This window comes from Dactylosporangium sp. NPDC051541 (assembly GCF_044454505.1).
Classification (GTDB): domain Bacteria; phylum Actinomycetota; class Actinomycetes; order Mycobacteriales; family Micromonosporaceae; genus Dactylosporangium.
In genome coordinates, this window is the sequence record NZ_JBITDU010000017.1 from 1 (window position 1) to 57,671 (window position 57,671).

Genomic DNA, 57,671 nt, shown 5'->3' on the forward strand with positions numbered 1-57,671 from the left:
ACTTCGCCGTTCGAAGGATCTAGCGGTGGCCGTTCCCATTCCCCACATCACGCCCAAAGTGGGCGAGTCGTACACCACCTCAGTGGACGTGGCCGTGCCCTGCTCCGCGGTGGGTCCGCGCTGTGCGTGCGCTGCTCGGCGGCCGAGAGTCTTCGATCCTGAGCACGCTCCGCGAAAGCTGCGGGCTGTTGCCGCGCCCTGTGCCTGCCCTCGCCCCTGCTCAGTCCGCCCCCATTCCGCGTGGCCGGCGTGCTGCTTCGGGCTCGTCCTGCTTGGCGTTCGTCGTCGCCGTGCTCTGCGCTCCGGCCGGCATGCGCTTGATCAGCGACTTCGCCCGGCTCGTGTCGCTGGGTGGCGCCCACGGCGGGCTCATCTTCGTGCTCGCCCATTGGTTCCCGCGGACGGCGAGCGGGCTCGTCCGGCTCGGGGACGCGCTCGACGTGCTGCTGGCTTCGAAGCAGCTTCCCGGCCGGGACCGGATCAGCTGGCCGGCCTCTCACCAGTGATCCAGGCCGGAGCGAGAGCCTGACCGAGCCGGAGCGACAGCCTGACAGGGGTCGGAGCGAGAGTCTGACTAAGGCCGAGCGTGATCGTGGCCCAAAACCAAGACGTGCCCGAACGGGTGTCTGGAGTTCCCACGGCGGGGCGAGGGGGGCACACTCGACCGCGGGCAACCTGGGTGTGCGTCTTCTGGGCTAGATGTTGCGCATTGGGGGCACTGCGCCCGCGGAGGAAGCGAGCTGGCGGAGGAGAGCGGCCGGGTAGGAGGTCGTCGTGACACCGCACGTGCCGGTTGAGTGGACGAGGGTCGAGACGGCCGACTTCGATGCCGCGCACGAGTTTCTCCGGCGGAGGTACGCCGAGCACAGTCTGCGCGGTCGCCGGCCGACGGAGTCCTTCCTGTTCCGGTCGAGGCTGGCCACCGCCGGTGAGCTGGCGGTCGATGTCGTCACGCACCGGGCCGGCCTCAAGGTCAGCTCCGATCCGTTCGACTCGGTCGTGATGCTGGTGATCCTGGAGGGGCACTACGGGGTGCGGGCCGGGGGCGAGGAGTTGGCGTTCAGCCCGGGCGACGTGCTGATGTTTCCGATCGGCGTGCCGTTCGACGTGTCGTGGGATCACGTCGTGCTGCAGATGACGCGGCTGCCGCTCGCCGCCGTGCAGCAGGCCGGGGCCCGCGACGGGGTCGAGGCCGCCGATTTCCGGTTCGACGCGCTGCGGCCCGTGTCGGCCGAGAAGCAGCGGCTGTGGTCGGCCACCGCCTCCTACGTGTCGCGGATGTTCGCCGGGCCCGAACCGGGGGTGAACCATCCGCTCCTGCACGCCGCGGTGCTCGAGACCGCGGCCGCGGCGGCCCTGACCGTGTTTCCCAACACGACGATGACTGTCGCCTACACGCCCGGGCCGGGGCGGGTGCCGCCGGCGGTGGTGCGGCGGGCGAAGGCGTTCGTCGACGCGCACGCCGACGAGCCGATCACGTCCGGGGACATCGCGGCCGCGGCCGGTGTCACCGTGCGGGGGCTGCAGGCGGCGTTCGTCCGGCACTGGGACACGACCCCCTCCGGCTACCTGCGCCGGGTACGCCTGGAACGCGCCCACCGCGACCTCCAGCTCGGCGACCCGGCCCGCGGGGACACCGTCGCCGGGATCGCCCGGCGGTGGGGGTTCGGCAAGCCGGGACGGTTCGCCGTCGAGTACCACAAGGTCTACGGCCGCCCACCCAGCCACACATTGAGGATTTGACAACGTGAGCCAAGTCTTCGAGGCAACGACCATCGAGCGCGCGGAGCAGGTTCTCCGCGACAACTACGGCGGCAGCATCCGGCTCGACGGCGGTGGGTCTCCGGCGCGGCTACGGCTGGAGGCGGCTCAGGTCACCCCGGCGGTGCGGCTCGACCAGATCAGCATCGGCTTCGGCTTCGGGCTGCGCACCGGCCCGCTCGGGGTCCTGGTCATCTGCCACATCCACGCCGGGCAGGTCGGCTACCGGGCCCCGGCCGGCGAGCGGATCTACGGCGCCGGTGACGTCTTCATTCCCGTCGAGCCCGACCAGCCGTATGCGGCCCGGTGCCGGGACACCGACTTCTGCACCGCCGTCCTCGACCCGGACCTGCCCGGTCAGCTCGCCGGCCCGGCGCCGGGCCGCAAGGAGCAGCCGGTGCGGTTCCGCAGCCACGAACCGCTGTCCCGCGAGGCCGCGCAGAACTGGGACGACACCTACACCTACGTCCGCGACGCCCTGGCCGGTCTCCGGGGCGCCGACTACCCGCTGATCACCGGGTCCGCGGCCCGGCTGCTGGTCGCGGCCGCCCTGACCGCCTTCCCCAACGACGCCGTGCACGAGCCGACGATCGAGGATCGCCGCGACGCGCACCCGGCCACTCTGCGCCGGGCCGTCGCCTACATCGACGACAACGCCCACCGCGACATCACGGTCGCCGACATCGCCGCCGCCGCGTACGTCACGATCCGCACCATCCAGCACGCCTTCCGCCGGCACCTGGGTACCACACCCACCGCTCACCTGCGCCGGGTCCGCCTCGAGCACGCCCACCGCGACCTCCGCGCAGCGGTACCGGCCACCGGCACCAGCATCAGCGCAAGCACGATCACGGTCGCCGGCATCGCCCGCCACTGGGGCTTCGCCGACCAGACCCGCTTCACCGCCGCCTACCGCGCGGCCTTCGGTCAGCCTCCGCACCTGGGGATGTGAAGCGGTCGCCAAGTAAGGACGTAGGGCCAGTGGCTACAGTCGGCGGGTGGCGACCTCTCTGCTGATCACGAACGACTTCCCGCCGCGGCCGGGCGGGATCCAGCAGTTCGTGCACAATCTGGCGATCCGCCAGCAGGACGTCGTCGTGTACTCGTCCACGTTCGAAGGCGCCGCGAAGTTCGACGCCGAGCAGCCGTTCGAGGTCGTGCGCGAGGGCACCGGCATGCTGCTACCGACGCTGCAGGTGGCCCGCCGGGCGGCCGAGATCGCGCGGGCGCGGGGCTCTGACCGGGTCTGGTTCGGGGCGGCGGCACCGCTGGGGCTGCTCGCGGACGGGCTGCGGCGGCGGGCCGGGATCGAGCGCGCGGTGGCGATCACGCACGGGCACGAGGCCGGCTGGGCGGCGCTGCCGGGGGCGCGGACGCTGCTGCGCCGGATCGCGCGCGGGACGGACGTCGTCACATACCTGGGGGAGTACTTCCGGGTCCGGCTCGCCCGCGCCATCGGTGAGCTGACCCGGCTCGAGCCGCTGGCGCCCGGGGTCGACGTCGAGGTCTACTCACCGAACGTCTCAGGGGCACAGATCCGGCAGCGGTACCGCCTGGAAGCCCGCCCGGTCATCGTCTGCGTGTCGAGACTCGTCCCCCGCAAGGGGCAGGATGTGCTGATCCGAGCGCTGCCGGCCATCCGGCGGGCGGTGCCGGACGCGGCGCTGCTGGTGGTCAGCGGCGGACCGTACCGGCCGACCCTGGAGCGCCTGGCCCGCGAGCACGGGGTGCGGGACCACGTCGTCTTCACCGGCCCGGTTGACTGGTCCGAGCTGCCGGAGCACTACGCGGCCGGCGACGTGTTCGCGATGCCGTGCCGGACCCGCCGCCGCGGCCTCGACGTGGAGGGTCTGGGCATCGTCTACCTGGAAGCTTCCGCCACCGGCCTACCGGTCCTGGCCGGCGACTCCGGCGGCGCCCCGAACGCGGTCCGCGAGGGCGAGACGGGATTCGTGGTCCCGGGCCGTGACGTGAATGCCGTCGCCGACCGTCTCATAACCCTGCTCCAGGACCGTGACTTGGCCGCTCGAATGGGCGCCGCCGGCCGGGCCTGGGTCGAATCCGAGTGGCGCTGGGAGCATCAGGCGGCCCGCCTCCACGCCCTGCTCGAGAAGAACGAACCGATCGGCGGGCGGCAATAGCGAAGAACGGTCGAGCCATTCCGGGAATGGCGCGGCCGGCTGCCCGGGGGTAAAGGGGAGCCGGCCGTCCGCGCGATTCGGGGGTAAAGCGAAAACCTCAGAAGCCGAACCTCAGAAGCTGGGGGCGTCGGGGGCTTCGAGCAGGCCGAGGCGGAGCGCGGTCATGAGGGCCTGCGCGCGGTTGGCGGCGCCGAGCTTCTCGTAGAGCTTGGAGATGTGCGTCTTCGCGGTGGACTCGGAGACGAACAGCTGCTTCGCGATGCCGGCCACGCTCATGCCGTCGGCGAGCAGCCGCAGGACCTGGCCTTCGCGCGGGGACAGCTGCGGCCCGCTCGGGGCCAGCCGGCGCTTCATGGCCTCGGCCAGGTCGGCCGCGGTGAACGCGCTGGGGGCGGAGGCGGCGTGCCGGGCTGCGGCCACGACCTCGTCGGCCGGGGCCGTCTTCGGCACGAACGCCGAGGCACCGGCCTCGAGCGCGCCGAAGAGCTGGTCGTCGCCCGCATACATGGTCAGCACGACGATGCCCATGCTGTTGCTGGTCTTGCGCAGGGCGCGGGTGGCCTCCAGGCCGCTGCCGTCGGGCAGGCGGAGGTCCATGATCACGACGTCGGGCTGCAGCGCGCCGGCCTGGCGGATCGCCTCGGCGGCCGTCGCCGCCTCGCCCACCACCTCGAACTGGCGGTCACGCTCGAATGCGTGGCGCAGCCCGCGGCGAATCAGATCGTGGTCGTCGACGAGGAGCACTTTGGTGCGCGTCGTCGGGTTCGCGGTAGTAGACATTCCCGGTGCTCTCTCCCTCTGGGTGCTTCACGCTACCGCGCACGCGGTGCGGTTCCGAGCACAACCGCCACTGTGGTCCCATTCGGCACGCGTGGCGTGATCTCCAACCGGCCCCGGATACGTTCCGCCCTCTCGGCCATGATCGCAAGACCATAGTGACCGTCCGGCGGTTTCTCACCGATGCCGCTGCCATCGTCGGATATTTCTACCTGTGCGAACGGTGGATCGACCGCGCACGTTACCCAAAGATTCTCCGCGCCGGCGTGTTTCCGCGCGTTGGTGATGGCTTCCTGGGCAATGCGCAGCAGTTCTGCCTCGACGGCGGCGGGCAGGCGGGCGGTGGTCTCGTCGAGCGAGAGGTGCACCCGCAGGCCGGCCGACGCGCCGACGGTCCGTGCGTAGTCGGAGATGGCCGCGGTGAGCCCGCCGTAGCGGTCGACCTCACTGCGCAGCTCGAACAGCGACAGCCGCAGCTCCGTGATCACCCGCGTGACCTCGGCCCGCAGCACCCGCAGCTCCTCCTCGGCGGCTTCGGCGTTGGGCAGCGCGGCGACCGCGTTGTCGATGCCGTAGCCGACCATGACCAGCTCCTGCGCGACCCCGTCGTGGATCTCGCGGGCCAGCCGCTGCCGCTCCTCGGTCGTGGCCAGCGAGCGGACCTCGTCGAAGAGCAGGGCCGCCTCCAGCCGCAGCGCGGCCGCGCCGGTCACCGACTGGACCCGGGTGACCAGGGCCGGTGGGAACGCGCCGGGGGTGTCGCTCTCCAGCACGATCAGCCCGACCGTGCGCACCCCGGCGATGAGCGGGACCGCCATCGACGAGATGCTCTGCCCGCGGGCCACCGACCGGGCCTGCGAGCGGCCGGAGACGACCGGCTGCTGGGTGGCCCAGGCGTCGGCGACGGCGCTCTCGGTGTCCAGCGCGGTCTCCCAGTCCAGCCGCTCGACGCCGGCCTGGGCCAGCACGACCAGCCGCCCGCCGCCGCTGCCGGACAGCACGGCCCCGCGCACCGACGGAACCATCGCCCGGACCTCGTCGAGCAGGTGCTCGGCCAGGCCGCCGGGGTCGAGCGTGGCCCCGGGCAGCTGCCGGGCGACGCTGCGCAGCTGGGTCAGCAGGCGGGTCGCCTCGGCGTAGGGCTGCGGGGTCTCCTCGCCCGGGCGCCGGGCCAGCAGCACCCGCTGCAGGATCGTGACCAGATAGGCCGAGACCCCGGAGATGAGCAGCCCCTGCCCGGCCGCGGCCAGGTAGGCCCGCTCGTCGAGGCGCCCCTCGACGGCCCCGCCGACGACCAGCAGCGTGGCCGCGGCGACCAGGTAGGCTCCGGCCATCCGCCGGCCCTCGGACAGCGCGGCCGCGACGATCGGCACCGGCAGGTAGACCAGCAGCGCGGCCGCGTCCACGTTGAGCGTCGACGCGGCGAACGCGGTGATGAGGACCTCGGCGGTGCGCCCGAGCCGGGCCACCTCGTGCGACTCCGGGGCCACGGTGGCGATGACGGCCGCGGCCAGCAGCAGCGTGAGCCACAGCAGCTCCGCCGGGCGGACACCGTCGGAGAGCACCAGGACGGCGACGAGAGCCAGCAGGAGCGCCCGCACGATCACGATCGCCCGCTGGGCCTGGCTCGCGGAAGCGGAGCGCTCGGCGGGGGCGGTGCCGGCCCGGTCGGTGCCGGCCCGGCTGGCGGCAGCGGTGCGGGTGGCGGGCAGATCCGTCAACGGCTATCCCTTCAGCGGCTTCATACGGCTCTGACGGACCAACGCGGGTCAGCGCTCGTAGATGGCGGCGATGTCGCCGGCGTACTCCTTCATGACGACGTTCCGCTTCACCTTCAACGACGGAGTGAGCTCTCCGGTCGCCTCGGTGAAGTCGCGGGGCAGAATCCGGAACACCTTGATCGCCTCGGCCTTCGACACGGCCTGGTTGGCCTCGTCGATCGCCTTCTGGACCTCGGCCCGCAGCTGCTCGTCGCCGGCCAGGCTCTCCATCGAGGCGTCCGCGGGCTTGCCGTTGGCGCTCTTCCAGGCCGGCAGGGCGTCCGGGTCGATGGTGATCAGCGCGGCGATGAACGGCTGCCGGTCGCCGATGACCATGCACTGGCTGATCAGGGCGTGGGCCCGCACCCGGTCCTCGAGCACGGCCGGGGCGACGTTCTTGCCGCCGGCGGTGACGATGATCTCCTTCTTGCGGCCGGTGATGCGCAGGAAGCCGTCGTCGTCGAGCTCGCCGAGGTCACCGGTGTGGAACCAGCCGTCCTCGTCGATCGCCTCGGCGGTGGCGTCGGGGTTGTTCCAGTAGCCCTTGAAGACGATGTCACCCTGCACGAGGATCTCGCCGTCGTCGTCGATCCGGATCGTGACGCCCGGCAGCGGCCGCCCGACGGTGCCGATCCGCACGCCGTTGTCCCGGTTGGCGTTGGTCGCCGGCGACGTCTCGGTCAGCCCGTATCCCTCGTAGATCGTCACGCCGATCCCGCGGTAGAAGTGGGCCAGGCGCTCGCCGAGCGGGGCCCCGCCGGAGATGGCCCGCGTGCACTGCCCGCCCAGCGCGGCCCGGAGCTTGCCGTAGACCAGCCGGTCGAACAGCGCATGCTTGGCCTTGAGCAGCAGCCCCGGCGACGGCGACGAGCTGTAGTCGATCGCGGTCTTCTCGGCCCGGGCGAAGATCGCACCCTTGCCGTCGGCCTGCGCACGCTGCTTGGCGGTGTTGTAGACCTTCTCGAACACGCGCGGGACAGACAGTACAAACGTAGGCTTGAAGCTCTTGAGCATTTCGGCCAGGTTCTTCGTGTCCGCCGTGTGCCCCATCGTGGCCCGGGCCTGGACTACGCCGATCTGGATGAGCCGCGCGAACGAGTGCGCGAGCGGCAGGAACAGCAGGGTCCGCGCGCCCTCGTTGAACAGCGAGCGCAGCTCCGGGATGGCGTTGACGATGTCGGCGAGCATGTTGCGGTGCGTGATGATGCAGCCCTTGGGGCGGCCCGTCGTGCCGCTGGTGTAGATGATCGTCGCCAGGTCGTCGGCCTTGCTCGCGGTGCGCCGCCGGTCGACGTCCTCGGGCGGCACCGCCGCGCCGTCACCGACGAGCTGCTCGACCGCGCCCGGGGTGCCCTCGATCTGCCAGACGTGGGCCAGGCCCGGGATGCGGTCGCGCACCTGGGCCACGGCGTCGCGGTGGGCGTCGGTCTCCACGAAGCAGGCGACCGCGCCGGAGTCCTCGAGAATCCAGGCCACCTGCTCGGGGCTGGAGGAGTCGTAGATCGGGACGGTGACCGCGCCGCACGTCCAGATGGCGTAGTCGATGAGCGTCCACTCGTAGCGGGTCCGGCTCATCAGCGCCACGCGCTCGCCCGGCTCGATGCCGGCCGCCAGCAGGCCGCGGGCCAGGGCCACGACCTCGTCGCGGAACTGCGCGCAGGTGACGTCCTGCCACGCACCCGCGACCAGGCGCTGGAACTGCACCGTGGTCGGTGCAACGGCCGCGTTGTCCCAGACCGGGTCGGTGAGCGTCGCCGTGTCGGCGACGGCTACCGCGGCGGGGACCGAGAACTCGCGCACGTCCGGCTCCATTTCGACTCTGTAGCTGTATCGGGAACCTACCTGTCCGCGTAACACCCCGCACAGGGTGCCTGCACCTTGATCCAGCCGGGGTGCCTGCACTGCTCGGTCGGGCGGCAGAGGTAGCCTGCCACGCATGGCCGACACTTCGACTCAGTCGATCGTCATTGACGCGTCCCCCGAGCGGGTCGCCGCGGTCATCGCCGACTTCGCGCGCTATCCGGAGTGGGTCGCCGCGGTGAAGTCGGCCGAAGTGGTCGAGGAATACGAGGACGGGTATGCCAGCCAGGTCCACTTCGTGCTCGACTCGGGCCCGGTGACCGATGAGTACACGCTGCAATACGCGTATGCCGAGGATCTGAGCCGCATCGAGTGGAGCCTGACCGCGCCGTCGAAGATGCAGAAGCAGCAGGACGGCTCCTACGACATTAGCGCCAATCCGGACGGCACCTCCACGGTGACCTATTCGCTGGCGGTGGAGCTGGCGATCGGGATGCTGGGCATGTTCAAGCGCAAGGCCGAGAAAATGATCATGGATAGCGCCCTGAAGGAGCTCAAGCGCCGGGTCGAAGGGGCATGAGAGACCCCCGCGAAGAGGCCGAACGCCTGGTGGCCACCGTGCTGGCGACGGTCTCGGCGGCCGCGAACAGCGCGACCGGCTACGCCACCCACTCGGCCGAGTGCTGCGCCTGCCCGGTGTGCAAGACCATCGCCGCCGCCCGCGAGCCGGACCCCGAGTTCGCCGAGCGGCTGGCCACCAAGGCCGGGGACATCGCCACCGGTGCGGCTAACCTCTTGCGAAACTTCAACCACCGACAGTGACAATCAGGCGACACAGGCCTCGTCGGCGACACCGTAGTCGGCCCGCTGCGGCTTCGACAAAGATGAACCACGGAGAGCTCGGAGAGAGGAGCCACCCGCTGTGGGGCTGACCATCGGCGTCGACATCGGCGGAACCAAGGTGCTCGGCGGCGTCGTCGACACCGCCGGCGACGTACTCGTCCAGACGCGGCGCGACACGCCCGCCCAGGACCCCGGCGAGACCGCGGACCGGATCATCGAGGTGATCAAGGAGCTCGCGGCCGCCCACGAGGTCGAGGCGGTCGGCATCGGCGCGGCCGGGTGGGTCGACGCGAGCCGCTCGGTCGTGCAGTTCGCCCCCAATCTGGCCTGGCGCGACGAGCCCCTGCGCGACAAGATCCAGCAGGCGGCCGGCCTGCCCACCGTGGTGGAGAACGACGGCAACGCGGCGGCCTGGGCCGAGTTCCGCTTCGGGGCCGCCCATGACGCCGACGAGTCGATGGTGCTCTACACCGTCGGCACCGGCATCGGCAGCGGGATCATCATCGGCGGCCGGCTCATCCGCGGCGCCAACGGTGTCGCGGGCGAGGTCGGGCACACGATGATGGTGCCCGATGGCCACCCGTGCGGCTGCGGGCGGAAAGGGTGCCTGGAGCAGTACACCAGCGGCAATGCTCTTGTGCGGTTCGCCCGTGCGGACGCGAAGGCCCGCCCGGCGGCGGCGGCCCGGCTGCTGGAGCTGGCCGGGGGCGACCCCGACGCGATCAAGGGGCCGGCCGTCACGGAGGCGGCCCGGCTCGGCGACGAGGTCGCGGTGGCGGCGTTCGCCCAGGTCGGGCACTGGCTCGGGGTCGGGTTCGCGGACATGGTGCAGACCCTCGACCCGCAGGTGATCGTCGTCGGCGGCGGCGTGATCGACGCCGGTGACCTGCTGCTCAAGCCCGCCCGGGCCAGCTACGAGGAGCAGCTCGCCCAGCGCGGCCAGCTGCCCGTGGCCGAAATCCGGGCGGCACTGATGGGAAACCTGGCCGGGGTCGTCGGCGCGGCGGACCTGGCCCGTATGTGAGGCGCGAATGACGAAGATCAGGGTGCTGTCGTACAACCTGCACGGGCTCAAGGACGACCGGCGCGCGCTCGCGTCGGCCGTCCGCGCGGCCGCGCCGGACATCGCGATCCTGCAGGAGGCGCCGCGGCGCTTCCGGTGGCGGCAGAAAACCGCCGACCTCGCCCGTGACCTGGACCTGGTCGTCGGCGGGGGCGGCCTGCCGGCCCTGGGCAACCTGATCCTCACCAACCTGCGGGTGCGGGTGGTGACGGCGTGGAACATCCGATACCCCCTGACGCCCGGCCGCCACCTGCGCGGCGCCGCGTTCGTGCGGTGCCGCGTCGGGCGGTCCACGTTCGTCGCCGCCGGCTGCCACCTGTCCACCGACCCGACCGAGCGCCCGAGCCAGGCCGAGCTGCTCAAACAGGCGATGAACGAGGTCACCGAGCCGCTGGTGCTCGGCGGCGACTTCAACGAGAACTCGGGCGGCGCGGCCTGGCGGATGCTCGCCGACGGGCTTACCGACGCCGCCGGGGGCGACGAGCGCCTGACCTTCTCGGTCGCCAACCTCCGCCACCGGCTCGACGCCATCTTCGCCGACCCCCGGATGACGGTGCTGCAGTACGACGTGATCGACACGCCCGAGACGAGGGCGGCCAGCGACCACTTCCCAGTGCTCGCCGACCTGGAAATCGAAGAATAAATCCGGCATGATGCCGCGGTGAGCGCTGACGGTCGGTTCGATGATCTCACCGGGAACGCGACTTACTGGCGCGACGGCGAGCCGGTCTACGACCGCGGCGACACCGTGTGCGTCATCGGCGCCGGCGGCACCGGCCTCACCACGATCAAGAACCTGCGCGAGGCCGGCTTCGGGGTCGACTGCTACGAGCGCGAGACCGGCGTCGGCGGCGGCTGGAACTGGCGGCACGACCGCAGCCCGGTCTACGCCAGCACGCACCTGATCTCGTCCAAGCCGTTCACGCAGTTCCCGGACTTCCCGATGCCGGACGACTGGCCCGACTACCCGCACCACTCGCAGGTGCTGCAGTATTTCGAGCGCTACGCCGACCACTTCGGCCTCCGCGAACACATCTGGTTCGGCACCGAGGTGGCCCGGGTCGAGCCGGCTGAGGACGCCGGGGGCGGCCCGCCGCGCTGGGACGTCACCGTGAAGGGCTCGCGGGGCGGTGCGCCGCGCACGATGCGCTACGCGGCCGTCGTCGCCGCCAACGGGCACAACTGGGCGCCGAAGATGCCCGAATACGAGGGGCTGGCCGACTACCGGGGCAAGGTCATCCACGCCGGGCAGTACAAGGACGCCGCCCAGCTGCGCGGCCGCAAGGTCCTCGTCATCGGGGCCGGCAACTCCGGCTGCGACATCGCCGTCGAGGCGGCCCAGCAGGCGGCGAAGTGCTGGCACTCGACCCGGCGCGGCTACTGGTACGCCCCCAAGTTCGCCCTGGGCCGCCCGGCCGACCAGGTCAACGACCAGATCCTGGCCATGCGGCTGCCGGCGAAGGTCCGCCAGTGGCTGCTGCACCGCACGATCAACATGACCGTCGGCGACCTGACCCGCTTCGGCCTGCCCAAGCCCGAGCACGGCATCCTCGAGATGCACCCGCTGGTCAACAGCCAGCTCCCGTACTACCTGGGGCACGGCGACGTCGTGGCAGTACCGGACATCAAGCATTTCGAGTCTCACGACGTGGTGCTGGCCGACGGGCGGACAATCGACCCCGACCTGGTCGTGATGGCCACCGGCTACCTGCCGAAGTTCGAGTTCCTGGAGCCGGAACTGCTCTCGACCGACGCCGCCGGCCGGCCGCGCCTGGCCCTGCAGATGCTCTCCCGGACGCATCCCACGCTCGCCGTGGCCGGGCTGCTGCAGCCGGACTCGGCGCTCTTCACGCTGTCGCACTGGCAGGCCGTCTTCATCGCGCAGTGGCTGCGGGTCCTCGACGCCGCACCCGACCGCGCCCAGGCGATCTACGGACGGCTGCGCACCGAGGGCGATCGACGGTACACCCAAAGTAAGGTCACCGACTCGACCCGGCACTGGTTCGAGGTCAGCCACTTCGTATACCTGCGTGAGCTCGAGAAGACGCTGCACGAGCTGGAGGCCGTCAGTTGAGCCAGTCGGCTTTCCGTTCCGGCGCCGCCCGGACCAGGGTGATGCGCAGCGACGAGTGGTCCAAGCCACCCAAGCCCGTGCACCGCGAGGTCATCGAGGCCGAGCCGCCCGCCGCGGGCCCGACCGACAAGCCACCGGTCCTCTTCGTCCCGGGTTTCGGGCACGGAGCCTGGGCGTTCGCCGAACACTGGCTCGAGCACATTTCGCAAAGGGGCTTCCGGGGGTACTCCATGAGCCTGCGCGGCCACGGCCGTTCAGGATCGGCACCCGACGCCCGCCTGCGCGACTATGTGCACGACGTGACCCAGGTCGCGGCCGGACTGCCGCGGCAGGCGGTCCTGGTCGGGCACGGCGCCGGGGCGCTGGTCGTGGCGATGGCGATGGCCCGCTACCCGGTCCGCGCGGGCGTCCTCGTGGCCCCGGTCTTCGGCGGCCTCGGCACCGCGTTCGGCCTGCTGACCGGCAACCCGGCCGGCACGCTGCCCGGCATCTTCGGCGGCCGGATCACGCTCAGCCGCGACCAGCTGTTCAGCAAGGCCCTGCCGGCCAACGCGGGCCAGGCCTACGCCCAGCGCCTCCAGCGCGTCCCGGGTGCCGCCCAGCGCCAGCTGATCACCCGCCACGAGCCCGAGGCCCCGGTCGGCCACCCGCCCGTCCTGGTCGTCGGCAGCCCCGACGACCGGATCGTCCCGGCCGACACCCTGACCTGGGTGGCCCGCCGCTACAACGGCTCGCCCCTGCTCTTCCCCGGCATGGGCCACGACCTGATGCTCGACGCGCGCTGGCAGGAGCCCATCGACGCGATCGCAGACTGGCTTGACCAGCTCAAGTAAGTCACGCACCCGCCTCGCGGCGAACCACAGCCCGCCGCCGCCCTCTTCGCCATCGCCGGTGTCGTCGTCAGCGCTCGTCACGGCGCCGTTCTCGTCGCCGCCGCTGGTTTCGCCCGGAGGCGGTCAGGCCGGTTCCCGCTCGCCACGGCCGCTGCGCTTCGCGTCTGCGGCGGGCTCAACGCACGCTCCGGCGGCAACCGGCAAGCGACCCTCCGCTCGAACGTCCCCGCGTCGGCACTGGACGGAGCGATCAAGCTTTGCGGGGGCTCGTCCGTGAAAGTGTCAGACGCGGGCCCCGTTGTCCGGGTCGTCGTCCTCCTCGTCGCCCGGCCGGAGCCGCAGCACCAGCGTGACGAACCCGGTCAGCACGCCCGCGAAGCCCAGGAACAGCGTTGTCTGCGCCCCCAGCGGCAGCAGGTCGGGCCAGAACAGCAGGACCAGCCCGGCGCCCAGCGCGAGCACGGCCAGGATCGTGACCGGCGCGACCCGGGGGAGCGGCGGCGGAGGCGGCGGGGTGTAGCCCTCGTCCTCCTCGGGCTCGTCCGGCAGGTCGGTGCCGAAGGTATCGAGGCTGTCCAGCAGCGACCGGTCCACGGCGTCCGACGGTCGGCGCAGCGACGTGCGCGGGGCCGGCTCGGTGTCCATGTCCGGTGCGGCCGTGCTGGAGGACTCCAGGTCCTCGGCGGCCGGCCAGGGCACGGCCCGGGTCGGGTCGACCGTGGTGTGGAACCCGGCGACGATCGCGGCGAACGCGTCCTCGTCGGAGACTGGAGCAGTGCTCTCGGCCGGTGTCGGCTGCTCCGGCACGGCGGCCGTCAGGCGGGCCAGGTAGTCCTGGGCGGTGGCGAGATGGTCCCGGTCGACGTAGAGCCGGTCCGTCGGCCGCGCCGGCAGCGTCGTCGTGCGGGTCAGCGGATGCAGGTCCGAGGCCGGCTGCAGGTAGGCGGCGATCCCGCCCTCCGCGAGCATGTCCAGCAGGTGCTCGCCGACCCGCGGGTCGACGTCGCCCACCACCGTGTACTCCTGCGCCACCAGGCCGTTGTCCCGCCGACCGCGCCGCGCCCCACCCCCTGGCACAGCTCGCCCCTCCCCGCGGTGGCCATCGCGGCGACCGGGTGCGCCGCGAAAAAACCGCTGACCGAAATCCTGACATGCCCGGCCGTCGTTCCGGGAGTGCGTTGTGGTGTGCCGTACTGGTTCGTAGGCTTCTAAGGACCTGTTTCGCAACTGCGGAGGGGCTGCGGCGGGCCCAGATTCCCGCTGCGCACACAGCGCGGTAGCCCGGTTACAACACCGGTAGCCTGGCTGCCACGCTGTGCACGCAGCGAAAATCTGGACTCCGCCGCGCTCCCACCGCAGTTGCGAAACAGGCCCTACGACGGTCATGTCCGATTGTCGCGCGCTCCTGAAAGGTCGGCCGTGCTCTACTGGCTCCTCAAGTACATCGTCCTCGGACCTTGGCTGAAGCTGGTCTTCCGGCCCAAGGTGGAGGGGCTCGAGCACGTCCCCGACGAGGGACCCGTGATCATCGCCAGCAACCATCTCTCCTTCGCGGACTCGATCTTCATGCCGCTGAGCGTCCGCCGCCGCGTGACGTTCCCGGCGAAAGCCGAGTATTTCACCGGAAAAGGGATCAAGGGCTGGCTGACGAAGCTCTTCATGTCGGGCACCGGTCAGATCCCCATCGACCGTTCGGGCGGCAAGGCGGCCCGGGCCGCCCTGGAGACCGGCCTGAGCATCCTGCGCGAGGGCGGGGTCTTCGGCATCTACCCGGAGGGCACCCGGTCGCCCGACGGCCGCCTGTACCGCGGGAAGACCGGCGTGGCCCGCCTGGCCCTGGAGTCCGGCGCCCGGGTGGTGCCCGTCGCCATGATGAACATGGACAAAGTCCAGCCCATCGGGCAAAAGCTGCCAAACCTGCGGCGCGTGCACATCAAGTTCGGCCCCGCGCTCGACTTCTCCCGATATGCCGGAATGGCCGGCGACCGCTTCATCGAGCGCGCCGTGACCGACGAGATCATGTACGAGCTCATGACCCTCTCCGGCCGCGAATACATCGACATGTACGCCCAAAAGGTGAAAAATTCCCCGAAGCCGCAGGCGTCGGAGCCGGTCGCACCAATGGCGGCTTAGAAGAAGCGACAAAGTACCAAAAAGCGACAAACGTAAATGCAGGGGATTCCGAGGCCGCTTCGCTCCCGCCCCGGGCAAGGGGCTCCCGCCCCCTGCACCCCTTGCCAAGCGCTCCTGTCGCGATGAGCACCCTGGCATCCTTTTGCCAGGCGCTCGGTGCTCAATCCAGCGCGGGCGGCGGAGGCGTGACCCCGGCCAGCTCGAGCAGCCGGGGAGTGCCCGCCTGCTCGGCGAACGCGACCAGCTCGGAGCGCCACGGCTCGATCCGCTCGTCGCCGGCCTGCGCGAGGGCCCGCACCGCCCAGGCGATCGACAGGCTGCGGGCGGAGTGGTTGGGGATCTCGCCGTAGAGCTCGGCCGAGGCCAGGTGCATGTCCGCGGCCCGGGCGTGGTCGCCGTCGACGGACGCGATCGCCCCGGTGATCGTGCGCAGCGCCGCCTCGACCCACGGGGTGCGGTGCGGCACGTCGGCCAGCATGTCGCGGACCGCCATCATCGCCACCCGGCCGGACAGGACCGCGGCGTGGGCGGTGGCGTCGATCCACTCGCCGCTGGCGATGGCCCGGACCTCCCGCCAGGTCTTCGCGAGCTCCACGATCAGGGCTTCGGCGTCGCGGTCGCGGCCCTGCAGCGCCCGGCACAGCGCGCCGTGCCCGAGGGCGACCCATTGGAGGCGGTAGAAGCCGGAGCGCCGCCCGGCCGCGACCACGTCCTCGACGTCGTCGGCCGAGACGAGCTGATCGTCGCCGCGCAGGGTCCGGATCCAGGCCCGCACCCCGCGCACCTGCAGGTCCCACTCGGCGCCGGGCTCGGCCATCGCCGCCTCGGCCGCGGCCACGTAGGCGGGCCAGTCGCCGTTGAAGTAGGCGGACTGTGCGACGTCGGAGTAGCCGGTGGCCAGGGTGCGGCTGCCCGGCACGGCGTGGCGGCTGTCGTCGAGCAGGGCCGCGGCCGCGGTCCAGTCGCCGTCCTCGAGCAGCGCCCAGGAGACGTTGCGCAGCGCGCGGTGCTCGGCGAGCAGGCGTTTCTCCCGGCTGACCTCCAGGGCCGACTGCAGCTCGACCAGGCCGGAGCGGTCGCCGGCCTGGAACAGCGCGGTGCCGATCGTGATCCGGGCGCCGGTGGCCACCTCGACCAGGCCCAGCCGGTCGGCGATCTCCGCGGCCGCGCTGGCCGCCGCGACCGCCGGGTCGACCTCGAAGTTGAGCATGTGCAGGCGGCCGAGCTCGGCGTAGGCGTCGGCCTTCTGGGGCCCGTCGGGCAGCTCGTCGAAGAGTTCGACGGCCCGGTCCAGGCAGGACAGGGCGTCGAGGCGGTCGGCCCGCAGCCACGCGGCCTGGCCCCGCACGGTCCAGGCCCGCGCCGCGCCGGCCTGGTCACCGGCCGCGTAGAGCCGCTCGGCCAGGCCGACGAGCCGGTCGGCGCCGCCGCCGCCGAGGAACGCCTCCGGGTTGGCGTAGAACGCGATCTCGGTGCTGAGCTGCTCGATCGCCAGCCGTTCGAGGGCCTCGGTGCCGGGGTCGCACAGTGCCAGGGCCTTGCTCGCGTGCGCGGCCGCGGCCTCCAGGGCGTGCAGGGCGTAGGCGCGGCGGGCGGCGCGGTGCATCGCGTCGCGGGCGGGCCGGCCGTAGCGCCCGGCGTCCAGGCCGAGGGACTGTGCGATCTCGTAGGCGATGAACCGGTGGTTGGCGACGACCTCGGCCAGGTCGGTGTCGCGGTCGGCGGCCAGGCCGTCGAGCCACTCGGCGGTCAGCTCGTGCCGGGCGACCCGCTCGGTGCGGGGGAGCCGCTGGTAGCAGACGTCGCGGACCAGGACATGGCCGAAGCGGTACTCCGTCTGCCCCTCCATGGTCGAGGCGGCCTGCTCGTGGATGAGGTCCCGCTGCTCCAGCCGGCGCAGTGAGCGCTCGATGCCGTCGGCGGGCCGGCTCATCGCGGCACCGACCGCGCCGGGCCAGAAGTTCATGCCGACGACCGCGGCCGCCTGCAGCACCGCGCGGTCGGCGGCGTCGAGGAGGTCGACGCGGTTGGCGATGACCGCGTGGACGCTGTCGGGCATGGGCAGTTTGCGGCCGAGCGCGTCGGTCGCGCGGAGGTTGCCCTGCTCGGCGAGCATCCGGGTGTACTCCAACGCGTACAGCGGATTCCCGTCGGCCAGCTCGACCAGGGAGCTCAGCGACTGCGACGGGAACGTGGCCGCGCCCAGCAGGTGCGCGTACATCGTCGCGATCTCGGCGTCGCGCAGCGGCGGCAGCGTGATCGACACCGCGCCGGCGACCGCACCGGCCCAGCTCGGGTTGCGCTCCAGCAGCTCCGGGCGGGCCGTGCACAGCAGGAGCAGCGGCACGTCGCGCACCGACGCTCCCAGCCGCTCCACGAACCGGACCATCGACTCGTCGGCCCAGTGCAGATCCTCGAAGACCAGGACGGTCGGCCGGTGCGCGGCGAGTGCGACGACGAACCGGCGCCAGGCCGACTCGGTCTCGTCCGGGGCCAGCTTCGGCCCGGGCAGCCCGACCAGTGGGCTGAGCGCGTCGGCCAGCCGCTCGGCCTCGGACGGCTCGACGATCGCGCCCAGGGCCGTGTCCAGCCGCTCCCGGGTCGTCTCGGCCGAGTCGGTGTCGAGGATGCCGGCCTGCGCCTTGACGATGTCGGCGAGCGCGGCGTAGGTCACGTTCTCCCCGAACGGCGGGCAGCGCCCGGTCCGCCAGGCGACCGGCGCGTCGAAGAGGCGCTCGGCGTGCAGGAACAGCTCGTGCACGAGCCGGCTCTTGCCGATCCCGGCGTGGCCGAGCACGGTGACCAGCTGCGGCGTGCGCTCGCGCAGCCCCCGGTGCAGGGCGTTGACCAGCAGGCTGAGCTCGTGGGTGCGGTTGACCAGCGGCGTGGAGCCGGCCTCGCGGTCGGGGTGGTTGCGCCGCAGCGGGGCCAGGGCCAGCCATACCTCGGTCGGCGTGGAGCGGCCGCGCAGCGTGGCCGGCGGCTGCTGCTCGAACCGGATCGAGGCCTTGGTCAGCGCGTAGGTGGTGCCGCAGACCAGGACACCGCCGGGCGGGGCGAGGGACTGCAGCCGGGAGGCGGTGTTGACCACGTCGCCGGCCACGATCGCCTGGCCGCCGTCGCGGGCCGCGGCCACGTCCACGAGGGCCTCGCCGGTCGCGACGCCGACCCGGAAGCGCAGCTCGCGCTCGCCCTCGCCGGTGCTGGCGTAGCGGGCCAGGACCCGCTGCAGCTCCAGCCCGGCGCGGACGCAGCGCACGGCGTCGGTCTCGGTCGCCACCGGCGCGCCGAACAGCGCCATGACGGCGTCGCCGATGTACTTCTCGACGACCCCGCCGTATTGCCCGATGACCTCCCGGGCGGTGGAGAAGAAGCTCTTCTGCAGCTCGCGGACCAGCTCCGGGTCGGCCCGCTCGACGTAGGGCGTGAAGTCGATCAGGTCGACGAACAGCACGCTGATCCGGCGCCGGTCCTCGCTGCGGGCGGCCGGGATCGCGGGCACCGGGGCCCGGCCGGTCACCCGTTCGGAGCGCAGGATCAGGCCGCGGGCGGCGGTCGTGTCGGCCCGCGGGGTGCCGCAGCCGGTGCAGAACACGGCGTCGGGGGCGAGCGTGCGCCCGCACGTCGGGCAGGGTGGGCTCAGCTCGGCGCCGCATCCACCGCAGAACCGGTCGCCCTCGCCCGCCTGGCGGCCGCAGCGTGCGCACTGACTGGAAATCGCCGACACTCCCTTGCCCTGTGAGAACCCATCCTCACATGGCGGCGGCCGGGGCGGCCAGGTGTCCGAAATGGCACCCGCGACCCCGGCCGTCCGGCCCTACGTACGTACCCGAACCGGCAGTTACCGGTCGGTCATCCCGGCTGATCGGCCCACGGAGTCGGGCCGGTTCACATCGCGCTGCCGTCAGCGGTCGGTCATCCCGGCCCGCCGGCGAAGCGCTGTCAGGTCGGTGACCACGATGCGGCGGCCCTCGGTGCGCAGCCAGCCGCGGCTGGCGAACGACCCGATCGCCTGGTTGACGCTCTGCCGCGAGCCGCCGGCCATCTCGGCGAGCTGGCTCTGGTTGAGCTCGATCGTGACCATCGGGGCCGTGGTCTCGCCGGCCAGCCGCACCAGGGTCTTGGCCACCCGGCCCGGCAGGTCGAGGAAGACGTGGTCGGCGTTCTGCTCGGTGAGCCGCCGGATGAGCAGGCCGAGCGAGCGCATGACGGCGTCGAGGATGCGGGGGTTGGCGTGGACCAGCTCGATGAAGGCGTGCCGGGACAGGGCCAGGGCCTGGCAGTCCTCGATCGCCTCGGCCGAGGCCGAGCGGGCCGCGCCGTCGAGCAGGGACACCTCGCCGAGCGTGTCGGGGGGCCGGACGACGGAGAGGACCGCGCGTTCGCCGGTCGGCGCGGTCCGGAAGACCATCACCGCACCGCGCTTGAGCACGATGAGTGACTCACCCGGATCGTTTTCGACGAACAGCAGCTGGCCTTTGCGGTATGTCCGTGGCACCGCCGCCTGGATGACCCGTTGACGAACGTCGGGCTCCAGACCACTGAACATTTCCACACCGGTCAGTGCGTCGCCGGGATCTGGCAGCCGACCCTCCACGGTCAAACCCCTCCCGGTTCGGCGTTGATCGGACTCGGTACTCCGAGATCACGTTAGGTGATCACGAAGACAGTACGGAACTTCTACCAGATCATGACGTGCCTGTCGGAGTCTGTACATCCCCCGCATCGCTTCACCGACAGCGCCGCGCATGCGTCCGCAGGCAGGCTAGTGCCACCGCGCAAACCGCCGGGGAGCGGGGGGCACGGCGGGGGCCGCGACCGGGTCCGGGGTGGTGCGAGCACTCCGGGCCCGAGTGCTCTTTCCGGCCGGGTATTTCCGTTTTCCGGCACGGCGGAGCGTGACGGACGATAATGCCTCCGTGGCCGCCCCCGCCGCCGAACTGATGCGCACCGCCCTGCGCCGCAGCTGGCAGTGCAATCCCGGGCCGTGCATACCCCTGGGCCGCGATGCGTGGCGGGTCGAGATCGGCGGCGACCAATTCATCGGCAAATGGGTACCGCTGCGCCGAAGGTCCGGTCTGGAGGCCGGGCTGGCCGCGGCCGAGCACGTGGACGCGTTCGGCGTCGGGGCCGGGGCACCGGTGCGGGCGGCCGACGGCGCACTGACGGTGGCCGAGGGGGACGGTGTGGTGGCCCTCCTGCACCTGGTGCCCGGGCGCCCCCTGCACGGAGGCGACCCGCTGGACCGGCAGTGGTGGGGCGACACGCTCGGCGCCGCCCACCGGACCCTGCGCCGGTTCACGCATCCGCACCTGACGAAGTTCGACCCCACGGCCGCCGTCCCGCACGGCCCGCACATCGCGATCGAGCCCTGGCTCGGGCCGGCCCTGCGGGAGACGGCGGCCGCGGTCCGCCGGATCATGGTCACCGACCAGCTCACCTACGGCGTCCTGCACAACGACCCGCAGGCCGCCCACTTCCGCCTCGACCCCGCCACGGGCGCGGTCGGCCTGGTCGGCTGGTCCTCCGCCGGGACCGGCCCGCTGCTGGCCGACCTGGCCGCCGCGGTGCTCTCGGCCGGCGGCCCGGACGCCGCCGACGGGCTGGTCGACGCCTACCTGCGGGCCTCCCGCGTCCCCCGCGACGAGTGCGAGGCCGCCCTGCCCGCGCTGCTCTGCCTGCGCACGGCCGTGGCCGCGGCGGAGGCCGCCGGGTGCATCCACGCTGACGGCGGACGGCTCGACGATCACGCGGAGCTGACCCGGCTCGCCGTGCTGTACACCGAACTCGCCGACGCGCTGTGATCAGCTCCGGCCGGATGGTGTTGGATGGGCCCGGTGGCATACCGGTACTTCTACGACTGTGAGTTCATCGAGGACGGCCGCCTGATCGACCTCGTCTCGATCGGCGTGGTCGACGAGCACGGCCGGGAGTACTACGCGATCTCCACCGAGTTCGACGACTCGCGGGCCGTGTCCTGGGTGCGGCGCAACGTGCTGGACAAGCTGCCCTCGCCCGGCGACAAGGCCTGGCGTTCCCGCGAGCGCATCCGGGAGGAGCTGCTCGAGTTCCTGCTGGAGCCGCTGAAGAGCGGCGAGGCCACCGAGATCGAGCTCTGGGCCTGGTACGCCGCCTACGACCACGTCGCCCTGGCCCAGCTCTGGGGTGCGATGCCGGCCCTGCCCCGGGAGATCCCCCGGTTCACGAAGGACCTGCGGCAGCTGTGGGACGACGCCGGGCGGCCTCCGCTGCCGGTCGCGGAGGGCCGCCACGACGCCCTAGTGGACGCCCGCCACAACCTCGCCCGCTGGCACGTCATGCGCGGCTGACTTCCGCTTGGTCAGGCGCACCAGGAAGTACAAGGGAAGACCGATCGGTGACAGCAGGATGGTCAGGATCAGCAACGGGGCCATCAGCAGCGGGTGCAGGCGGCGGGCCCGGCTGTCGAGGTAGATCCAGCGCCCGACGAACAGGTCCCAGGCCAGCACCTGGGCCCACACCGCGGCCACCACGTCGTCGCGGGCCAGCAGTGCCTTCACACCGGCCAGGTCCGGGTTGAGCATCTCCCGGGCGAAGTCCGTGAAACTCGGCGCGATCGCGAACGCCCACACCACCAGGGTCGGCAGCACGATCAGCGGTGACGAGATGATCCGCTGGGTCCAGGTCCAGGTGGGCGCCAGAATCAGCAGGGCCCAGAACGGTACCGCCGCCAAAAATGCCAGTGAAAACAGCGTCTCGTTCATGCCATGACCTTCTCAGGGGTCGATGCGGCCGGGACCGCGGCCCACACCGCGCCGACGGCCGTCAGGACCAGTAGCACGGCCAGGGCCGAGAGGGTCAGCCCGTCCGGGTGGATCAGCGGCTGCCCGCGCAGCGCCTGCCAGGTGATCAGCACCGTCAGGCCCGCGTAGAGAAAGCCGAACATCCCGATCAGCCGGGTCCGGACCCGGGCGTCGCGCAGCCGCTCGATCCGCCGCCCGGCCAGCAGCAGCGCGAACGCGAACAGCGGCAGGGCCTGCAGCGCGTGCATGCCGATGAAGTGCCCGGCCCGCAGGTCGCCGCCGGTCGTGCTCCAGTTGACCAGGGGCAGGCCCGGGCCGCCGTCGGTGACGCCGACCGAGTGCGCGCCGATGATCGTCGGGTTGTCCATCTTGAGCTGGGCCGCGGTCGGCAGGGTCATGAGGAACCCGACGAACATGCCGCCCAGTGCGACGATGATCCCGAGCCGGACCGCGAGGGCGTTGGCCCGGTCCGGCAGGCGCTGCATGAGCAGCAGGATCGCGATGATGAGGGTGCACACCCAGGCGATCGCGATCGTCGCGCCCATGATGCTGAACAGGGTCGCGTCGAGCGGCGTCTGGTTGTTGAAGTGGCTCTGGTGCCCGCGGGCGGCCTGCCCGACGATGATCACCATCTCGATGAGCATCGTGGCGGCGATGATCGTGCCGAGCCACCAGCCGGCCCGGCGGCGCTTCTCCAGCAGCGGCAGCAGCCAGGCGATCGTGGTGGCGTAGATCGCGATCGACACCGCGAACTTGAGCGGCTTGAGCCAGATCGGCACGCCGACCAGCGTGCGGTCGTCGGCGAAGATGCCGATCAGGGCGGCCAGGGCGATCATGACCATGAGTCCGGCCACGGCGATCAGGGGGCGGTGAAGTTTCAGGACTTGCATCGTGCGCCTCCCGCGAGAATGGATAGCGGTGCTGTCCGCTATTGGGAAGGTACACTATCCATGTTGAAGATCGGAAGGTGGTTCGACGCCCATGCGCATCGCTGAACTGAGCCGGCAGACCGGTGTCCCCGTGCCGACGATCAAGTACTACCTGCGGGAAGGGCTGCTGCCGGCCGGCGAGCTGACGAGCCCCAACCAGGCCCGCTACGACGAGGGCCACGTGCGGCGGCTCCGCCTCGTTCGGGTGCTTCTGGACATCGGCCGCCTGCCGATCGCCACAATCCGTCAACTCCTCGAGGCGCTCGACGACGCCGACCCGGACGTGCACACCGTCCTCGGCCACGCCCTGCCGGCCTCGGTCGGCGGCAAGGACTCCGTCGATCCCGAGTCCGTCGCCGCGGCCCGTAAGCGCATCGACCAGCTCGCCCTCGACCGCGGCTGGCTGGTCGGCCCGCAGGCCGGTGCGCGGCAGGCGGCAGCGGAGGTGCTCGCCGCGTTTGAGCAGGTCGGAGCCGATGTCGGACTGCTGCTGGAGCAGTACGCGGACGTCGCCGAGACCATCGCCAAGCACGATCTGGACTTCGTCGGGCGGGCCGAGGGGCCGGAGGGGATGCTGTATGCGGCGGTCGTCGGCTCGATCCTCGGCGACTCCCTGCTGGCCGCGCTGCGGCGGATGACCCAGGAGCACGAGTCGGCCCTGAAGTTCGGAATCCGCGGGGACGACTGCTGAGGGTTCAGCCGGAGCGACTACAGTGCGCTGTGAATCGGCAGCGTCGCCATGAGCGGGTACCTCCGGCTCGACCGCGCCTGTTTCGCAGGTCGGGCACGCAACCAGGAAGGCAAGATCAAGCATGCGTATCGGCGTACTGACCGGGGGCGGCGACTGCCCCGGCCTCAACGCGGTCATCCGTGCCGTGGTCCGCAAGGGGATCTCCACCTACGGCCACGAGTTCGTGGGCTTCCGTGACGGTTGGCGTGGTCCCCTCGAGGGCATCACCCGTGAGCTCGGCATCGCCCAGGTCCGCGGCATCCTGCCGCGCGGCGGCACCATCCTCGGCTCGTCCCGCACCAACCCGTTCAAGATCGACGGCGGGGTGGAGAAGATCAAGTCGAACCTGGCCGAGCTGGGTGTCGACGCGCTCGTCGCGATCGGCGGCGAGGACACGCTCGGTGTCGCCAGCAAGCTCACCGACCTCGGCGTCAACGTCGTCGGCGTGCCGAAGACGATCGACAACGACCTCGGCGCCACCGACTACACCTTCGGCTTCGACACCGCCGTCAACATCGCCATGGAGGCGATCGACCGGCTCCACACGACCGCCGAGTCCCACCACCGCACCCTCGTGGTCGAGGTCATGGGCCGCCACGCGGGCTGGATCGCCCTGCACGCCGGCCTCGCCGGTGGCGCCAACGTGATCCTGCTGCCGGAGCGCAACTTCGACGTCGACCAGGTCGCCGGCTACGTCGAGAAGCGCTTCCAGACGCAATACAGCCCGATCGTCGTCGTCGCCGAGGGCGCCCAGCCGCTCGACGGCCAGATGACGGTGCTCAACCAGGAGCTCGACTCCTTCGGCCACGTCCGCCTCGGCGGCATCGGCCAGTGGCTGGCCGAGCAGCTGGAGGCCAAGACCGGCAAGGAGGCCCGCACGGTCGTCCTGGGCCACATCCAGCGCGGCGGCACCCCGACCGCGTTCGACCGGGTCCTGGCCACCCGCTTCGGCCTGCACGCGATCGACGCCGTGCACGAGGGCGACTTCGGCAAGATGGTGGCGCTGCAGAGCACCGACATCGTCCGGGTCCCGCTGCAGGACGCGACCCGCGAGCTGAAGACCGTCCCGGTCGAGCGTTACACCGAGGCTGAGGTCTTCTTCGGTTCCTGATGTCTGCACCTGGGGCCACCTCGGTGGCCCCAGGTTTTTTTATGGGCTCTTCTTTGGTGGGGGTTGGTCTGCATGCGCATCGTTGCCGTGTTCGGCGCTGGAAAACTGGGCGAGGTCCTGCTCTCGGGCCTGCTGCGGGCCGGCTGGTCCCCGGACCGCCTCATCGCCACCGCCCGCCGCCCCGACCGCGCCCGCGAACTGACCGAGCGCTACGGCATCCGCGTCGTCACCAACGAAACCGCCCTGCGCGAGGCCGACGTCATCACGATCGCCGTGAAGCCCCAGGACGCCGGCGTGCTGCTCGAGGACCTGGGCCCGAAGATGCCCGCCAACAAGCTGGTCGTCTCGCTGTGCGCGGGCCTGCCCACGTCCTTCTTCGCCAAGTACCTCCCCGAAGGCACCCCGGTCGTCCGGGTCATGACCAACACGCCGGCCCTGGTCGACGAGGCCATGACCGCCATCTCGGCCGGCAACTTCGCCACCGCCGAACACCTCCAGGTCGCCGAGGAGATGTTCCGCCCCCTGGGCCGCACGATCCGCCTCCCGGAAACCCAGCAGGACGCGGTCACGGCCCTCTCGGGCTCCGGCCCCGCATACTTCTACTTCCTGGTCGAGGCCATGACCGACGCCGGCATCCTGCTGGGCCTGCCCCGCCAGGTCGCCCATGACCTGATCGTCCAGACCGCGATCGGCTCCGCGGTGATGCTCCGCGAATCCGGCGAACACCCGGTCAAACTCCGCGAGGCCGTGACCTCTCCGGCCGGGACCACCATCAACGCCATCCGCGAACTCGAAAACCACGGCGTCCGCGCGGCTCTGCTGTCCGCCTTGGAAGCCGCCCGCGACCGAGCCCGCGAAATCGCCGCCCAAAGCTGAAACTGTTCTGCCGAATTCCGTCGTTGAGACGCTGCCCCCGCGATAAGTCGGGCGCTTCGCCCCGCGATAAGTCGGGCGCTTCGCCCCGCGATAAGTCGGGCGCTTCGCTCCGCGACTTATCGGATTTATACCCCGACAGCGGATATGTCGCATATGCGGGATTCTGCGACCCGAGTCGGCTGGGGACTACCATGCCGCGGTGACTGTTGTCTGCGAGTGTTGCGGCACGGATCTTGGCGATGCGCCGGCTGTGTGGGCGTTCTCCGCGCCGGACTACTGGGGTGCGCCCGAGGCGGGCGGGGAGTCGTTCCTCGAGGAGGAGCTCTGCTGCATCGACGCGCCCGACCTCGACGAGCTGCACTTCTTCATTCGCGGGCTGATCGAGGTGCCGGTGCGGGGACTCGACGAGCCGCTCACCTACAGCGTCTGGGTCAGCTTGAGCGCGGCCAACTTCCAGCGGGCGGTCGAGCGCTGGGACGATCCCGCGCGGGCCGATGAGCCGCCGTATTTCGGCTGGCTGTCGAACAACATCCCCGGGTACCTCGAAACTATGCAACTCAAGACCCGTGTGCATACTCGGGAGCCGGGCCGGCGGCCGCTCGTGGAGCTGGAGCCGACCGACCATCCGCTCGCCGTCGAGCAGCGCGACGGCATCGACGCCCACCGGCTCGGCGAGGTCGCGAAGGTCTGCGGCGGCTGAGATCTCGTTCATTCAGGCATTCACCGCTGTTGACGTCTCACCACGGTGATCTACCTTTTGTATACCAACAGTCACACAGTGCCTACCCGCGATGTGAGGGGCATACCCCCCGATGCCCCCGTCGCGGTACCGCGCCCGGCGGCTTCCCCAGCCTCCCCCCGAGGCTCGCCGAGTGCGCGGCGTAAGGCCCGCCGTCGACCGCAGAGGTGGTCGGCGGCGGCTTTGCGGCCCTTCGCCCGGTTGCGGAAGCCGCCGCCGTGGTCATCGCCGGAGCGATGCCGAGCGCCGCCGACGACGAGGCCGAGCGAGGCGCTGCCCGTGGCCTCGGTGGACCTCGGGTAAGAAGACGGAATGGGTCGTGCCGAGTTTTCGGTGTGGGGCCGCGGCTGAGGCAGAATGTTCCGGTGCGATTCGAAACGAGCCGAGCCCTTGACGCGATCGAGCGGCGACTGACGGTCGACCCCCTGGCCGTCGGCGGTGTCATCGACCTGGTGGAAGCCGCGCGCAGCATGGACCTCGACGGCGGGCGCCCGGCCGCGCTGCTGCGGCTCGGGTTGTTCGTCGACGCACTGAGTCGCCGGCTCGGTGACGGCAACACCGGGCTCTACGCGATCGCCGAACGCGGCGCCATGTCCGACACCGACTTCACGTCCAACGAACGCATGGTCCTGCGCCGCTGGTCCGACGACGGGCTCATCGAAATGCTGCCACCGGGTGCGCGGGTCAACGCGCGCGTGCGGGAAGTGGCGCACCTGACCGGGGTGCCGGTGATCACCCGCAACCCGCTGCCCGGCCATCCGGGCCCGGTCTACCTGACGACGAGCGCGCCCGGCGGGATGGACCTGACCCTGGCCCCGGCGACCGGCTCGACCCCGCGGCCGCACCCGGTCCTGCAGCGCTACTGGCGCTGCCCGGCCTCCGACTGCCCGGTCTTCGGCCGCCAGCCGGCTCCCGGCGCCGGCCAGGCCCCGCCGGCCCTGCCCAGCGGCGCGCCGCTCTGCCCCCGGCACGGCGAGCGCCTCATCGACTCCGGCCCCCGCCCGCCGGCGACCTCCCTCGCCGTGCGCATCAACGGCACCGTGCGCACCCGCTTCCCGGTCACCGCGGCCCGCCCGGTCGTGGTCGGCCGCGCCCCCGAAGACCCGGGCGGCATCACCATCGGCAACTGGCTGGACGACGAGTCGAGCCGCCGGGTGAGCCGCAACCACCTCCGCTTCGAGTTGCGCGACGGCATGCTCCTGGTCACCGACGTGAGCACCAACGGCGCCGCCGTCCTGGCCCGCACCGGCCCGACCGCCGCACCCCGCGAGGTCGAGCTGAGCCGGGGCGAGCCCAAGGCGATGGGGGAGTGGGACGAGGTCGAGATCTACCCGGAGATCACCCTCGGCCGCGCCGACCGCCCCCCGGCCGACGCCCCGACGGGCAGCGCCCCAAACTCCGTCATGGCCGACGCCCCGACGATGGCCCTGCGCCTGCCCCCTCCTCCGCGCTGACGATCCTGGGACTCTGACCGGCACTCATCGGCAGCGTTCTGGCCCGGCCGTCCGCCGGGGTATAAATCCGACATGTCGGGCTCAAGATACCCCCAGGGGGTATGTAAGCAACGCCACTCGTAAATGCGTTGCCGGTCCAGAGCATGCGAGCTACCTTTCCAACCGTGATCACGACGACCGCCCTTCTGGAGCACGGCCTGCTGGCCGGCTCGGCGGTCGCCTGGGCGACGGCGGCAGCGCTGGACGCGGCGCTAGAGGCCGGCCTGCGACGCTGACCCTCCTCCCGCAGCCTCATTGCGGAACCGACGGAGGAGGGTGAGCCGGCCGAGCCGGACCACCCAGAACAGTCCGGCCACAAAGGCCCAATGGTTCTGCGCATCCGAAGACCACAAATCCACTGTGGAGAGTCAGATGGCCAAGCAGGCATTCGCCAGGAACAAGCCGCATCTCAACATCGGCACGATGGGGCACGTCGACCACGGGAAGACGACCCTGACCGCCGCCATCACGAAGGTGCTCGCCGAGCGGTTCCCGGGTGTCAACCAGTACACCAGTTTCGAGGGGATCGACCGGGCGCCGGAGGAGATCACCCGCGGCATCACCATCAACATTTCGCACGTCGAGTACGAGACCGGGAACCGGCATTACGCGCACGTCGACATGCCGGGGCACGCGGACTACGTGAAGAACATGATCACGGGGGCGGCGCAGGTGGACGGGGCCATCCTCGTCGTCAGCGCCGTCGACGGGGTCATGCCGCAGACCCGCGAGCACGTGCTGCTGGCGCGGCGGATCGGGGTGCCGTACCTCGTCGTGGCCATGAACAAGGCCGACGCGGTCGACGACCCGGAGCTGCTGGACCTGGTCGAGCTTGAAATAAAAGACCTGCTCAGCGAGTACGGGTTCCCGGGGGACGAGATCCCGGTCGTCCGCACGAGCGCGCTCAAGGCCCTGGCCGGCGAGCCCGAGTGGGTGCAGTCGGTCGCGGACCTGCTCGACGCCGTCGACGAGTATGTGCCGCTGCCCGAGCGGGTGACCGGCGAGCCGTTCCTGATGCCCATCGAGAACGTGCTCACCATCACCGGCCGCGGCACCGTCGTCACCGGGTCGGTCGAGCGGGGCACGCTGGTGCTGAACACGCCCGTCGAGGTGATCGGGCTGGGTGACACCCAGTCCAGCGTGGTCACCGGGATGGAGATGTTCGGCAAGCAGCTCGACTCGGCTCAGGCCGGCGACAACGCGGCGCTGCTCCTGCGGGGCGTGCGCCGGGGTGACGTGCAGCGCGGGCAGGTTGTCGCGCTGCCGGGCTCGGTCGCGCCGCACCGGCGGTTCAAGGCCCACGTCTACGCGCTGACGACCAAGGAGGGCGGCCGGCACACGCCGTTCTTCGCCAACTACCGCCCCCAGTTCTACTTCCGCACCACGGACGTGATGGGCTCGGTGGACCTCGGCGACGTGACGATGGTGATGCCGGGTGACACGGTCGACCTGACCGTCGAGCTCGGCAAGCCGGTCGCGATGCACGAAGGCCTCGGCTTCGCCATCCGCGAGGGTGGCCGCACGGTCGGCGCCGGCACCGTGACCGAACTGCTGGACTAGCACGAAACGCGTTGCCCCTCAGGGGAAACCCTGAGGGGCAACACTGCGAAAATTGGGCAGACGATCGCCATGCACATCCAAGGAAGAACCGGCGCGCCGCTCACCCTGGTGGAGTACGGCGACTACGCGGACACCGGCACCGGCAACGCGTTCGGTGTCGTGGAGCGGCTGCAGATGCGCTTCGGCGACCGCCTGCGCTTCGAGTTCCGGCACTTCCCGCTCGTCGACGCCCACCCGCGGGCGATGCCGGCGGCGCTGCTGGCCGAGGCCGCCGCCGACCAGGACGCGTTCTGGGGCATGCACGCGCTGCTGCTCAGCCACCAGGACCGGCTCGAGGACACGGACCTGGCCCGCTACGCCGAACGGTTCGGACTCCCCGACACGGGCGGCACGCGGGCCCACCACGAACGGGTGGAGCGGGACATGGACAGCGGACACGAACGTGGCGTGTACGGCAGTCCCGTGTTCTTCGTCGGCGATCGGGTACATACGGGACCGAACGACTTCGCCGCGCTCAGTGACGCCCTGGACGCGTGGGGAAGGTGAGCAAGGGGTGAACCATCTCGATTGCCCGGCTGGTTACGGGGTACACGCACCTAGGATCTTTGAGAAGAAACACAGCCAATTTTGAGCTGAGAAGCGGTTGCCCCTAAGGGTCGCAGGGCAACCTGTAGGGGATGCGGAACCGGTACGTAGACCTCCTGCGAGCCGTCGCGATCATCCGCGTGGTCACTTACCACACGCTCGGATTCGCGTGGCTGACCGTCGCCTTTCCGGCTATGGGACTGATGTTCGCGCTTGGTGGCTCGCTCATGGCCGCCTCGCTCGACCGGTCCGGCGTGAAGGCGATCGGTCGTCGTATCCGTCGCATCGTCATCCCGTTCTGGGTCCTCGGTGTGTTCGCCGTCGCACTCATGTCGCTGTGGGGCGGCATGGAGCACACGTGGCGGACGCTGCTGTGGTTCATACCCCTCGACGACCCGCCCACGACCGAGAAGGGCGGCCTCTGGTTCAGCCAGATCTGGTACGTCCGCTCGTATCTGTGGTTCATCATCGCCTCACCGGTACTGCTCTGGCTGTTCCGCAAGTGGCCGATCCCGAGCGTGCTCGTGCCGTTCACGGTGCTGGTCATCCTGTGGGAGACCGGCTACGGCACCGGCGGCATGATCCGCGACTTCTTCATGTACGCGCCGGCCTGGATGCTCGGCTTCGCGCACCACGACGGCACGCTGCAGCGGATCTCCAAGAAGATCCTGTGGCCGGTGTGCCTGGTGATGGGCGGCCTCGGTCTCGCGATCCTCTACCACACGCCGGGCCCGCGCGGGTACGACATGAACGACGCCCCGATCGCGGACACCCTGTATTCGACGGCGTTCCTGCTGATCATGCTCAACGCCGCGCCGGCCGCGATGTCGCTCGGGATCGCCGAGCCGCTGGTCGAGGCGGTCAACCGGCGGGCGCTGACGATCTACCTGTGGCACGAGGCCGCGATCACGTTCGTCCGCCTGGTCGGCGTGTGGTGCGGCGTCAACCTGGTCGGCGGCTGGCACAGCACCTTGCAGTTCACGATGGTGGTGGCGCTCACGGCGGCGATGGTGCTCGCGTTCGGCTGGGTCGAGGATCTGGCCGCGAAGCGCAGGCCGCAGCTCGTGCCGACGCCCAAGCGGGTCATGATACCGAGGGTGATCGAGGAACCACAGCCAGTACCGGCATAGCAGTGTTGTAAAAAAGCAAGCGCGACACGCCGGGATTGGTTCCAGCAATCTCCAGCATGTGCCAGTTATCGTCCGTTTGTGTCCGAACCGATCACGGCTCCCAGCGAGCAGATCGAGCTGCTCGAGCGCCGGATCGACCGGCTGCGCGGCGAGCTTCGCCGCGCGGCCACCACGGGGGACAAGAACCAGGCCCGGGCGTTGCGGGCCGAGCTGCGCCGGGTCGAGCAGCAGTGGGACGCCGCGCTCGCTCATCTGGAAGAACAAAACGCTCCGGTGGTACCGCGCCCGCCCGCGGCCCCGCCGATCCTGTCCATCCGCGAGCAGGTGCATCACGCGTTGACGCTGCTCGCCGTGCCCGCCGCCCCGAAGCTGATCATCGCCGTCCACGACGCCTTCTTCCCCGGCGAGCTCGTGGCCGCCCGCCTGACCAGCCTTCGCCGCGACGAGGAGCGCTCGTTCAAGGTCGCGCCCTACAACCGGCCGTACTACCTCTGCCCGGCCCTCACCGCCGACCTCCTTTCCCCGGCGCGGGGCCTGCTGGCCATCTCCACCTGGCCGCTCGCCAGCCGGGTGGTCGGCCCGCTCAGCGCCCGCGTCGACTTCCTCATCGGCGCCATCAAGGTGGCCGAGCGGGTCGCCCAGCTGCCCGCCGACGCCCACGACGCGCGCCGGCTGCTGTGGCGCTTCGCCGCCGGCATCCCCGGCGCCGCGACCATCGGAGGCAGCGCCGACCCCGAGATGGTCGCCAAGCAAGCCCAGGCCGAGCTCGACGTGCACCTCGAGTCCGACACCGCGGACCGCGCCGCGGCAGCTTCCCGCGCGCAGGAACGGCTGGACGGGTCCGAGGCGCTCTTCGGTGCCCGGCTGCAACGCCTGCGCAAAACCGCGAACTGAGATGAGATCCCCATGGACGCACTGGTAGACCGGCTGGACCGCATCCGCGGCACCGTGGCGCCGCGCAACCACAACGCCCGCACCATCGCCGCGCTCACCAACAACCCCGGCTGCGGCCGGCGGGGGCTGATGGACGCGGCCGGGGTCAACAAGGGCGCCGTCGCCGGGCAGCTCGGCTTCCCGGCCGCCTTCGGCCAGTCGCGGTTCGCCATCGCCCGCGGCAACGCGTTCGAGGCCCAGGTCAAGGCCGACGGCGCGGCCGAGCTGCTGCAGCTGCTGCGGGAGCGGCTCGGGCTGGCGATCCCCGAGGTGGCCTACGACGACCTGTCCAACGTCGGCGGCAACGCCAGCCGCGAGGTCCGCTACGCCCGCACCCGCAGCCTCCTGGCCCGGGCGGCGGCCGAGCGCGACGACGCCGGCACCCTGTTCGACCACCCGATGCTGCGCCTGGACATCGCGGGCTACTTCGCCTATCTGGAGCCGGACCTCATCGCGTTCCGGGTCGGCGGCCGCTTCCACGTGGTCGAGATCAAGTCGTTCGCGGTCATCGACGGGCAGGCCGACCCCGGCAAGGCGGCCGCGGCGGCCAAGCAGTCCGCGGTCTACGTGCTGGCGATGCGCGAGCTGCTCGGCGAGCTCGGCTACCCGCCGGAGACCGTGTCGCACGACGTGGTGCTCGTCTGCCCCGAGAACTTCGCCAACCGCCCCACGGCCACCCTCGTCGACGTGCGCAAACAGCTCACGGTGCTGCAGCGCCAACTGTCCCGGATCACCCGCCTGGACAAGATCCTCGACGCGCTGCCGGCCGGGCTGTCGTTCGACCTGGCCTACGACTCGGACAACAACGCCACCCGGCCGCCGGACGAGCTGAACAAGGCGGTCAGCGCGATCGACGCCCGGTTCAGCCCGGACTGCCTCGGCTCCTGCGAGATGGCGTTCTTCTGCCGGTCCGAGGCGGCCGGCTCGACGTCCGCGCTGGGCCGGTCGATCCGCGACGACCTCGGCGGTGTGGAGAGCGTTTCGACGGTACTCGGACTGGCCCGCGGCACCCTGACGCCCGGCGCGGGCCAGGAGGAGATTGCCGGCCTGCTGCGGATGGCCCACCGCCTGCGGACCGAATGCCTTAACACGTGAGCGTGCTCACGGCGCTGGCGCGGGCCGAGGCGGTGGAGTCGGGCCGGGCGCAGTTGCTGACCACGGTGCGGCACACGCACATCGCGGCGCGCCCCATGGTGCTCGTCCCGCTGGCCCTGGCCGGCGAGGCGGGCGCGCCGCTGGCCGCGATGGTCGGCACCGAGCCGGACTCGCCGGCGCTGCTGGTCGTCGCGAACCCCCGCGACCGCACGCAGCGGTTCCAGTTCGTCGCGCGGCTGGCGAAGGAGCTGTTGCAGTACACCGAAAGCTGCTCCAAAACGGTGGACCCGACCGGCACCACGCGATTGCGCTATGCCGAGGCGCCCCAGGTGCTCGTGCCGAACCGGGGCGGTGTCGAGTTCATCCGGCTGCTCGGGCGTTCCACGCGCTTCCGGCGCACGTTCGGCCCGCATCCGGTACACCGGACCGTGCCTTTGCTCGGGCAGTGGCTCACGTTCCTGCGCGAGCGGGCCGACCACCCCGGCTCGGCGATGCTGCTGGCGGTGACCGAGGTCCTCGGCGAGCACTGGGCGACCGGCCAGAGTGGCCTCGAGGACGCCAACCTGGCCGCGCTCATGGGCTGGATCGACCCGCCGGCCGGCCTCGACGGCGCCGCCGCCGCGGAGCTGGCCGAGGACCCGCTGCGCTGGCCGCCGGCCGGGCCGAGCACCGACCCGACGTTCGACAACGAGATCCTGGCCCCGGCCCTGTCCGCCTACGCCCGCGCCGCCGACCCGCAGGCCCAGAGCCGGGCCGAGGCCGCGCTCGCGAACGCCCTGCAGGAGCAGCTCGAGCCGACCTGGCACCTGGTCTGGCGGGCGGTGGAGCTGCTGCGGGCCCGGCCCGCGGGCGCCTCCGTCGAGGCCCGCTGGGCGATCGACCGCGACGCGTTCACGGCCTACCACATGTCCCTCGCCGAGGGCACCGCCCTGCCGCAGCCCCGTCGGGACAGTGCCGTCGCCGCGGCCGGCCGGCTCGACCGCCTGGAGCGCGAGCAGGCCCGCTACGAGGCCCAGCGGGCCCTCGACGACCCGCTCATCATGGCCGAGTTCCGCCTCGCCGGTGAGGCGTTCACCGGCGTCGTCGTGTCCGCCTCGCCCAACCGCGTCGACACGTCCGGCAAGAAGGCGGCCCTGCGCCCGCACATCACCGTGCAGACCGACGACCCGGTGCGGGTCGATCCCGGTACCCTGCTCGTCTCCCCGGCCCGCCTGGCCCAGCAGGCCATGGTCGTGTCGGTGTCCTCGGTGGACGTCGTGCTGGAGCTGTCGAAGGGCATGGGCCGCTCGACCAAGCAGCCGGCCCCCGGCTCGGTCCCGGAGGTGGGGGAGACGGTGACGTACGGCCCGGTCAGCGACGCCTACCAGCCGCCCGGCCGGTTTCCGTCCCGGGAGGAGACCCCCTGGACCCACGGCGGCCCGCCGCCGGACTACCAGCCCAACGACATCGACGCCCAGGAGGACTGGTCGTGACCGTGATCGACGACATTCTGACCGACTTCGGGTCCGCCGTCGGCCGCGGCGTGGTCGTCGACTCCCCGCCCGGCGCTGGGAAGTCCACGCTGGTCGTCCGGGCCGCCCGGACCATGGCCGAGGCGGGCGAGCGGCTGATGGTCGTGGCCCAGACCAACGAGCAGGTCGACGACCTCATCGACCGCCTCGCGAGCCAGGCCCCCCAGGTCGAGATCGGCCGGCTGTCGGCGTCGACGTACAACCCGGCCCAGCGCGTCATCAAGCACGGCTCGGTCACCATCAGCGGCGCGGTCTCCGACGTCCAGACGTGCGCCGTCGTCATCGGCACCGCCGCGAAATGGGCCACGGTCACCGAGGGCATCTGGGAGCGGGCCATCGTCGACGAGGCGTACCAGATGCGCTCCGACATGCTCTTGCGCGTGGCCGGCCGCTTCGACCGCGGGCTGTTCGTCGGCGACCCCGGCCAGCTCGACCCGTTCTCCGTCGTCGCCGTTGAGCGCTGGGCGGGCCTGTCCTGGGACCCGATGCAGAGCGCGGTCGCCGTCCTCCTGCGGCACAACCCGGACCTGCCGCTGCACCGCCTCCCGGTCTCGTGGCGGCTGCCCCCGTCGGCGGCCGACGTGGTCTCGGCCGCGTTCTACCCGTTCACCCCGTTCCAGGCCGGGACCAAGCCGGCCGACCGCAGCCTGGAGTTCTCGGTCCGGGCCATCGGCGGCGACCACCACGTCGAGCAGACCCTCGAGACGGCCCGGCGCACCGGCTGGGCCTTGCACGAACTGCCGGCCAGACACACGGTCCGCACCGACCGCGAGGCCGTCGCCGCGATCGCCGACATCGTGGTCAGCCTGCTGCGGAGGGGCCCCATCGCGTACTCGGAGCACGCCCCCGAAGGCCGCCCGGTGACGGCCGAGCGGGTGGCCGTCGGCGCCGCCCACCGCGACCAGGTGGCCGCGATCCGCCAGGCCCTGGCCGACACCGTCGCCGCCGACGTGACGGTGGACACGGCCAACCGCCTGCAGGGCCGCGAGTATGACGTGACGGTCATCCTGCACCCGCTCTCCGGCCGCCGCGACGCGAGCGCCTTCCACCTGGAGGCGGGCCGGCTGTGCGTCCTGGCCTCCCGCCACCGCCACGCGTGCGTGGTCGTGGCCCGGGCCGGCATCGCCGAGCTCCTGGACACCCACCCGTCGGCGGAGCCGGTCCACCTGAACGTCCCGGTCCGCTTCCCCGACGGCTGGGAGGCCAACCAGGCCATGCTCGCCCACTTGTCCACAGTGGATGCTTGAGCTCGGGCGCCGGCTTCCTCGCGCGGACAAGCCGCGGCCCCGCACCGGTCGGATCGGTACGGGGCCGCGGCCATTGCGGGAGAGGAGGTTACCGCTTGACTCGTTGCTTCACGCTCTTGCTGGTGCGTCGCAGGGCACGCATCGCCCGCTGCCGAGGCGTCTGACTCGCCTTCCGGCGGCGCACGACCGCCACCACCGCCACGACGACGGTGGCGACTCCGGCCGCGGCGGCGGTCACCAGTGGAACGGGTCGACGCCGAGCCACGTCCTTGGTCTGCTCGGCCAGTTCGGCCGCGCTGTCCTTGGCCTTGGTGGACAGGTCACCAACCGTGCTTCCGAAGTCCTTGCGGGTCTCGGTCACACTTCCGTTCGCATGTGTCACGCTCATCGCTGCCCCTTTCTCTCTTGTTCCAGGGTTGCCCACTGGGGCGAAAGATCAATCACGATCTGGTGAAGCGTCGCTCGGGATGCTGAAATTTCCCGACATGTCGGGCACTACGTGCCGCAACATGTTCGGACATGTCGCCCAGCCCCGGTTTCAAGGGATCGTTGCAACACCTGACCTGATCAGGGGTTGCTGTGTTCAAGATCCGGGAGAATCGTCGTCCGCAGGGGTGTTGGCCGTTGCTGGTGGAGCGTGCTGCGTATTTGGAGCTCGTTGGGCGGGGTGTGCGGACGGGTGTGGCGTGTGAGTTGGTCGGGATTGCTCCTTGGACGGGGTGGCGGTGGCGTAAGGAAGCCGCCGCGGCGGCGGCTGCTGTGGCGGCGCGGCCGCCGGTGGTGGTCTCGGCCCGGTACCTGTCGCTGGACGAGCGGATCGTGATCGCCGGCCGGCTGCGGGCTGGTGTCTCGCAGGCGGCGATCGCGGCTGAGTTGGGCCGGCCGCGGTGCACGATCAGCCGCGAGGTTCGCCGCAGCCAGGACCCCGATGATGGGTATCAGCCGTTCGCGGCGCAGCAGCGGGCCGAGCGGCGCCGCCCCGGCCGACAGCGCGGAAGCTGGCCGGGAACCCGGTCCTGCGGGAGCTGTGTCAGGACCTCCTCGCGGCCTGGTGCAGCCCGGCGCAGGTCAGCGCCCGGCTCCGCCGCGACTACCCCGACCGGAACGAGCTGCGCGTGTCCCACGAGACGATCTACCAGGCGTTGTATGTCCAGGGCCGGGGCGCACTGCGCCGGGAACTGGCCACCGCGCTGCGGACCGGCCGGGCCGTGCGCCGGCCCTGCACCACCACCGGGCGGCCATCGCGGTTCGTCGCGCCGATGTTGATGATCAGTGACCGGCCCGCCGAAGCCGACGACCGCGCCGTGCCCGGGCATTGGGAAGGCGACCTGCTCATCGGCAAAGACGGCCAGTCCGCGATCGGCACCCTCGTGGAACGGGCCACCCGCTACGTCCTGCTCGTGCACCTCGGCGATCGCGGCCGCTCCGCCGAGGTCGTTCGCGACGCCTTGCTGGACACCGTCGCCACCTTGCCGCAGCACTTGAAACGGTCCCTGACCTGGGACCAGGGCGCCGAAATGGCGTTACACCACGAGTGCAGCCTGGCCGCGGACATGCCCGTCTACTTCTGTGACCCGCACAGCCCCTGGCAGTGCGGGTCGAACGAGAACACCAACGGCCTGCTCCGGCAGTACTTCCCCAAAGGCACCGACCTCGCCGGGCACAGCCCGGAACACCTCACCGCCGTCGCCGACCAGCTCAACGGCCGGCTCCGGCAGACCCTCGGCTGCGACACCCCAGCCGAACGCCTCCACCAAGTCCTCACCGCTACCACGTGACCACGCTGTGTTGCAACGACCGCTGGAAACCGCCAGCGCTACTTATATCCGATAAGTCGTGGCGCGCAGCGCCCGACTTATCGGCCACCAGGGCTACGAGATCGCGAGCGTGGCCGCGACGAGGGCGTGGTCGGAGGTGACGGCACTGCCGACGTGCACGTCGGTGCAGGTCAGGCCGCGGACCAGGACGTGGTCGATCTCCTCCACCGGATGGTCGGCCGGGAACGTGGGGACGGGGCGGAAGGGAGCGAACCCGTCGGTGTAGCCGGCGGCCGCGAACCCCTGCAGCGACGCGCTCCCGGGTGTCACGTTGAGGTCGCCCGCGATGAGCGTGGGCCGGGTGCCGGCGAACCTGGTGGCGAAGGCCGCGATCTCGCTCGCCTGCACCAGCGGCTCGGAGTTCGGGGGCGGCTGGATGTGGGTGGAGACGACGGCGAGTTCGCGGCCGTCGACGGTGATGATCGCGCCGAGGGCCTGCGCGCCGGTGGGGGCGCCGGCGGCGGTCAGCGGCTGGGACTCGACGGCGCTGACCGGCAGGTTGGTCAGGATGGCGTCGCCCCAGACGGCGTCGGCGGCGGGGCCGAAGTAGTAGCGCATGTGCAGGAGCCGGGCCAGCACCGCCAGGCCGTCGTGGCCGCCGTTGAGCAGCCAGGCCCGGTCGACCTCGGAGAGCACGACGATGTCGGGTCGCGTGGCCGAGATCGCGGCGGCCACATCTGCCGGTCGATAGGTCCCGTCAAGCCCGAAACCCATGCGGATGTTGTACTCCACGAGCCTGATCGCCCCCGCGCGTCCCCCGGTGGCGGGCGACGGCGGCACCCGGACGGACGCCAGCGGCACCAGACAGGCGGCGACGGCGAGCACCCACCCGATGCGCGGCATGCGGACGGTCACGGCTCCCCGCGACCGCAGCAGCGCTCCGGCGGGGACGAGGGCGACCGCGACCGGCACCCACTGGTTCGGGAACCCGATGTCGTAGGCCGCGTAGTAGGCGATCGCCGCCACCGCGAACACCAGCATCCCGAGCGCGGCCCCGAACCGGCCGCCCGTGCCGGTTGAGCCGAGCCGCAGGGCCAGGGCCAGGGACGGCGCCCCGAGCAGCAGCGCGAGCCACAGCGGCGCGGGCGCGGCGAAGTCGTAGGAGAAGCAGCCCGCGGACCCGACGAGCAGGACGGTGGCGACGACGCGGGCCACCGGACCGGACGGCACCCGGCGCGCGTACGTCACGGCCAGGAACGCGAACGCGGCGATCCCGAGCGCGAGTGGCGGGACGAGGAACGGCGGGGTGGAGGCGTAGCCGGCCGAGCCGTAGGAGGCGGCGACGGTCGCGACGGCGGGGGAGAGGGCGTACATGCCGGTCAGGAGCAGCGCCGGGCCGACGAGGAGCCATCCACCCCCGACGGTCGCCGCCGGGTCCGGGCGGGTCAGGAGCAGCGGCACCGCCAGTACCGATATCAGGGGTAAAGCCAGCCACCAGGGCCGCCAGCTCAGGTCGACGGTCCCGAGGGCGGCGTGCTCGAGGGCGGACGCGGCGAGCCCGAGCGGCACGCCCGGCACCACCGGCCCGCGGACGGAGGAGAGCCAGACCAGCCCGGCCAGCAGGGTGATCGAGGCGGTGTAGAGCTGGGCCGGCCCGCCGTGGACGAACACGAGCGCGAGGCGGCCGAGCACCAGGATCAGGACGGGAACGATCGGCTTGATGAACCGGATCGCGGGGACGGCCGCGACGCCGGCGACGAACCACGCGAGCGCGAACGCCCCCATGAGCTCGGCCGGGGTCGAGGCCGCCTGCCCGAAGATCGTGATGATCGACGGGAGCCACACCCGCAGGACATCGAGCAGCAGCAGGATGCCTGCGGCAATACCGAGGTCAGTCCTCCCGGACCACGACCTGGACGGCGGCGTCATCGTCGAGACGATAGCCGACGCCGCGGACGGTGGCGATGATGCGAGCGGCGTCACCGAGCTTCACGCGGAGCCGGCGGACGTGGACGTCGACGGTGCGCTCGGTGCCGACCATGTCGTAGCCCCACACCTGGCGGAGCAGCTGGGCGCGGCTGAAGACGCGGCGGGGGTGCTCGCACAGGAAGAGGAAGAGGTCGTATTCGCGGCGGGTCAGCGCGACCGGGGCGCCGTCCTGCAGCACGAGCCGGGAGCCGGTGCACAGATAGAGCGACGGGGCGTCGGGCGTGGACCGGCCGATGCGCTTGACCTTCGGGTCGGCCGGATTGAGCGCGTCCGCCGCGGTCTCCTCGGCCGGCTGCTCCACGAGGCGGAGATTGCGGGCCGGGGCGGAGGACGGCGTGCGCGGCAGCGGGGCCGTGCGCTGGATCTGGGGCCCGGCCTGGCTGGCGGCGAGCGCTTCGAGGTCGCTCAGCAGGCGGGAGGCCTCCGGTGGGAGCTCGTCGCCGTTGAGGGTGATGTGGACGGTGATGGTGACCACGGAAGGCGCGACGTCAGGCGCGCCCACGACCGAAACGGCCATTTTTAATCCTCTCGAAAACCTTCTGAATGAACGCCGATATCAACCGGGGGTCACTCGACAAAGGCCGTCGAAATGGTGCTCGCGGCGGGATATCCACATCGGATCAAGCTGCACCTCAGGGCACATGGCACCGACCTTACCAGGTACGTCACATGAAGCGACAGCCGTGTTACGTGCCGCACAGAATAGATCGTCACTAATTCGTCAGACGTTTTGGCGCGGTATTCACCGGCAATTCACGATACCGGTACGCAGATAACTTTGCGTGAGCCGCCCGTCGCGGTCAACCGCTTCTCATATAGTGGAAGATCGCGGGTGTGGATACGAAAAAGCGTGGCGGAGCCACCTCTAAATCCTACCGGCTAGGTAGAGTCGTGACGTCCGCCATATGAGATCGTGGCCCGCAGCTGGCCCGGGCTCACAATACTCGCACCCAGCTCCGTCACCCTCTGCCGCAGCCCGCGGTCAGATGTCACGACGATGACGGGCCGATGACGCACATTGTCGCGAACGATCGCCACAATGTGATCGTCGCCCGAATGTGGGGCCGCCTCCACGGGTACGCCCGCGATCGACGGCACACCCCGCGCCGCCCCCTCCACGACGAGGGTGATGTCGCCGGGCAGTGCGGCCGCATCCCGCGCGGCGAGGGCGTCGCGCAGCCGGGTCGCGGCCCCGGCCCGGTCCCGCCACCAGCCGTCCGGCACCGATCCGACCACATTGGCCCCGTCGACGACGATGAGCGGCTCCATGTGTCGAGTGTTACCCACCGGGTGCCGCAATCCCCTCAGCCGGTACCCGCCGGGGCCGATGTCGGCGTCGGAGGGCGCTATGGAAACGATGCGGGAGACGGCGGGTGTCACCCTGCGCGCGATCCTGCGGTACGTGCGCGCCCGGGGCGGCGACGGCGCGGTGCGGCTGATGCTGGGCCTGGCGGGGGAGACGGAGCCGCCCGAGGCCTACGACGACGCGCGCCGCTGGTGGTCCTACGCCACGAAGGTCAACGTCCTCGAAGCCGCGGCCAAGGTGCTGGGCGACCCGGCCGTCGGCCTGCACGTCGGGCAGTCGGCCCTGTCGTACAACCGCAACCACCCCCTGCGCCTCGGCCTGCTGCTGCTCGGCGGCCCGGCCCAGCTGCTCAAGGTGATCGCGACCACGAGCGCCCGCTTCAACACCACCGCCGACCTGGCCATCGTGTCCTCCGGGCGCGGCACCGCGACCGTGCGGTTCCAGCTGCGCGCCGGCTACCGCCCGTCGCGCTTCGACTGCGACTACACCCGCGGGCTGCTCACCCAGCTGCCGGTCCTCTACGGCCGCGCGGCCGCCACCGTGGCCCACGACGAGTGCCAGGTCGACGGGGCCGAGGCCTGCATCTACACGGTGCGCTGGCGGTCGCGGCGGTGGCTGCGCCGGCGCACCGAGGAGCCGGTCGAGGACGCCGCGGGCGACGTGCTGGCCGGGCGGATCGAGCTGCTGCAGCGCACCGTCGCCGAGCTGGTCGCGGCCGAGCGGCCCGAGCGCGCCCTGGCCGTGGTCGCCGAGCGGGCCCGGCACGCGGTCGACGCGGAGGCGTTCCTGCTCGTGGCCAGCCCCGCGCCGGGCGCGCCCCGGCAGGTGCACGGCTACGGGCTCAGCGACTCCGAGATCGAGGTGCTCGCCGCGTCCCCGCCGACCAGCTTCGCCGGCACGCTCGTGGTCGACATCGCGGCGCCGGAGCGCTATTACGGGTACCTCGTCGCCTTCTGCCGCGACTTCTTCGACGCCGAGCGGCGGATGCTCGACGCCTACGCCAACCTGGCCGCCGTCGCCCTCGACGCGCTCTCGGCCCGGGCCGCCGCCGCCGACCGGCAGCGCTTCGCCGACAGCCTGCTCGACCTGGCCCGCCGCCTGACGGCGGCCCGCACCGCGACCGAGGTCGCCGAGGTCACCGCCGAGACCGTGCGGGCCGTGATGGCGGCCGACTCGGCCAGCGTGCTGCTGCTCAGCGGCGACCGGCTGCGCCTGGCGGCCAACGCCGGCGGCGGCGAGGCGCGCGAGCGGCAGGCCCGCCGGCTCGCCGTGGCCCGCGAGGACACGGCGCTGTTCGAGCGCTTCCAGGCCGGCAGCGGCCGGGCCCGCGTCTACGACCGAAGCTCCACCGACCTGTACATCCTGGGCCTGCTCGACACCTTCGGCCACGACACGATGCTCATCGTGGACATCGCGCTGCCCGGCCACCCCTTCGGCATCCTGGTCGCGGCCTATGACACGCCGCAGCACACGGCGAAGGCCCGCGAGACGACGGCCCGGATGCAGGGCATCGCCGACCAGGCCGCGACCGTCCTGCGCACCTGCGAGCTGTTGGAGGCCAACTGGCGCCTGGCCCACGTGGACGCCCTGACCGGCCTGGCCAACCGGCGCGCCTTCCTGGCCGCGCTGGACCTGGCCCTCGAGGCCGGCGACGGTGCGGTCCTCCTCGTCGACCTGGACGGCTTCAAGGCGGTCAACGACGCCCTGGGCCCGGCCGCCGGCGACGAGGTGCTGGTCGCGGTGGCGGCCCGGCTGAGCGGCTGCGTCCGCCCCGGCGACCTGGTGGGCCGCCTGGGCGGCGACGAGTTCGCGGTGCTCACCCACGGCGCGGGCGGCGCGGCCGGGGTCCCCGAGCTGGCCGCGCGGGTCGAGTCGGCGTTCGCGGACCCGATCACGGTACTGCCCGGCCCGCCGATCGAGGCCCGGGCGAGCGTGGGCGGCACCCGCTTCACCGCGGCGGAGGAGAGCCGGGTCGTGCTGCACCGGGCCGATATCGCCATGTGCGCCGCGAAAGGCCGGACGGCTCCGGTCCTGGGTTAGCTCTTGCGGTGGATGGCCAGCTGCGTGGCCTGGGCGACCACGCGGCCGGTGGAGTCCCAGACCTCGCACACCTGGTCGAGCTGACTGTCGGTGACCATCCGGGCGTGCTGGCGCACCCGCAGCGGGCCCGGCGCCGGCAGCCCGCGCACGTAGGCGGTCAGCTCCAGCGTCGGCGTCCACCCGCTGCTGCCCAGCGTGAACGTCGCCGGCGGGAAGGCGTCGACCGCATACAGCAGGGAGAACGCGTCGAACGGCGTGCCGTCGGCGAAGCTCAGCCAGCCCCGCAGGTCGCCGGGGCCGGCGGTGAGGTCGATCCGCTGGTCCACCATTTCCAGCATCGTGATCCGGACCCCGGCGCCGGGTGGCTCGACCGGCGTGCGGGGCAGCGTGTCCCGGTCGGCGACGGCCGGTGGTGCGGCCGCGACGAAGTGGGGGTCGCCGGCCGCGGCCAGGTCGCCCAGGGTGAACAGGGCCTCGACGCAGGTGCGGCCCTGCTGCGTGAGGCGGGCCCGGGCCTGGCTGAACGAGCGGCCGTCGCGCAGCGCCTCGACCTCGACCGCGGCCGGCCCCGGCGCGGGCGGCGAAAGGTACACGGCACTGGCGCTGAGCGGGTGCGGGTGGGCCGTCGTGACCGCGGCCCGGGCCAGCAGGGCCAGCAGGTAGCCGCCGTTGGGGCGGCCGCCGACGGTCCACTGTGGATCGAGCTCGGCCGCACCGGCCGAGACCGCCGTCGCCTCCGTGAAACCGGCCACCGGGCCCTCCTTCTGCTTTGATGAATCCATGGCGCGCACGCGGCTCTACCGGGACGGGCGGCTGGAGGCCGAGGACTTCCCGCTCGACGATATCTCCGAGCATCTCAAGGACTCCGCCGCGGTGGTGTGGCTCGACCTCACCGACCCGGAGCAAACCGACTACGACCGGGTCCAGGAGGAGTTCGGGCTGCACCGGCTGGCCATCGAGGACGCCTCCTCACCCCACGAACGGCCCAAGCTCCTGCACTATCCGAAGCACATGTTCTTCAACGCCTATGCCGTGCGGTTCAACGGCGACGGCGACGGCGCGGTTCAGGTCGAGGAGGTGTCGGCTTTCCTCACCGACCAGGCGCTGATCACCGTGCACGGCGCCGGGTTCGACATGGACGACGTGGTCGAGCGCTGGGACGCCACCGCCGAGGACCTCGCGAAGCAGGGGGTGCCCTGGCTCGCCCACGGCCTGCTCGACGTGATCGTCGACGGGCAGTTCGACGCCGTGCAGGCGCTCGACGAGGAGCTCGAGAGTCTGGAGGATCGGCTGTTCGAGGAGAGCGCGGCGGCGATCCGCGAGGTGCAGCAGCGCAGCTTCCGGCTCCGCCGGAGCCTCAACCGGATGCGCAAGGTCATCATGCCGATGCGCGAGGTGGTCGGTGGCCTCATGCACTCCCGCGAGCACCTGGTCGACGAGGAGATGGTGCCGTACTTCCAGGATCTCTACGACCACGTGATGCGCGTGACGGAGTTCACGGAGAGCCTTCGCGACTTCACCGCGACGATCCTCGAGTCCAACCTGGCGGTGCAGGGCAACCGGCAGAACAGCATCATGAAGAAGGTCACCAGCTGGGCCGCCATCATCGCGGTGCCGACGGCGGTTACTGGTTACTACGGGCAGAATGTGCCGTACCCGGGTTCTGACAAGGTCTCGGGGTTCATCACCTCGGCGATCCTCATCGTGGTTCTGTCTGTGGTGCTGTACGTCACCTTCAAACGCAAGGACTGGCTATGACTGAGCACTTCGACGTCGTCGTCCTGGGGGCCGGCCCGGGCGGATACACCGCCGCCGTCCGGTCCGCGCAGCTCGGCCTGCGCACCGCCATCGTCGAGGACAAGTACTGGGGCGGCGTCTGCCTCAACGTCGGCTGCATCCCCTCCAAGGCGCTGCTGCGCAACGCCGAGCTCGCCCACATCTTCAACCACGAGGCGAAGACGTTCGGCATCTCCGGTGAGGTCACGTTCGACTACGGCGCGGCCTTCCAGCGCAGCCGCAAGGTGGCCGACGGCCGGGTCAAGGGCGTGCACTACCTGATGAAGAAGAACGAAATCCGGCAATACTCGACGAAGGGGTACTTCCTCGACGACCACACGCTCCAGGTCGGCGACGAGAGCATCACCTTCGCCAACTGCGTCATCGCCACCGGCGCGACCACCCGGCTGCTGCCCGGCACGTCGATCTCCGAGCGCGTGGTGACCTACGAGGAGCAGATCCTCACCGAGGACCTGCCGGAGTCGATCATCATCGCGGGGGCGGGCGCCATCGGCGTCGAGTTCGCCTACGTGCTGCACAACTACGGCGTCAACGTCACGATCGTCGAGTTCCTGGACCGGATGGTGCCCCTCGAGGACGCCGAGGTGTCGGCCGAACTGCTCAAGCGGTACAAGCGGCTCGGCATCTCGGTCCTGACCTCGACCCGGGTCGACACCGTCGAGGAGACCTCCTCCGGCGTCAAGGTCACGGTTTCTTCCAACGGCAAGAGTCAGACGCTGGAAGCCGACAAACTGCTCCAAGCCATTGGTTTTGTACCGCGAGTCGAGGGCTATGGCCTGGAGAAGACCGGCGTCCAGCTGACCGAGCGGGGCGCGATCGCCGTCGACGGGCGCCTGCGCACCAACGTCCCGCACATCTTCGCGATCGGCGACGTGACCGCCAAGCTCATGCTGGCCCACGCGGCCGAGTCGATGGGCATCGTGGCCGCCGAGACGATCGCCGGGGCCGAGACCATGGAGCTCGACTACGTCATGATCCCGCGGGCGACCTACTGCCAGCCCCAGGTCGCCAGCTTCGGCTGGACCGAGGCCCAGGCCCGCGAGCAGGGCTTCGACGTGAAAGTCTCGAAGTTCCCGTTCACCGCCAACGGCAAGGCCCACGGCCTCGGCGACCCGACCGGCTTCGTGAAGATCATCAGCGACGGCAAGTACGGCGAGCTCCTCGGCGCCCACCTCATCGGCCCCGAGGTGACCGAGCTGCTGCCCGAGCTCACCCTGGCCCAGCAGTGGGACCTGACCGTCCACGAGGTCGCCCGCAACGTCCACGCCCACCCCACCCTGGGCGAAGCGGTCAAAGAGGCCATCCACGGCCTCGCCGGCCACATGATCAACATGTAGGAGCCTTCCAGCTCGCGGGACTGGCGGGTGGTGGCACTCGCCCGCCGGTCCGGCTCGGTAGGCTTTGCCCATGCGCCAGGAGTGGCATCACTTCACGTACCCCGGTCCGGAGATCTCCCGCGTCGCCGTGCCGGGCAACTCCGAAGACGACGTGTTCGGCCTCGACCGGTGGCGGAGCCTGCCCCGGGCGCAGACGCCGCCGTGGCCGGACCAGGCCGCGGTCGACGAGGTCGGGCAGCTGCTGACGTCGGTCCCGCCCATCGTCGCCCCCTACGAGGTCGACCAGCTGCGCGAGCGCCTCGCCCTCGTCGCCGACGGCAAGGCGTTCATGCTGCAGGGCGGTGACTGCGCCGAGACCTTCGCCGACAACACCGAGGCCCACGTGCTGGGCAACGCCCGCACGCTGCTGCAGATGGCGATCGTGCTCACCTACGGCGCGTCGCTGCCGGTCATCAAGATCGGGCGGGTGGCCGGGCAGTTCACGAAGCCGCGCTCGTCCGCGCTCGACTCGCTGGGCCTCGAGGCCTACCGGGGCGACATGATCAACTCGCTGGATCAGGACCCGGCGGCGCGGGTGGCCGACCCGCAGCGGATGGTCCGGGCCTACGCCAACTCGTCGAGCGCCATGAACATGCTCCGGGCCTACCTCGGCGGCGGCATGGCCGACCTGCACGCGGTCCACGACTGGAACAAGGGCTTCGTGGTCACCTCGCCGGCCGGCCAGCGCTACGAGGCCATCGCCCGCGAGATCGACCGGGCGATGCGGTTCATGCAGGCCTGCGGCGTCAACGACGACGAGGCATTGCGGACCGTCACGTTGTACTGCTCCCACGAGGCCCTGGCCCTGGAGTACGAGCGGCCCCTGGTCCGCATCGCCGGCGGCAAGCCCTATGGCCTCTCCGGGCACTTCCTGTGGATCGGGGAGCGGACCCGGCAGATCGACGGCGCCCACGTCGACTTCATGGCCCGGCTGGCCAACCCGATCGGCGTCAAGCTCGGCCCGACCACCGCGCCGGAGCAGGCGATCGAGCTGTTCGAGAAGCTCAACCCGGACAACATCCCGGGCCGCCTGACGTTCGTGGCCCGCATGGGCAGCACCAAGGTCCGCGACGCCCTCCCGCCGATCGTGGAGAAGGTCACCGCGGCCGGCTGCCGGGTCGTCTGGCAGTGCGACCCGATGCACGGCAACACGCACGAGTCGTCCAACGGATACAAGACCCGGCACTTCGACCGGATCGTCGACGAGGTCCTCGGCTACTTCGAGGTCCACCGCGAGCTGGGCACCCACCCCGGCGGCCTGCACGTCGAGCTGACCGGCGAGGACGTCACCGAGTGCCTCGGCGGCGCGCAGGCCATCGTCGACGAGGACCTGCCGGACCGTTACGAGACCGCCTGCGACCCGCGGCTCAACACCCAGCAGTCCCTGGAGCTGGCCTTCCTGGTGGCGGAGATGCTGCGTGGCTGAGGTGCTCGTCGACTTCCGCTCGGACACCCTGACCCGGCCGTCGCCCGCCATGCGTGAGGCGATGGCGACGGCCGAGGTCGGCGACGACGTGTTCGACGAGGACCCGACCCTGCACGAGCTCCAGGCCGAGGTGGCGGCCCGCTTCGGGCACGAGGCGGCGCTGTTCGCCCCGAGCGGCACGATGGCCAACCAGATCGCGCTGCAGCTGGCCGTGCCGCGCGGTGAGGAGCTGCTCTGCGACGCCGCGGCCCACGTGGTCACCGACGAGATCGGTGCGGCCGCGGCCCTCGGCGGCGTGTCGACCCGCACGTGGCCGTCGGCCGCCGCGGACCTCGACCCGGCGACCGTTGCCGACATGATCCGCCCGGACGGCTTTGTGGCAGTACCGACGCGGGCAGTGGCGGTTGAACAGACCCACAACCGCCTCGGCGGTGCCGTCATCCCGCTGCCGACCCTGCAGGCCCTCCGGGCCGTCACCACCGACGCCGGGGTCCACCTGCACTGCGACGGCGCCCGCATCTGGCACGCCCACGTCGCCGACGGGGTGCCGCTGGACGTCTACGGCCGGCTCTTCGACTCGCTGTCGGTGTGCCTGTCCAAGGGCCTCGGCGCCCCGGTCGGCTCGTTGATCGTCGGCTCGGCCGAGCGCATCGCGGCCGCCCGCAAGCTGCGCAAGCGGCTCGGTGGCGGTATGCGTCAGGCCGGCATCCTCGCGGCGGCCGGCCTGTATGCGCTGCGCAACAACATCCCGCGGCTGGCCGAGGACCACGACCGGGCCCGCCGCCTGGCCGAGGCCATGGCTCCGGCGGGCGTGGTGGACCCGGCCCGCATCCGCACCAACATCGTCCCGCTGGATCTGAGCGGCACCTCGATCGACGGGCCGGCGTTCGCCGCCGCCGCCCGCGAGCAGGGCATCCTGGTCTCGGTCCTGGGCCGCCGCCTCGTCCGCCTGGTCACCCACATGGACCAGACGGACGAGGGCATCGACCACGCGGTGAAGGTCCTCCCGGCGGTCCTGGGCTAGGTGACTGGTGTTAAACGATGGTCTGGCCCTCCGGGCCGGACCATCGTTTGTTGTTGTGGGGGGTGTGGGGTTGGTGACGGTTGTGCTGGGCGCGAGGGTTGAGGTTGTTGCAGGAGCTGGTTTGTAGGGGTGTGTGGGCCGCGTTTCGGGGGGTGCTGTTGTGACTGTCTTGGGTGTTCAGGCGGGGTGGAGGGTCCAGCCTCGGTTGTGGGTGTGGGTGAGGCCGAGGGTGGCCAGTCTGGCGAGGTTGATGGCGGCGGCGAGGAGGTTGAAGTCGGCGGCGACGCGGGTTGTGCCTCGCATGCGGGCTCGGCGGCCGCCGTGGCGGCGGCGCATGAGGTGCGCGAGTTTGCGTTCGACTTTGGGTCTGGTGGCGCGGTAGTCGGCTTGCCAGGCGGGGTCTTGCTGGCGGGTGCGGGCGGTGGTGAGGCGGGCTTCGTGGTGGCCGATGGTGATGCTGCGGCCGGTTTTGGCGTCGGTGCACTGCCCGCGTAGCGGGCAGGTGGTGCAGGCTGCGCCGAAGTCGGCCCGGCCGGCGTGGCGGGGGTGGTCCTTGGCCCGGCGGATCGGTGTGGTGATGCCGTTCGGGCAGGTGACCTCCTGCCGGTCAAGATTGACGATGAAGCGGTCCTTGGTGAACTTCCCGGCTGGTGCGACGGGTGGCTGGACCTTGGTCCTGGCCTCGATCCCGGCGGTGTCGAGGCGGTGCAGGATCTCCCCGGCGCCGTAGGCGGCGTCGCCGTAGACCACGGCCGGGTCCCCGCCGGCATGCCCGGTGGGATCGGTGCTGGTGAGGTCGGTGATGAGCCCGGCGGCGGGTTCGACGTCGCCGGTGTTCCCGGCGGTGACCGCGGTCGCGGTGACGATCTCACTGTCGGGGTCGACGGCGATGTGGCCTTTGTAGCCGTCGACCCCGCGGTGGTTCGTCTTGTGCCCGTGCCGGGCCTGCGGGTCGACGGTGGAGATGACCCGGTCCGCGGCGACCCGCCGCGCGATCCGCAGCACGCCGTCCGCGCCGGTCTCCAAATCCTGGCCCAGGACCGTCGCGAGGAGCCGCACCGCCTGCCCGACCGGCTCGGGGAGATCCTCCCGGCCGTCAAGAGCGGCCAGGAGCGCGTGACCGTCCCGGGCGCGGGAATCGACCAGGGCCTCACGGGCGGGTTTGTCGTCCCAGTCAATCACCGGCTTGCCGGTGATCGCGTAGTCATCGCCGCTGCCCAGCCCGTCCAGCACCGCCCGCAACGCTGCACCCAGCTGCGGACCGGCGGCGCCCAGCAGGCCGCGGATGGCGGAGCGGATCAGCGTGATCGTGTCCATCGTGGCGACCGCGTCATACAACGGTGTCGAGTCCAGCACCCGTTTCCGGCCGACCAGCCCGGCGTTGCCGGCCGCGGCGAGGGCCACCTCGAAAATCCGGTCCGGACGCTGCGAGCGGCGCAGCCGTTCCCGCATGTCGACCAGCACCGTGTGCACGAACCCGGCCCGGGCGGCGCCGTCCCACCCACCGACCCCGGCGGCATACCGCCAGCGGGCGTCATAGGTGAACCGGTCGGTCGCCTCCCGATCCGACAACCCCTCCAGACGCTGCAGGACCATCACCACCGCAACGACCGACGGCGGCACCGACCGGCGACCCACCGACGCGAACAGATCAGCGAACATCCCATCCGGGAACAACACATCACGATGCTCGTGCAGGAACGCGAAGATCGAATTCGCCGGCAACGTCGCACCGCAGAACGCCGACACCGGATCGAGGAGGTCCAACTGCTGCGAAGCCTTCCCCAACGTCACCCCGACACACTACCCGAAATAGACACAAAACGATGGTCCAGCCCTCCGGGCCGGACCATCGTTTAACACCAGTCACCTAGGCGTTTTCCTTCTGGACCAGGGCCGGGGCCTGCTCCAGGACCGAGGCCGGGATCTGCGGGCCGGCCGGGATGGCGAGCGGCTCCTTCGCCCTGGTCACCAGCTCGACCACGGTTCGGCTGAGGCGCTGCGACGTCTGCGACATTGACTCGTTGGCCGTGACGATCGCGGTGACCACCTCGGCCCGCTTCTGCTGGCCGTACTTCACCGCCTCCTCGATGCCGCGGGCCTGCGCGTCGATCGAGTCGGCGACCTCCAGGATGGTCTCCGGGCGGATCGTCGGCGTCTGGATGACCCGGGCGATCTGCGGCACCGCCGTCTTCGACGCCTGGGCGTAGGCGGACAGCACGTCGTTGGCGCCGTCGGCCACCGCCTGCTGCATGTCGGCGGCCTGGTTGGCCTGCATCATCAGCGCCCACTGGGCGATGGTGAGCTTCATCGTCGGGATCGTCAGGTTCATCAGCAGCGCGAGCCGCTGGCCGAGGCCGTAGTTGAGGGTGCGGATGTTGCGCACCTGCGGCGACGTGGACCAGGCCACGAAGAGCCGCTGCTGGAACTCGTTGATCCGGACCTCGAGAGCCTGGATGAACTCGGTGATCAGGGAGAGCTTCTCCTGCAGGTCGCGCTCGTCCGGCGCGCCCGGCGTGATCTTGATCGAGTTGGCGTCGTCCAGGGCGACGTCGCGGACCAGCTCCATGACCGCGATCGCGCCGACCAGCTGGCCGATCGCCGCCTCGTTGGCCTTGTAGAGCTCGTCGCACAGCACGACGTTGCGCTTGAGCTGCAGCTGCTTGTCGCTGAGCTGGCCGGCGACCTTGTCGAGCTGCTGCTCGACGGTCTTGGCCTCCTCGAACAGCATCTCCAGCAGGTCACGGCCCTTGCGGAACAGCCCCTTGATCGAGTCCGAGAACTTGTTGAAGGTCTCGCGGACCTTGGGGTCGCTCGGGTCGTACTTGCGGCGGAAGTTGCGCATCCGGTCGTTGAGCTCGTGCATGATGCCGGTGAGCTCGGGGATGTTGACCCGGCCGACCTCGCGGAAGATCCGGGTCACCTGGGCGTTGACGCCGTCGATGGCGCTGGTGCCGAAGTTGGCCAGCTGGTCGGTGTTGCTGAGCATCACCGGGTAGAGCTGCTTGGCCGCGGCCTCCGCCTGCGCGAGCTGCGTCGGGCTCAGCAGATCCTTGCACACCAGGGCGCGCGGCTCGGCGCTCAGCACCAGCGCGTTGGCGATGGCGCTGTCGGCCGAGCCGGCCGCCGGTTCGGCCGGCCCACCGACGATGGTGCCGAAGTCGATCTGCAGTCCGTCGCTCATCTGGTCCCCCTCATTGGCACTTCTTGGCATCCTTCATGCAGTCGAGCAGCGCCAGCGTCACGTCGGCGGCCGGTGGGGCCGTGGTGCGGATCTGGTCGGCCAGTTTGATGTCCTTGAACACGGCGATGTCGTTGAGGCCGACCTGGGTGGCCGAGCGGAAGCCGTACTTCTTCCACGCGAGGGTCTGGATCTCGCTGTCCTTCATCGCGTCGATGAACCGGCTCGCGTTGGCGTTCAGCGCGAGGATCGGGTGGTCGCTGTAGATGGTCGGCTCGGGGTACAGGACACGGACGTTGTTCAAGATCTGGGCGCTGTTGGCCCCGGCCGCGACGACCTGCTGGATCAGCTGGTTCTCGTAGCCGGCGTAGAGCGGGGCCTTGAGCTCGGCACCCTGGGTCAGCCACTGCTGAAACCCGGAGTCGGAGCTGCGGGCCTGCAGGCCCTGGGCGTCGTACAGCTCCCGCATCTTCGGCAGCGCCTTCTTCGCCTGGTCGAGGTTCGGCGCGGAGAAGACGTCGTCGGTGGCGAGGATGTTGAGCTCCAGCTGGGCCAGCGTGAAGCCGCTGTTGGAGCGGGCCGGGTCGGTGCTGGACACCGTGATCGGCCCGTTCAGCCCGACCGCGCCGATGCTCTCCCACGTCTTCTTCCCGGCGATGTACTCCAGCAGCAGCTTCTTCATGTCGACGATGTAGTACTGCTCCCCGCGCTTCTGCACCAGCTGCTTGGCCATGAGCGCGTCGGTGCCCTTCGGCCCGGCGTAGATCACCTCGGGCGACTGCAGCACGTTCTCCGCGCGGACAGCCCCACCTTTGTGCTGCGCCTCGAACACGGCCTGGGCGCTCGCCGAAGACGGCCACAGGCAGTCGACCTTGCGCGAGTTCAGCTCGTCCGTCGACAGCTGCACCTGGTCGTAGGAGCCCAGGGACTGGAAGTTGATCGTCAGGTGGTACTTGTCCTTCAGGAGCTTCTTGACGTCCGCGTCGCCCATCAGCTCCGACTTCTCGGAGCCGCCCAGGCAGGTCAGGGTCGTGTCCGGCGTGGCGGCCGGCGTGTTGTCGTCCTGCTGCTTGCCGAGCGTCGTGTAGAGCACGACGCCGACGACCAGGACGACGATCACCGTTCCCAGCCCGATCAGGAACCGGATGCTCGGCAATCTCAACGTGACTCCTTATCCCAGCTCGGGAAGCTTCGGTGGTGCGACGGTGTCGAGGTTGGCCTTGTACTGCGCCAGATCGCCCTGGTTGACCAGCCGGACGCTCTCCAGGGCGAAGTCCGCGAAGCGCTCGAAGGCGTGCTCACCGCTGAGGCGCAGGGACTCGGGGTCGCGGTACAGCATCGGCTTGCTCTGGATGTCGAGGTACTGGTGGACCGCGCCGTCGAGGCTGCGCAGGTGCCCGCCGATCTGGCTGGCCGTCGAGAACAGGCTGTTGGGCGACTTGGCCTGCACCCGCTGGAACAGCTCGGGCACGATCTCGCAGGCCGTCACCAGCGCCTTGCGGGCGACCGGTGAGCGCACGTCCTTGGTCAGGCGCGCAATGCCCTTGATGAGCTTCAGCGCCTCCTCCACCTTCTCCTGCGCCTCGTCGGCGTAGTCGTCGCTGCTGACCTGGGCCGAGGTGCGGTCGTCGAGCATCAGGTAGACGCCGATGGCGGCGACGACCGCGAGGATCGGGGCCCACAGCAGGCTGTCGATGACCAGGTAGATGACGACGAACACGACCACGGCCGCGAGGAGCGCGACCGGGGCGGCGAGCCTGCGCCTCACTTGTACCCCGCCGCCTGGCGCAGCGCGGCCACGAGATCGTTCTGCTGGACGTAGGTGCCGCCCGTTGCTGCCGCGAGCTCCTTGAGCTGGCTGGCGTCGGGCTCGCTGCCGAACGCGATCGCCACCACCGGTACCCCCGCCGCCTTCAAAGCGGACAGCGCCTCACTGCGGCGGCCGGTCTCCGACTTGCCGTCGGTCATCAGCACGACGAGCCCCTTGCGGTCGTCGGTCTGCGGCTTGCTCAGCAGGTCGCCGGCCTGTTTGAGGCAGGTGTACATGTTGGTGCCGCCGCCGGGGCTGTACCCGTTGATGTTGTTCGTGATCCCGTGCAGCGTGGTCGCGTCGTTGCCGTTGACCGTCCACGGGCCGGCGGTGACGTCGCTGTTGAAGATGGTGACCGTGGTGATGTCCTTCGGGTGGCTCTGCAGGAAGTTCACCGCCGCCTGGTCCTGGTCGAAGACCTGGTGCGCGGCCGCCTTCACGCCGTCCCAGCCGCCGTTGCCGTTCATCGAGCCGCTGCCGTCGAGGCAGTAGTAGGTGTTGACCGGGCGCCGGTAGCGGGTCTGGTAGCGGTCCAGCGCGGCCTGGATGACGGGCGCGGACGGATACTGGATGCCCTGCTCGTTGATCGTGGCCTGGATGCCCCAGGCGGGGTTGAAGACCGCGGTGTCCGGGTTGTCGAGGGTCAGCCCGACGCTGGTCGCCGGCCGCCGGCCCAGCTTCAGCAGCTCGGTCTGCGCGGTCTTGTCCTTGAGCAGGTAGTCCTGCAGCTCGTTGAGGATCTGCTTCTTGGCCGTGTCGCTGCCGTTGTTGTGCGGGTAGAAGCCCAGCGGCGCGTCACTGATCGCCAGCGACCCGCGCGGGTAGGCCACGACCAGCGGCTCCTTGCCGGCCTTCACGAGCTCCTGGTTCTTCTCGATGACCAGGTCCTCGTAGGTGAACATGGTCCGGCACGCACTGGCCTGGTCCACGCACTGGCTCATGAGCGTGCCGGTCGACGGCGGCGTCTGGTCCATCGCCTTGATGAACCGCGTGATCCCGTCCTCGACCGGGGCCGAGTCCAGCTGCTCCTGCGTGAGCGCCTTGCCGGGCCCGTTGCCGGCGAAGTAGTTCATGAACCCGAACAGCACGGTGGCGCCGGAGTTGGACTGGGTCGGGTTGGTCACCCAGACCTTGGTCTTCCCGGACTCGACGGCGGTCAGGATGTCACCGATGGAGACGTCGCTGCGCCCGGCGAACCCGAGCTTCTGCATCTCGCTCTGCCACCCGGCGAAGACGACCGGGGTCAGGAACATCGTCTTGGTGTCCTGCAGCTTGCCGCCGGTGTCGCCGATCTGGGCGAAGACGCTGGAGGCGAACCAGTAGGCGTCATAGTCGCCATTGCCGGCGGCGAGCAGGCGCGCCTGGTCGACCGAGCCCTTCAGCGTGATGTTGCACTGATATCCCTTGCTCTGGCACCAGGGCTTGACGATCGTGTTCGTGACCGTCTCCTGCTCGGTGCCCGCGATGATGTTGAGTGCCTTAGGGCTCGCGTCGTAGCCGCCGGTCTTCTCCGCCGACGGCTTGCCGCCGCCGGTGCACCCCGACATCAGTACGACCGCCACGAGGGCGACTGCCGTGAACTCCTTAACCCGCACGACCCGTTGGTAGCAGCGTTCGGCTAACGCCACTGCCAACGGAAGGTGAACGACAGGCGTCAGGAAGTCGACCGGCTCAAGATCAGAGTGACAAGCGCGGTGATACCGGTCAGCACGCCCGCGACGATCATGGCGCCGTCGGCGTGCAGGAGCGTGACCAGGGGCGATGCGGCGGCCGTGCCGACGCCGATCGCGGTCTGGATCAGGGCGCCGGAGGCGGCGAACGCGCGGCCGTGCTGCGCCGGGGGCGTGCGGGTGCTGATCAGCGCGTTCTGGGCGACGTTGACCACGCCGTTGCCGAAGCCGCCGATGAGGGACGCCCCGAAGGCCAGGACCAGGGTCGGCGCCAGGCCGATGCCCGCGATGCCGGCCCCGATCAGCAGGTTGCCCAGGGCGATGAGGACCGCGTCGGAGAGCCGGACGCGGGCCACGACCTGGGCCGCCAGCAGCGCGCCGACGCCCCACAGGGTCAGGTAGAGGCCGTATCCGGAGTCGCCGGCCCCCAGCTGGCCGACGAAGCGGAACGGGGCGGCCACGTTGTCGACCACGCCGCTGGCGACCGCGATCGCGCTGCCGAGCAGTGCGGTGCGCATGATCCGGTCGCCGAGGATCAGGCGCAGGCCGCCGCGGGCGGTGGGGCCGTCGGGGTCGGGCGGGGCGGGGTGGCGGCGGGCCCGGATCGCCGCGCAGGCCACCGTCAACAGGGCGAAGGTGGCCGCGTCGGCCAGGATCGCGGCGGTCGCGCCGAACGCCCCGGTGAGCAGGCCACCCGCGGCCGGCCCGGCGATCCAGCCGAGACTGGTGCCGGTGGCGAGGCGGGCGTACCCCCGCTGCGCCTGCTCCTCTCCAGTGATCGCCGGAACCAGGGCCGAGGTCGCCGGGCGCACGAATGCCGACAGCGCGGTGATCCCGGCGAAGAGCAGGACCGTCGCCCACAGCGCGGAGACGAGCGCGAGCGGCACACAGAGCACCGCCTGCCCGGCCAGCGCGACGAGCAGCACCGAGCGCGTCTCGAAGCGGTCCACCACCCGCCCGGTGAGCGGCGCGAGCACCACGTAGGGAATCAGCTCGGCCGCCAGCAGCGCGGCCACCCAGCCGCTCCCGTGCGGCTGGAGGCGCAGCAGCAGCGCCACGAGCGCGGCCGCGTCCCCGGCCGTCGAGATCGCCAGCCCGGCGGCGATCAGGTTCAAGTCCCGCTTCACGCGGACATTGAACCGCGCAGGAGGTCGATGTCGGCAGCGTGGTCGGCGTTGTCGTCGCCGCCCGGCGTCTCCACGATCAGGGGGACCCCCTGGGCCGCCGGGTGTCTGACCAGCTCGGCGAAGGCGGCCGGGCCGATCGTGCCCTTGCCGAGGGACTCGTGGCGGTCCCGCAGCGACCCGCAGGCGTCCTTGGAGTCGTTGGCGTGGATGAGCTTGAGCCGGTCGGCGCCGGCCGCGGCCACCAGCGCGTCCAGCGTCTGCGTCATCCCGCCCGGCGCGGCCAGGTCGTGCCCGGCGGCCCAGGCGTGGCAGGTGTCGAAGCACACGCCGAGGTGCGGGTGGCGGTCGACCGCGTCGAGGTACTCCGCCAGGTGCTCGACCCGCGAGGCGAGGGAGCGGCCACCGCCGGCGCTCGGCTCCACGAGCAGCGGCGGCCAGCCCTGGCGCTCGGCTTCCTCGAGGAGGGGTAGGAGCACTTGCCGTACCGTCGCGAAGGCCTTCTCGGCATGTTCGGCGTCGACCGCCGAGCCCGCGTGGAAGACGACGCCCCGGGCCCCGATCGCGTGCGCGCGGCGCAGCGCGTGCTCCAGGGTGGCCACCGAACGCTCCACGGTGGCCTCGGTCGGCGAGCCCAGGTTGACCAGCAGGGCCGCGTGGACGTAGGCGGTGACCCCGTGCTCGGCGCAGCCCTGGCCGAACGCGTCGTCCTGCTTCGGGTCGCCGGCCGCGAGGGCCCAGCCGCGCGGATTGGAGACGTACACCTGCACGGCCGTCGCCGCCGTCTGCCCGACGTAGCGGAGCAGCCCTTTGCCGAGCCCCCCGCCGACCAGCGCGTGGCCGCCGACGGGGGTGACGAATTTTGTCATGCCTGGAAGATGCCGCTTCCGGTTAGAAGAAGGCGAACAGCGAGACGTGCTGCCCGGGGACGACCGGCGTGCCGGGCGCCGGGTTCTGCTGGCGGACCGTGCCGAAGCCCTGCGCGTCGACGACCAGCCCGAGCCCCTCGAGCGTGGCCTTGGCCTGGTCGAGCGGCATGTTGCGGACCTCGGGCATCGGGATCTGGGCCGGGCCCTTGGAGATCTGCAGGTCGATGGACATGCCGTCGGCCACGCTGTTGCCGTCGCCGATGCTCTGCGAGACGACCTGCCCCTTGGGCTTGTCGCTCTCGACCTCCTCGACCTTGCCGATCTTGATGCCGACCTTGTCCAGGGCCTGCTTGGCCTGGTCCTGGGTCTTGCCGACGACCAGCGGCACCTTGACCG

At 71.1% G+C, this 57,671-nt stretch carries 51 protein-coding genes and 2 pseudogenes (1 of these 53 running past the window's edge); 32 read left to right on the forward strand and 21 right to left on the reverse strand.

Going from position 1 to position 57,671, the window contains the following annotated elements; all coding sequences use genetic code 11:
• Positions 1-272 precede the first annotated feature (272 nt).
• From ACIA8L_RS45940 to ACIA8L_RS45955, 4 genes are all read left to right on the forward strand, one after another.
• Positions 273-506, forward strand: a complete 234-nt coding sequence (locus ACIA8L_RS45940; protein ID WP_395914975.1) for a hypothetical protein — start codon at positions 273-275, stop codon at positions 504-506.
• Between the two features lie 268 nt (positions 507-774).
• Positions 775-1,743: an AraC family transcriptional regulator gene (locus ACIA8L_RS45945; protein WP_395914976.1), complete on the forward strand. Its 969-nt coding sequence runs from the start codon at positions 775-777 to the stop codon at positions 1,741-1,743.
• Between the two features lie 4 nt (positions 1,744-1,747).
• A complete protein-coding gene (locus ACIA8L_RS45950) occupies positions 1,748-2,713 on the forward strand; it encodes a helix-turn-helix transcriptional regulator (protein WP_395914978.1) in 966 nt (321 codons plus the stop codon).
• A gap of 46 nt (positions 2,714-2,759) precedes the next feature.
• Entirely contained in the window at positions 2,760-3,902 is a 1,143-nt protein-coding gene (locus tag ACIA8L_RS45955; RefSeq protein ID WP_395914979.1) for a glycosyltransferase family 4 protein, read from the forward strand.
• Between the two features lie 111 nt (positions 3,903-4,013).
• On the opposite strand, the gene ACIA8L_RS45960 is transcribed toward ACIA8L_RS45955, so the two are convergent.
• The 3 genes from ACIA8L_RS45960 to ACIA8L_RS45970 all read right to left on the reverse strand — a co-directional run bounded on the left by ACIA8L_RS45960 (position 4,014) and on the right by ACIA8L_RS45970 (position 8,239).
• Positions 4,014-4,682 carry a response regulator gene (locus tag ACIA8L_RS45960; protein WP_223097162.1) on the reverse strand — a complete coding sequence of 223 codons (669 nt, stop codon included), beginning with the start codon at positions 4,680-4,682 and terminating at the stop codon, positions 4,014-4,016.
• Between the two features lie 32 nt (positions 4,683-4,714).
• On the reverse strand, positions 4,715-6,286 hold the full coding sequence (locus ACIA8L_RS45965) for a GAF domain-containing sensor histidine kinase (protein WP_395915243.1): 1,572 nt from the start codon (positions 6,284-6,286) through the stop codon (positions 4,715-4,717).
• Between the two features lie 162 nt (positions 6,287-6,448).
• Positions 6,449-8,239, reverse strand: coding sequence for an AMP-dependent synthetase/ligase (locus ACIA8L_RS45970; RefSeq protein ID WP_395914981.1), 1,791 nt, complete (start codon positions 8,237-8,239; stop codon positions 6,449-6,451).
• Positions 8,240-8,375: 136 nt separating this feature from the next.
• Between ACIA8L_RS45970 and ACIA8L_RS45975 the strand changes: the two genes are divergently transcribed.
• From ACIA8L_RS45975 to ACIA8L_RS46000, 6 genes and pseudogenes are all read left to right on the forward strand, one after another.
• The gene (locus ACIA8L_RS45975; RefSeq protein WP_395914983.1) at positions 8,376-8,819 is read left to right on the forward strand and encodes an SRPBCC family protein; all 444 of its coding nucleotides are present in this window, start codon (positions 8,376-8,378) and stop codon (positions 8,817-8,819) included.
• A pseudogene (locus tag ACIA8L_RS45980) lies at positions 8,816-9,058 on the forward strand (hypothetical protein); the annotation flags it as partial. The gene ACIA8L_RS45975 and the pseudogene ACIA8L_RS45980, both read left to right, overlap by 4 nt.
• 103 nt (positions 9,059-9,161) lie before the next feature.
• Positions 9,162-10,106, forward strand: coding sequence for an ROK family glucokinase (locus tag ACIA8L_RS45985; protein WP_395914985.1), 945 nt, complete (start codon positions 9,162-9,164; stop codon positions 10,104-10,106).
• A 7-nt stretch (positions 10,107-10,113) separates the two neighbouring features.
• Positions 10,114-10,788, forward strand: a complete 675-nt coding sequence (locus tag ACIA8L_RS45990; RefSeq protein WP_395914987.1) for an endonuclease/exonuclease/phosphatase family protein — start codon at positions 10,114-10,116, stop codon at positions 10,786-10,788.
• A gap of 18 nt (positions 10,789-10,806) precedes the next feature.
• Positions 10,807-12,219, forward strand: coding sequence for a flavin-containing monooxygenase (locus ACIA8L_RS45995; RefSeq protein ID WP_395914989.1), 1,413 nt, complete (start codon positions 10,807-10,809; stop codon positions 12,217-12,219).
• Between the two features lie 41 nt (positions 12,220-12,260).
• Positions 12,261-13,052 (forward strand): alpha/beta hydrolase, encoded by a 792-nt coding sequence (locus ACIA8L_RS46000; RefSeq protein WP_395914991.1) that lies wholly within the window; start codon positions 12,261-12,263, stop codon positions 13,050-13,052.
• Between the two features lie 282 nt (positions 13,053-13,334).
• Here ACIA8L_RS46000 and ACIA8L_RS46005 read toward each other — a convergent pair whose 3' ends face one another.
• Positions 13,335-14,129 carry a DUF308 domain-containing protein gene (locus ACIA8L_RS46005; protein ID WP_395914993.1) on the reverse strand — a complete coding sequence of 265 codons (795 nt, stop codon included), beginning with the start codon at positions 14,127-14,129 and terminating at the stop codon, positions 13,335-13,337.
• A gap of 342 nt (positions 14,130-14,471) precedes the next feature.
• Between ACIA8L_RS46005 and ACIA8L_RS46010 the strand changes: the two genes are divergently transcribed.
• Positions 14,472-15,185 (forward strand): lysophospholipid acyltransferase family protein, encoded by a 714-nt coding sequence (locus ACIA8L_RS46010; protein WP_395914995.1) that lies wholly within the window; start codon positions 14,472-14,474, stop codon positions 15,183-15,185.
• Between the two features lie 160 nt (positions 15,186-15,345).
• Here the strand turns inward: ACIA8L_RS46010 and ACIA8L_RS46015 are convergent, their stop codons facing one another.
• Positions 15,346-18,912: an ATP-binding protein gene (locus ACIA8L_RS46015; RefSeq protein ID WP_395914997.1), complete on the reverse strand. Its 3,567-nt coding sequence runs from the start codon at positions 18,910-18,912 to the stop codon at positions 15,346-15,348.
• A gap of 177 nt (positions 18,913-19,089) precedes the next feature.
• Positions 19,090-19,782 (reverse strand): Crp/Fnr family transcriptional regulator, encoded by a 693-nt coding sequence (locus ACIA8L_RS46020; protein WP_223097114.1) that lies wholly within the window; start codon positions 19,780-19,782, stop codon positions 19,090-19,092.
• Positions 19,783-20,104: 322 nt separating this feature from the next.
• Here ACIA8L_RS46020 and ACIA8L_RS46025 point away from each other — a divergent pair, with 322 nt between their 5' ends.
• Positions 20,105-20,989 (forward strand): phosphotransferase enzyme family protein, encoded by an 885-nt coding sequence (locus tag ACIA8L_RS46025; RefSeq protein WP_395914999.1) that lies wholly within the window; start codon positions 20,105-20,107, stop codon positions 20,987-20,989.
• Positions 20,990-21,022: 33 nt separating this feature from the next.
• Positions 21,023-21,514 carry a polyadenylate-specific 3'-exoribonuclease AS gene (locus tag ACIA8L_RS46030; RefSeq protein ID WP_395915244.1) on the forward strand — a complete coding sequence of 164 codons (492 nt, stop codon included), beginning with the start codon at positions 21,023-21,025 and terminating at the stop codon, positions 21,512-21,514.
• Here ACIA8L_RS46030 and ACIA8L_RS46035 read toward each other — a convergent pair.
• Both ACIA8L_RS46035 and ACIA8L_RS46040 read right to left on the reverse strand, forming a co-directional pair.
• Complete coding sequence (locus ACIA8L_RS46035; protein ID WP_395915001.1) at positions 21,464-21,928, reverse strand: ABA4-like family protein; 465 nt, start codon at positions 21,926-21,928, stop codon at positions 21,464-21,466. The genes ACIA8L_RS46030 and ACIA8L_RS46035 overlap by 51 nt on opposite strands.
• Positions 21,925-22,857: a hypothetical protein gene (locus tag ACIA8L_RS46040; protein ID WP_395915003.1), complete on the reverse strand. Its 933-nt coding sequence runs from the start codon at positions 22,855-22,857 to the stop codon at positions 21,925-21,927. The genes ACIA8L_RS46035 and ACIA8L_RS46040 overlap by 4 nt, the downstream gene beginning before the upstream one ends.
• 91 nt (positions 22,858-22,948) lie before the next feature.
• Here ACIA8L_RS46040 and ACIA8L_RS46045 point away from each other — a divergent pair, with 91 nt between their 5' ends.
• The 12 genes from ACIA8L_RS46045 (at position 22,949) to ACIA8L_RS46100 (ending at position 35,906) form a co-directional block, all read left to right on the forward strand.
• Entirely contained in the window at positions 22,949-23,587 is a 639-nt protein-coding gene (locus tag ACIA8L_RS46045; protein ID WP_395915005.1) for a MerR family transcriptional regulator, read from the forward strand.
• Positions 23,588-23,708: 121 nt separating this feature from the next.
• On the forward strand, positions 23,709-24,737 hold the full coding sequence (locus ACIA8L_RS46050) for a 6-phosphofructokinase (protein WP_395915007.1): 1,029 nt from the start codon (positions 23,709-23,711) through the stop codon (positions 24,735-24,737).
• Between the two features lie 72 nt (positions 24,738-24,809).
• A complete protein-coding gene (gene proC / locus ACIA8L_RS46055) occupies positions 24,810-25,613 on the forward strand; it encodes a pyrroline-5-carboxylate reductase (RefSeq protein ID WP_395915009.1) in 804 nt (267 codons plus the stop codon).
• Between the two features lie 199 nt (positions 25,614-25,812).
• Complete coding sequence (locus ACIA8L_RS46060) at positions 25,813-26,313, forward strand: DUF2199 domain-containing protein (RefSeq protein ID WP_395915011.1); 501 nt, start codon at positions 25,813-25,815, stop codon at positions 26,311-26,313.
• A 404-nt stretch (positions 26,314-26,717) separates the two neighbouring features.
• Positions 26,718-27,806 (forward strand): FHA domain-containing protein, encoded by a 1,089-nt coding sequence (locus ACIA8L_RS46065; RefSeq protein WP_395915013.1) that lies wholly within the window; start codon positions 26,718-26,720, stop codon positions 27,804-27,806.
• 411 nt (positions 27,807-28,217) lie between these two features.
• Positions 28,218-29,405, forward strand: a complete 1,188-nt coding sequence (gene tuf, locus ACIA8L_RS46070) for an elongation factor Tu (protein WP_395915014.1) — start codon at positions 28,218-28,220, stop codon at positions 29,403-29,405.
• Between the two features lie 69 nt (positions 29,406-29,474).
• Positions 29,475-29,951: a DsbA family protein gene (locus ACIA8L_RS46075; RefSeq protein WP_395915016.1), complete on the forward strand. Its 477-nt coding sequence runs from the start codon at positions 29,475-29,477 to the stop codon at positions 29,949-29,951.
• Between the two features lie 131 nt (positions 29,952-30,082).
• On the forward strand, positions 30,083-31,120 hold the full coding sequence (locus tag ACIA8L_RS46080; protein WP_395915018.1) for an acyltransferase: 1,038 nt from the start codon (positions 30,083-30,085) through the stop codon (positions 31,118-31,120).
• Between the two features lie 78 nt (positions 31,121-31,198).
• Positions 31,199-32,014 carry a hypothetical protein gene (locus ACIA8L_RS46085; protein WP_395915019.1) on the forward strand — a complete coding sequence of 272 codons (816 nt, stop codon included), beginning with the start codon at positions 31,199-31,201 and terminating at the stop codon, positions 32,012-32,014.
• Positions 32,015-32,026: 12 nt separating this feature from the next.
• The gene (locus ACIA8L_RS46090; protein ID WP_395915021.1) at positions 32,027-33,148 is read left to right on the forward strand and encodes a hypothetical protein; all 1,122 of its coding nucleotides are present in this window, start codon (positions 32,027-32,029) and stop codon (positions 33,146-33,148) included.
• Positions 33,145-34,620, forward strand: a complete 1,476-nt coding sequence (locus tag ACIA8L_RS46095) for a hypothetical protein (protein WP_395915023.1) — start codon at positions 33,145-33,147, stop codon at positions 34,618-34,620. The genes ACIA8L_RS46090 and ACIA8L_RS46095 overlap by 4 nt, the downstream gene beginning before the upstream one ends.
• On the forward strand, positions 34,617-35,906 hold the full coding sequence (locus ACIA8L_RS46100; RefSeq protein ID WP_395915025.1) for an AAA domain-containing protein: 1,290 nt from the start codon (positions 34,617-34,619) through the stop codon (positions 35,904-35,906). Before ACIA8L_RS46095 ends, ACIA8L_RS46100 begins: the two co-directional genes overlap by 4 nt.
• 88 nt (positions 35,907-35,994) lie before the next feature.
• Here ACIA8L_RS46100 and ACIA8L_RS46105 read toward each other — a convergent pair whose 3' ends face one another.
• Complete coding sequence (locus ACIA8L_RS46105) at positions 35,995-36,294, reverse strand: hypothetical protein (protein WP_395915027.1); 300 nt, start codon at positions 36,292-36,294, stop codon at positions 35,995-35,997.
• A 431-nt stretch (positions 36,295-36,725) separates the two neighbouring features.
• Here ACIA8L_RS46105 and ACIA8L_RS46110 point away from each other — a divergent pair.
• Positions 36,726-36,770, forward strand: a pseudogene (locus ACIA8L_RS46110) (hypothetical protein); the annotation flags it as partial.
• A 161-nt stretch (positions 36,771-36,931) separates the two neighbouring features.
• Complete coding sequence (locus ACIA8L_RS46115) at positions 36,932-37,684, forward strand: IS30 family transposase (RefSeq protein WP_395915246.1); 753 nt, start codon at positions 36,932-36,934, stop codon at positions 37,682-37,684.
• A gap of 93 nt (positions 37,685-37,777) precedes the next feature.
• On the opposite strand, the gene ACIA8L_RS46120 is transcribed toward ACIA8L_RS46115, so the two are convergent.
• The 3 genes from ACIA8L_RS46120 to ACIA8L_RS46130 form a co-directional block, all read right to left on the reverse strand.
• On the reverse strand, positions 37,778-39,592 hold the full coding sequence (locus ACIA8L_RS46120) for an endonuclease/exonuclease/phosphatase family protein (protein WP_395915028.1): 1,815 nt from the start codon (positions 39,590-39,592) through the stop codon (positions 37,778-37,780).
• Positions 39,555-40,169: a winged helix-turn-helix domain-containing protein gene (locus ACIA8L_RS46125; protein ID WP_395915030.1), complete on the reverse strand. Its 615-nt coding sequence runs from the start codon at positions 40,167-40,169 to the stop codon at positions 39,555-39,557. The genes ACIA8L_RS46120 and ACIA8L_RS46125 overlap by 38 nt, the downstream gene beginning before the upstream one ends.
• Before the next feature lie 362 nt (positions 40,170-40,531).
• A complete protein-coding gene (locus ACIA8L_RS46130; protein WP_395915032.1) occupies positions 40,532-40,921 on the reverse strand; it encodes a hypothetical protein in 390 nt (129 codons plus the stop codon).
• A gap of 79 nt (positions 40,922-41,000) precedes the next feature.
• Here ACIA8L_RS46130 and ACIA8L_RS46135 point away from each other — a divergent pair, with 79 nt between their 5' ends.
• The gene (locus tag ACIA8L_RS46135) at positions 41,001-42,998 is read left to right on the forward strand and encodes a diguanylate cyclase domain-containing protein (RefSeq protein ID WP_395915034.1); all 1,998 of its coding nucleotides are present in this window, start codon (positions 41,001-41,003) and stop codon (positions 42,996-42,998) included.
• On the opposite strand, the gene ACIA8L_RS46140 is transcribed toward ACIA8L_RS46135, so the two are convergent.
• On the reverse strand, positions 42,995-43,750 hold the full coding sequence (locus ACIA8L_RS46140; RefSeq protein WP_395915036.1) for a thioesterase family protein: 756 nt from the start codon (positions 43,748-43,750) through the stop codon (positions 42,995-42,997). The two genes, ACIA8L_RS46135 and ACIA8L_RS46140, sit on opposite strands and share 4 nt — an antisense overlap.
• Before the next feature lie 28 nt (positions 43,751-43,778).
• Here ACIA8L_RS46140 and ACIA8L_RS46145 point away from each other — a divergent pair, with 28 nt between their 5' ends.
• The 4 genes from ACIA8L_RS46145 (at position 43,779) to ACIA8L_RS46160 (ending at position 48,621) form a co-directional block, all read left to right on the forward strand.
• A complete protein-coding gene (locus ACIA8L_RS46145; RefSeq protein WP_395915038.1) occupies positions 43,779-44,756 on the forward strand; it encodes a magnesium transporter CorA family protein in 978 nt (325 codons plus the stop codon).
• Entirely contained in the window at positions 44,753-46,132 is a 1,380-nt protein-coding gene (lpdA, locus tag ACIA8L_RS46150; protein ID WP_395915040.1) for a dihydrolipoyl dehydrogenase, read from the forward strand. The genes ACIA8L_RS46145 and lpdA overlap by 4 nt, the downstream gene beginning before the upstream one ends.
• Positions 46,133-46,202: 70 nt before the next feature.
• Positions 46,203-47,597: a class II 3-deoxy-7-phosphoheptulonate synthase gene (locus ACIA8L_RS46155; protein WP_395915042.1), complete on the forward strand. Its 1,395-nt coding sequence runs from the start codon at positions 46,203-46,205 to the stop codon at positions 47,595-47,597.
• Positions 47,590-48,621 carry a threonine aldolase family protein gene (locus tag ACIA8L_RS46160; protein ID WP_395915044.1) on the forward strand — a complete coding sequence of 344 codons (1,032 nt, stop codon included), beginning with the start codon at positions 47,590-47,592 and terminating at the stop codon, positions 48,619-48,621. The genes ACIA8L_RS46155 and ACIA8L_RS46160 overlap by 8 nt, the downstream gene beginning before the upstream one ends.
• 177 nt (positions 48,622-48,798) lie before the next feature.
• Here ACIA8L_RS46160 and ACIA8L_RS46165 read toward each other — a convergent pair whose 3' ends face one another.
• The 8 genes from ACIA8L_RS46165 to pknB all read right to left on the reverse strand — a co-directional run.
• The gene (locus ACIA8L_RS46165) at positions 48,799-50,415 is read right to left on the reverse strand and encodes an IS1182 family transposase (protein ID WP_395915045.1); all 1,617 of its coding nucleotides are present in this window, start codon (positions 50,413-50,415) and stop codon (positions 48,799-48,801) included.
• A 76-nt stretch (positions 50,416-50,491) separates the two neighbouring features.
• Positions 50,492-51,805 (reverse strand): toxic anion resistance protein, encoded by a 1,314-nt coding sequence (locus tag ACIA8L_RS46170; RefSeq protein WP_395915047.1) that lies wholly within the window; start codon positions 51,803-51,805, stop codon positions 50,492-50,494.
• Positions 51,806-51,815: 10 nt separating this feature from the next.
• Complete coding sequence (locus ACIA8L_RS46175; RefSeq protein ID WP_395915049.1) at positions 51,816-52,964, reverse strand: hypothetical protein; 1,149 nt, start codon at positions 52,962-52,964, stop codon at positions 51,816-51,818.
• Positions 52,965-52,973: 9 nt separating this feature from the next.
• On the reverse strand, positions 52,974-53,570 hold the full coding sequence (locus ACIA8L_RS46180; protein ID WP_395915051.1) for a 5-bromo-4-chloroindolyl phosphate hydrolysis family protein: 597 nt from the start codon (positions 53,568-53,570) through the stop codon (positions 52,974-52,976).
• Positions 53,567-55,207, reverse strand: coding sequence for a VWA domain-containing protein (locus ACIA8L_RS46185; RefSeq protein WP_395915052.1), 1,641 nt, complete (start codon positions 55,205-55,207; stop codon positions 53,567-53,569). The genes ACIA8L_RS46180 and ACIA8L_RS46185 overlap by 4 nt, the downstream gene beginning before the upstream one ends.
• A gap of 59 nt (positions 55,208-55,266) precedes the next feature.
• Positions 55,267-56,409, reverse strand: a complete 1,143-nt coding sequence (locus ACIA8L_RS46190; protein WP_395915054.1) for an MFS transporter — start codon at positions 56,407-56,409, stop codon at positions 55,267-55,269.
• The gene (locus tag ACIA8L_RS46195) at positions 56,406-57,275 is read right to left on the reverse strand and encodes a deoxyribonuclease IV (protein WP_395915056.1); all 870 of its coding nucleotides are present in this window, start codon (positions 57,273-57,275) and stop codon (positions 56,406-56,408) included. Before ACIA8L_RS46195 ends, ACIA8L_RS46190 begins: the two co-directional genes overlap by 4 nt.
• Before the next feature lie 22 nt (positions 57,276-57,297).
• Positions 57,298-57,671, reverse strand: the 3' portion of a protein-coding gene (gene pknB, locus ACIA8L_RS46200) for a Stk1 family PASTA domain-containing Ser/Thr kinase (RefSeq protein ID WP_395915058.1). 1,624 nt of this gene lie beyond the right edge of the window; the window shows 374 of its 1,998 coding nt (coding positions 1,625-1,998); the start codon falls outside the window, past its right edge; its stop codon occupies positions 57,298-57,300.

What these genes read in the sequence shown, in the direction of transcription:
- ACIA8L_RS46130 (WP_395915032.1), bottom strand. Translation starts at nt 40,921, where the DNA reads ATGGAGCCGCTCATCGTCGTCGACGGGGCCAATGTGGTCGGATCGGTG.
- ACIA8L_RS46040 (WP_395915003.1), bottom strand. Translation starts at nt 22,857, where the DNA reads ATGCAAGTCCTGAAACTTCACCGCCCCCTGATCGCCGTGGCCGGACTC.
- proC (WP_395915009.1), top strand. Translation starts at nt 24,810, where the DNA reads ATGCGCATCGTTGCCGTGTTCGGCGCTGGAAAACTGGGCGAGGTCCTG.
- ACIA8L_RS45975 (WP_395914983.1), top strand. Translation starts at nt 8,376, where the DNA reads ATGGCCGACACTTCGACTCAGTCGATCGTCATTGACGCGTCCCCCGAG.
- tuf (WP_395915014.1), top strand. Translation starts at nt 28,218, where the DNA reads ATGGCCAAGCAGGCATTCGCCAGGAACAAGCCGCATCTCAACATCGGC.
- ACIA8L_RS46170 (WP_395915047.1), bottom strand. Translation starts at nt 51,805, where the DNA reads ATGAGCGACGGACTGCAGATCGACTTCGGCACCATCGTCGGTGGGCCG.
- ACIA8L_RS46050 (WP_395915007.1), top strand. Translation starts at nt 23,709, where the DNA reads ATGCGTATCGGCGTACTGACCGGGGGCGGCGACTGCCCCGGCCTCAAC.
- ACIA8L_RS46195 (WP_395915056.1), bottom strand. Translation starts at nt 57,275, where the DNA reads ATGACAAAATTCGTCACCCCCGTCGGCGGCCACGCGCTGGTCGGCGGG.
- ACIA8L_RS45990 (WP_395914987.1), top strand. Translation starts at nt 10,114, where the DNA reads ATGACGAAGATCAGGGTGCTGTCGTACAACCTGCACGGGCTCAAGGAC.
- ACIA8L_RS46125 (WP_395915030.1), bottom strand. Translation starts at nt 40,169, where the DNA reads ATGGCCGTTTCGGTCGTGGGCGCGCCTGACGTCGCGCCTTCCGTGGTC.
- ACIA8L_RS46000 (WP_395914991.1), top strand. Translation starts at nt 12,261, where the DNA reads ATGCGCAGCGACGAGTGGTCCAAGCCACCCAAGCCCGTGCACCGCGAG.
- ACIA8L_RS46120 (WP_395915028.1), bottom strand. Translation starts at nt 39,592, where the DNA reads ATGACGCCGCCGTCCAGGTCGTGGTCCGGGAGGACTGACCTCGGTATT.
- ACIA8L_RS46080 (WP_395915018.1), top strand. Translation starts at nt 30,083, where the DNA reads ATGCGGAACCGGTACGTAGACCTCCTGCGAGCCGTCGCGATCATCCGC.
- ACIA8L_RS46090 (WP_395915021.1), top strand. Translation starts at nt 32,027, where the DNA reads ATGGACGCACTGGTAGACCGGCTGGACCGCATCCGCGGCACCGTGGCG.
- ACIA8L_RS46045 (WP_395915005.1), top strand. Translation starts at nt 22,949, where the DNA reads ATGCGCATCGCTGAACTGAGCCGGCAGACCGGTGTCCCCGTGCCGACG.
- ACIA8L_RS46155 (WP_395915042.1), top strand. Translation starts at nt 46,203, where the DNA reads ATGCGCCAGGAGTGGCATCACTTCACGTACCCCGGTCCGGAGATCTCC.
- ACIA8L_RS45960 (WP_223097162.1), bottom strand. Translation starts at nt 4,682, where the DNA reads ATGTCTACTACCGCGAACCCGACGACGCGCACCAAAGTGCTCCTCGTC.
- ACIA8L_RS46135 (WP_395915034.1), top strand. Translation starts at nt 41,001, where the DNA reads ATGGAAACGATGCGGGAGACGGCGGGTGTCACCCTGCGCGCGATCCTG.
- lpdA (WP_395915040.1), top strand. Translation starts at nt 44,753, where the DNA reads ATGACTGAGCACTTCGACGTCGTCGTCCTGGGGGCCGGCCCGGGCGGA.
- ACIA8L_RS46105 (WP_395915027.1), bottom strand. Translation starts at nt 36,294, where the DNA reads ATGAGCGTGACACATGCGAACGGAAGTGTGACCGAGACCCGCAAGGAC.
- ACIA8L_RS46035 (WP_395915001.1), bottom strand. Translation starts at nt 21,928, where the DNA reads ATGAACGAGACGCTGTTTTCACTGGCATTTTTGGCGGCGGTACCGTTC.
- ACIA8L_RS46075 (WP_395915016.1), top strand. Translation starts at nt 29,475, where the DNA reads ATGCACATCCAAGGAAGAACCGGCGCGCCGCTCACCCTGGTGGAGTAC.
- ACIA8L_RS46145 (WP_395915038.1), top strand. Translation starts at nt 43,779, where the DNA reads ATGGCGCGCACGCGGCTCTACCGGGACGGGCGGCTGGAGGCCGAGGAC.